The organism is Mycobacterium montefiorense (assembly GCF_003112775.1).
GTDB lineage: Bacteria > Actinomycetota > Actinomycetes > Mycobacteriales > Mycobacteriaceae > Mycobacterium > Mycobacterium montefiorense.
The window spans coordinates 168162-225174 of the sequence record NZ_BFCH01000018.1; the positions used below are offsets into that span (position 1 = coordinate 168162).

At 66.1% G+C, this 57013-nt stretch carries 55 protein-coding genes and 2 pseudogenes (2 of these 57 only partly in view); 39 read left to right on the forward strand and 18 right to left on the reverse strand.

The features are described from left to right. Together DB708_RS13500 and DB708_RS13505 are read left to right on the forward strand one after the other, a co-directional pair. A protein-coding gene (locus DB708_RS13500) for a flavin monoamine oxidase family protein (protein ID WP_108922570.1) crosses the window boundary here: on the forward strand, positions 1-1306 show its 3' portion. 8 nt of this gene lie to the left of the window's left edge; 1306 of the gene's 1314 nt are visible here — the last part of the coding sequence; its start codon lies beyond the left edge, outside the window; the stop codon is at positions 1304-1306. Further along, positions 1303-2691: an aldehyde dehydrogenase family protein gene (locus tag DB708_RS13505; RefSeq protein ID WP_108922572.1), complete on the forward strand. Its 1389-nt coding sequence runs from the start codon at positions 1303-1305 to the stop codon at positions 2689-2691. The genes DB708_RS13500 and DB708_RS13505 overlap by 4 nt, the downstream gene beginning before the upstream one ends. 15 nt (positions 2692-2706) lie before the next feature. On the opposite strand, the gene DB708_RS13510 is transcribed toward DB708_RS13505, so the two are convergent. Next, entirely contained in the window at positions 2707-3378 is a 672-nt protein-coding gene (locus DB708_RS13510; RefSeq protein ID WP_108922574.1) for a FadR/GntR family transcriptional regulator, read from the reverse strand. A 78-nt stretch (positions 3379-3456) separates the two neighbouring features. Between DB708_RS13510 and DB708_RS13515 the strand changes: the two genes are divergently transcribed. Both DB708_RS13515 and DB708_RS13520 read left to right on the forward strand, forming a co-directional pair. Further along, positions 3457-4689, forward strand: coding sequence for an MFS transporter (locus DB708_RS13515; protein ID WP_108924180.1), 1233 nt, complete (start codon positions 3457-3459; stop codon positions 4687-4689). 77 nt (positions 4690-4766) lie between these two features. After that, complete coding sequence (locus tag DB708_RS13520) at positions 4767-5207, forward strand: MarR family winged helix-turn-helix transcriptional regulator (protein ID WP_108922576.1); 441 nt, start codon at positions 4767-4769, stop codon at positions 5205-5207. Between the two features lie 19 nt (positions 5208-5226). Here DB708_RS13520 and DB708_RS28210 read toward each other — a convergent pair. The 4 genes and pseudogenes from DB708_RS28210 to DB708_RS13540 form a co-directional block, all read right to left on the reverse strand. Then, positions 5227-5766 (reverse strand): annotated as a pseudogene (locus tag DB708_RS28210) (isochorismatase family protein); the annotation flags it as partial. Between the two features lie 23 nt (positions 5767-5789). Then, positions 5790-6443 (reverse strand): 3-isopropylmalate dehydratase small subunit, encoded by a 654-nt coding sequence (gene leuD, locus DB708_RS13530; protein ID WP_108922578.1) that lies wholly within the window; start codon positions 6441-6443, stop codon positions 5790-5792. 8 nt (positions 6444-6451) lie between these two features. Continuing rightward, complete coding sequence (locus tag DB708_RS13535) at positions 6452-7858, reverse strand: 3-isopropylmalate dehydratase large subunit (protein ID WP_108922580.1); 1407 nt, start codon at positions 7856-7858, stop codon at positions 6452-6454. Then, on the reverse strand, positions 7855-8721 hold the full coding sequence (locus DB708_RS13540) for an isocitrate lyase/PEP mutase family protein (RefSeq protein ID WP_108922581.1): 867 nt from the start codon (positions 8719-8721) through the stop codon (positions 7855-7857). Before DB708_RS13540 ends, DB708_RS13535 begins: the two co-directional genes overlap by 4 nt. A gap of 479 nt (positions 8722-9200) precedes the next feature. Between DB708_RS13540 and DB708_RS13545 the strand changes: the two genes are divergently transcribed. The 7 genes and pseudogenes from DB708_RS13545 to DB708_RS13575 all read left to right on the forward strand — a co-directional run bounded on the left by DB708_RS13545 (position 9201) and on the right by DB708_RS13575 (position 16590). Continuing rightward, the gene (locus DB708_RS13545) at positions 9201-9605 is read left to right on the forward strand and encodes a hypothetical protein (protein ID WP_201263520.1); all 405 of its coding nucleotides are present in this window, start codon (positions 9201-9203) and stop codon (positions 9603-9605) included. 350 nt (positions 9606-9955) lie between these two features. Then, the gene (locus tag DB708_RS13550; RefSeq protein WP_235616818.1) at positions 9956-10633 is read left to right on the forward strand and encodes a GntR family transcriptional regulator; all 678 of its coding nucleotides are present in this window, start codon (positions 9956-9958) and stop codon (positions 10631-10633) included. Then, positions 10630-10860 carry a 4Fe-4S dicluster domain-containing protein gene (locus tag DB708_RS13555; RefSeq protein ID WP_108922585.1) on the forward strand — a complete coding sequence of 77 codons (231 nt, stop codon included), beginning with the start codon at positions 10630-10632 and terminating at the stop codon, positions 10858-10860. Before DB708_RS13550 ends, DB708_RS13555 begins: the two co-directional genes overlap by 4 nt. Positions 10861-10885: 25 nt before the next feature. Further along, a pseudogene (locus tag DB708_RS13560) lies at positions 10886-12273 on the forward strand (ABC transporter substrate-binding protein). Further along, positions 12270-13142 carry an ABC transporter permease gene (locus DB708_RS13565; protein WP_108922587.1) on the forward strand — a complete coding sequence of 291 codons (873 nt, stop codon included), beginning with the start codon at positions 12270-12272 and terminating at the stop codon, positions 13140-13142. Before DB708_RS13560 ends, DB708_RS13565 begins: the two are co-directional and overlap by 4 nt. Next, the gene (locus tag DB708_RS13570; RefSeq protein WP_108922589.1) at positions 13139-13891 is read left to right on the forward strand and encodes an ABC transporter ATP-binding protein; all 753 of its coding nucleotides are present in this window, start codon (positions 13139-13141) and stop codon (positions 13889-13891) included. The genes DB708_RS13565 and DB708_RS13570 overlap by 4 nt, the downstream gene beginning before the upstream one ends. Next, complete coding sequence (locus tag DB708_RS13575; protein WP_108922590.1) at positions 13888-16590, forward strand: fumarate reductase/succinate dehydrogenase flavoprotein subunit; 2703 nt, start codon at positions 13888-13890, stop codon at positions 16588-16590. The genes DB708_RS13570 and DB708_RS13575 overlap by 4 nt, the downstream gene beginning before the upstream one ends. Positions 16591-16694: 104 nt before the next feature. Here the strand turns inward: DB708_RS13575 and DB708_RS13580 are convergent, their stop codons facing one another. The 5 genes from DB708_RS13580 to DB708_RS13600 all read right to left on the reverse strand — a co-directional run bounded on the left by DB708_RS13580 (position 16695) and on the right by DB708_RS13600 (position 20937). Beyond that, positions 16695-17234, reverse strand: a complete 540-nt coding sequence (locus DB708_RS13580; RefSeq protein WP_108922592.1) for a GNAT family N-acetyltransferase — start codon at positions 17232-17234, stop codon at positions 16695-16697. A 4-nt stretch (positions 17235-17238) separates the two neighbouring features. Next, positions 17239-18444 carry a serine hydrolase domain-containing protein gene (locus DB708_RS13585; RefSeq protein WP_108922594.1) on the reverse strand — a complete coding sequence of 402 codons (1206 nt, stop codon included), beginning with the start codon at positions 18442-18444 and terminating at the stop codon, positions 17239-17241. A gap of 68 nt (positions 18445-18512) precedes the next feature. Continuing rightward, positions 18513-19295 (reverse strand): DUF6065 family protein, encoded by a 783-nt coding sequence (locus tag DB708_RS13590; protein WP_108922596.1) that lies wholly within the window; start codon positions 19293-19295, stop codon positions 18513-18515. Positions 19296-19471: 176 nt separating this feature from the next. Next, on the reverse strand, positions 19472-20260 hold the full coding sequence (locus DB708_RS13595; RefSeq protein ID WP_235616761.1) for a DUF6065 family protein: 789 nt from the start codon (positions 20258-20260) through the stop codon (positions 19472-19474). Positions 20261-20304: 44 nt separating this feature from the next. After that, on the reverse strand, positions 20305-20937 hold the full coding sequence (locus DB708_RS13600; protein WP_108924185.1) for a class I SAM-dependent methyltransferase: 633 nt from the start codon (positions 20935-20937) through the stop codon (positions 20305-20307). 220 nt (positions 20938-21157) lie between these two features. Here DB708_RS13600 and pyrR point away from each other — a divergent pair, with 220 nt between their 5' ends. The 12 genes from pyrR to metK all read left to right on the forward strand — a co-directional run bounded on the left by pyrR (position 21158) and on the right by metK (position 34274). After that, positions 21158-21730: a bifunctional pyr operon transcriptional regulator/uracil phosphoribosyltransferase PyrR gene (gene pyrR / locus DB708_RS13605; RefSeq protein WP_108922598.1), complete on the forward strand. Its 573-nt coding sequence runs from the start codon at positions 21158-21160 to the stop codon at positions 21728-21730. Between the two features lie 10 nt (positions 21731-21740). Next, a complete protein-coding gene (locus DB708_RS13610) occupies positions 21741-22706 on the forward strand; it encodes an aspartate carbamoyltransferase catalytic subunit (protein ID WP_108922600.1) in 966 nt (321 codons plus the stop codon). Further along, positions 22703-23995 carry a dihydroorotase gene (locus DB708_RS13615; RefSeq protein ID WP_108922602.1) on the forward strand — a complete coding sequence of 431 codons (1293 nt, stop codon included), beginning with the start codon at positions 22703-22705 and terminating at the stop codon, positions 23993-23995. Before DB708_RS13610 ends, DB708_RS13615 begins: the two co-directional genes overlap by 4 nt. Continuing rightward, positions 23992-24489 carry a PH-like domain-containing protein gene (locus DB708_RS13620; protein ID WP_108922604.1) on the forward strand — a complete coding sequence of 166 codons (498 nt, stop codon included), beginning with the start codon at positions 23992-23994 and terminating at the stop codon, positions 24487-24489. The genes DB708_RS13615 and DB708_RS13620 overlap by 4 nt, the downstream gene beginning before the upstream one ends. Beyond that, positions 24486-25622, forward strand: a complete 1137-nt coding sequence (gene carA, locus DB708_RS13625; RefSeq protein ID WP_108922605.1) for a glutamine-hydrolyzing carbamoyl-phosphate synthase small subunit — start codon at positions 24486-24488, stop codon at positions 25620-25622. Before DB708_RS13620 ends, carA begins: the two co-directional genes overlap by 4 nt. Next, positions 25622-28987: a carbamoyl-phosphate synthase large subunit gene (gene carB / locus DB708_RS13630; RefSeq protein ID WP_108922607.1), complete on the forward strand. Its 3366-nt coding sequence runs from the start codon at positions 25622-25624 to the stop codon at positions 28985-28987. The genes carA and carB overlap by 1 nt, the downstream gene beginning before the upstream one ends. Further along, positions 28984-29811 carry an orotidine-5'-phosphate decarboxylase gene (gene pyrF / locus DB708_RS13635; protein ID WP_108922609.1) on the forward strand — a complete coding sequence of 276 codons (828 nt, stop codon included), beginning with the start codon at positions 28984-28986 and terminating at the stop codon, positions 29809-29811. The genes carB and pyrF overlap by 4 nt, the downstream gene beginning before the upstream one ends. A 450-nt stretch (positions 29812-30261) precedes the next feature. After that, positions 30262-30579, forward strand: coding sequence for an integration host factor, actinobacterial type (gene mihF / locus DB708_RS13640; RefSeq protein ID WP_077090846.1), 318 nt, complete (start codon positions 30262-30264; stop codon positions 30577-30579). A gap of 58 nt (positions 30580-30637) precedes the next feature. Continuing rightward, on the forward strand, positions 30638-31264 hold the full coding sequence (gene gmk / locus DB708_RS13645; RefSeq protein WP_108924187.1) for a guanylate kinase: 627 nt from the start codon (positions 30638-30640) through the stop codon (positions 31262-31264). 77 nt (positions 31265-31341) lie between these two features. Next, on the forward strand, positions 31342-31665 hold the full coding sequence (gene rpoZ / locus DB708_RS13650; RefSeq protein WP_108922611.1) for a DNA-directed RNA polymerase subunit omega: 324 nt from the start codon (positions 31342-31344) through the stop codon (positions 31663-31665). A 52-nt stretch (positions 31666-31717) separates the two neighbouring features. Further along, positions 31718-32968 carry a bifunctional phosphopantothenoylcysteine decarboxylase/phosphopantothenate--cysteine ligase CoaBC gene (gene coaBC / locus DB708_RS13655; protein ID WP_108922612.1) on the forward strand — a complete coding sequence of 417 codons (1251 nt, stop codon included), beginning with the start codon at positions 31718-31720 and terminating at the stop codon, positions 32966-32968. A 94-nt stretch (positions 32969-33062) separates the two neighbouring features. Next, positions 33063-34274: a methionine adenosyltransferase gene (gene metK, locus DB708_RS13660; RefSeq protein WP_108922614.1), complete on the forward strand. Its 1212-nt coding sequence runs from the start codon at positions 33063-33065 to the stop codon at positions 34272-34274. Here the strand turns inward: metK and DB708_RS13665 are convergent. The 4 genes from DB708_RS13665 to DB708_RS13680 are packed head-to-tail and all read right to left on the reverse strand — an operon-like array spanning position 34271 to position 38307. Further along, positions 34271-34834, reverse strand: coding sequence for a pyridoxamine 5'-phosphate oxidase family protein (locus tag DB708_RS13665; protein WP_108922616.1), 564 nt, complete (start codon positions 34832-34834; stop codon positions 34271-34273). The genes metK and DB708_RS13665 overlap by 4 nt on opposite strands. Before the next feature lie 9 nt (positions 34835-34843). After that, positions 34844-36343, reverse strand: coding sequence for a flavin-containing monooxygenase (locus DB708_RS13670; protein ID WP_108922618.1), 1500 nt, complete (start codon positions 36341-36343; stop codon positions 34844-34846). A gap of 16 nt (positions 36344-36359) precedes the next feature. Then, positions 36360-37325 (reverse strand): alpha/beta hydrolase, encoded by a 966-nt coding sequence (locus DB708_RS13675; RefSeq protein WP_108924189.1) that lies wholly within the window; start codon positions 37323-37325, stop codon positions 36360-36362. A gap of 22 nt (positions 37326-37347) precedes the next feature. Further along, positions 37348-38307 (reverse strand): alpha/beta hydrolase, encoded by a 960-nt coding sequence (locus DB708_RS13680; RefSeq protein ID WP_108922620.1) that lies wholly within the window; start codon positions 38305-38307, stop codon positions 37348-37350. On the opposite strand from DB708_RS13680, the gene DB708_RS13685 reads away from it, so the two are divergent. The 3 genes from DB708_RS13685 (at position 38306) to DB708_RS13695 (ending at position 41807) form a co-directional block, all read left to right on the forward strand. Then, entirely contained in the window at positions 38306-39049 is a 744-nt protein-coding gene (locus DB708_RS13685; RefSeq protein WP_235616819.1) for a lysoplasmalogenase, read from the forward strand. The two genes, DB708_RS13680 and DB708_RS13685, sit on opposite strands and share 2 nt — an antisense overlap. A gap of 144 nt (positions 39050-39193) precedes the next feature. Further along, positions 39194-41149, forward strand: coding sequence for a primosomal protein N' (locus DB708_RS13690; RefSeq protein WP_108924193.1), 1956 nt, complete (start codon positions 39194-39196; stop codon positions 41147-41149). Between the two features lie 175 nt (positions 41150-41324). Then, on the forward strand, positions 41325-41807 hold the full coding sequence (locus DB708_RS13695; protein WP_108922622.1) for a MarR family transcriptional regulator: 483 nt from the start codon (positions 41325-41327) through the stop codon (positions 41805-41807). Positions 41808-41822: 15 nt separating this feature from the next. Here the strand turns inward: DB708_RS13695 and DB708_RS13700 are convergent, their stop codons facing one another. Beyond that, complete coding sequence (locus DB708_RS13700) at positions 41823-42647, reverse strand: class I SAM-dependent methyltransferase (protein ID WP_108922624.1); 825 nt, start codon at positions 42645-42647, stop codon at positions 41823-41825. A gap of 209 nt (positions 42648-42856) precedes the next feature. On the opposite strand from DB708_RS13700, the gene fmt reads away from it, so the two are divergent. Genes fmt through ribD form a run of 4 tightly spaced genes read left to right on the forward strand, consistent with a single transcriptional unit; the run spans position 42857 to position 46924 of the window. Then, positions 42857-43789, forward strand: coding sequence for a methionyl-tRNA formyltransferase (gene fmt, locus DB708_RS13705; RefSeq protein ID WP_108922626.1), 933 nt, complete (start codon positions 42857-42859; stop codon positions 43787-43789). Then, entirely contained in the window at positions 43786-45180 is a 1395-nt protein-coding gene (locus tag DB708_RS13710; RefSeq protein WP_108922628.1) for an RsmB/NOP family class I SAM-dependent RNA methyltransferase, read from the forward strand. The genes fmt and DB708_RS13710 overlap by 4 nt, the downstream gene beginning before the upstream one ends. A 32-nt stretch (positions 45181-45212) precedes the next feature. After that, complete coding sequence (rpe, locus tag DB708_RS13715; RefSeq protein ID WP_409347596.1) at positions 45213-45902, forward strand: ribulose-phosphate 3-epimerase; 690 nt, start codon at positions 45213-45215, stop codon at positions 45900-45902. Between the two features lie 32 nt (positions 45903-45934). Next, positions 45935-46924: a bifunctional diaminohydroxyphosphoribosylaminopyrimidine deaminase/5-amino-6-(5-phosphoribosylamino)uracil reductase RibD gene (gene ribD, locus DB708_RS13720; RefSeq protein ID WP_409347608.1), complete on the forward strand. Its 990-nt coding sequence runs from the start codon at positions 45935-45937 to the stop codon at positions 46922-46924. Here ribD and DB708_RS13725 read toward each other — a convergent pair. Beyond that, positions 46921-48468, reverse strand: a complete 1548-nt coding sequence (locus DB708_RS13725; protein ID WP_108924197.1) for an MFS transporter — start codon at positions 48466-48468, stop codon at positions 46921-46923. The genes ribD and DB708_RS13725 overlap by 4 nt on opposite strands. 5 nt (positions 48469-48473) lie before the next feature. Further along, positions 48474-49178 (reverse strand): LppX_LprAFG lipoprotein, encoded by a 705-nt coding sequence (locus DB708_RS13730; RefSeq protein ID WP_108922632.1) that lies wholly within the window; start codon positions 49176-49178, stop codon positions 48474-48476. Between the two features lie 131 nt (positions 49179-49309). Between DB708_RS13730 and DB708_RS13735 the strand changes: the two genes are divergently transcribed. The 7 genes from DB708_RS13735 (at position 49310) to DB708_RS13765 (ending at position 54244) form a co-directional block, all read left to right on the forward strand. Then, positions 49310-49918: a riboflavin synthase gene (locus DB708_RS13735; RefSeq protein ID WP_108922634.1), complete on the forward strand. Its 609-nt coding sequence runs from the start codon at positions 49310-49312 to the stop codon at positions 49916-49918. After that, a complete protein-coding gene (locus tag DB708_RS13740; RefSeq protein WP_108922636.1) occupies positions 49915-50190 on the forward strand; it encodes a hypothetical protein in 276 nt (91 codons plus the stop codon). Before DB708_RS13735 ends, DB708_RS13740 begins: the two co-directional genes overlap by 4 nt. A 296-nt stretch (positions 50191-50486) precedes the next feature. Further along, positions 50487-50852, forward strand: coding sequence for a hypothetical protein (locus tag DB708_RS13745; protein ID WP_108922638.1), 366 nt, complete (start codon positions 50487-50489; stop codon positions 50850-50852). A gap of 398 nt (positions 50853-51250) precedes the next feature. Then, positions 51251-52528, forward strand: a complete 1278-nt coding sequence (locus DB708_RS13750; protein WP_108922640.1) for a bifunctional 3,4-dihydroxy-2-butanone-4-phosphate synthase/GTP cyclohydrolase II — start codon at positions 51251-51253, stop codon at positions 52526-52528. Between the two features lie 49 nt (positions 52529-52577). Then, positions 52578-53057: a 6,7-dimethyl-8-ribityllumazine synthase gene (gene ribH / locus DB708_RS13755; protein ID WP_108922642.1), complete on the forward strand. Its 480-nt coding sequence runs from the start codon at positions 52578-52580 to the stop codon at positions 53055-53057. A gap of 5 nt (positions 53058-53062) precedes the next feature. After that, positions 53063-53524 (forward strand): PH domain-containing protein, encoded by a 462-nt coding sequence (locus tag DB708_RS13760; RefSeq protein WP_108924199.1) that lies wholly within the window; start codon positions 53063-53065, stop codon positions 53522-53524. Positions 53525-53560: 36 nt separating this feature from the next. Continuing rightward, positions 53561-54244: a hypothetical protein gene (locus DB708_RS13765; protein ID WP_108922644.1), complete on the forward strand. Its 684-nt coding sequence runs from the start codon at positions 53561-53563 to the stop codon at positions 54242-54244. An 8-nt stretch (positions 54245-54252) separates the two neighbouring features. Here DB708_RS13765 and DB708_RS13770 read toward each other — a convergent pair whose 3' ends face one another. After that, positions 54253-54591 (reverse strand): hemophore-related protein, encoded by a 339-nt coding sequence (locus DB708_RS13770; protein ID WP_108922646.1) that lies wholly within the window; start codon positions 54589-54591, stop codon positions 54253-54255. A gap of 385 nt (positions 54592-54976) precedes the next feature. Between DB708_RS13770 and uvrC the strand changes: the two genes are divergently transcribed. Continuing rightward, the gene (gene uvrC / locus DB708_RS13775) at positions 54977-56932 is read left to right on the forward strand and encodes an excinuclease ABC subunit UvrC (protein WP_108922648.1); all 1956 of its coding nucleotides are present in this window, start codon (positions 54977-54979) and stop codon (positions 56930-56932) included. Beyond that, positions 56929-57013, forward strand: the start of a protein-coding gene (gene rapZ / locus DB708_RS13780) for an RNase adapter RapZ (protein ID WP_235616762.1). The gene runs 860 nt beyond the window's last position; 85 of the gene's 945 nt are visible here — the first part of the coding sequence; the start codon lies at positions 56929-56931; its stop codon lies off the right edge, out of view. Before uvrC ends, rapZ begins: the two co-directional genes overlap by 4 nt.

The window sequence follows — 57013 nt, forward strand, 5'->3', positions numbered from 1 at the left end:
CGATGTAGCCGTTCTCGGTGCCGGCCTGTCCGGCCTGTCTGCTGCCCGAGACCTGATGAAGGCCGGAGCCGACGTTATTGTCCTCGAGGCTCGCGGCAGAGTGGGCGGACGCGTTGAGCAGATCACGCTCGACGATGGCCGCATTGTCCAGCTCGGTGGTGAGGTGGTTGGTACCGGGCATACCGCGTATCAGAAGCTAGTCGCTGAGCTCGGGCTCACCTTGATTCCGAGTTACGTTGCCGAGCCGGGTGAGCTCACTTACGTTTTGGATGACCAGACGTATATCGGCGACGAACCGACGTGGTTTTCCAACGACGACCAGCGCAGCATGCGAGAGGTGAAGCACGAGTTCGCGGCGCTCGCCGCGACCGTCGACCCGGATGACCCGTGGTCGCACCCGGACGCGGTGTCGCTGGACGCCATGCCCGTGATGAGCTGGCTGCGCTGCATTGGTGCAACTCCGAACGTGCGGCGTGCACTCGAGGCGGGCCAATTGGGTCTGAGTTCGGGTTCCTTCGAACGGACTTCACTGCTGGCATTGCTGCGCAAGGCAGCCAGCATGCCGAGTAAGGAGCTGTACGCGTACGACGAATGGGAGAACCTTCGGGTGGCCGAGGGATCGGCCACGGTGGCACTGCGGATGGCCGCCGAGTTAGGTGACCGCATTCGGTTGAGTTCCCCGGTTCGCTCGATCAAGGTGGCGTCGGGAAGCAGTGCTGTACAACTGGTTTCGGGCGAGTTGGTGGAGGCGAACGCCGTGGTGAGCTCGCTTCCCGCCGGCCCGTTCCGGGACATCGCCGTAGAGGGTGTGTCCGACGCCCGCCTGGAGTCGCTGCGCCGGCAGCGTCACGCCTTGGCCGCGAAGTTCGTCGCCGCATACGAGCGGCCGTTCTGGCGCGATCGGGGGCAGAACGGCTTGACCGAATCCGAAGGCATCCTTGGGTCTTCGTGGCCGCAGACCGAAGGGGTGCTCTCCTGCCTCGTTCCGCCGGAGCGCATCGCCGCCTACTTGTCCACCTCGATGGAGCACCGCCAAGAGGAGGCGCTTGCCGAGCTGGCAAACTGGTTCGGAGCGCCGGCGTTGACCCCGGTCGCGACTTTCGAGCGGTTGTGGGGGACAGATCCCTGGACTCAGGGATACGTGACGCAGTGGCGTCCGGGCGATGTCCACCGAGTTGGTCGGTTGCACGGCACCCACGAGCCACCCTTCTACGTGTGCGGCTCCGACCAGTGGGTGGCGGGTTACATGGAGGGCGCGGTTCGCACCGGTCGCGCCGCTGCTGCCGAAGCGCTGGTACGCGGATGAGCACGATTGAGGTTCTCGACCCGGCGACCGCGCAACAGATCTCGTCCATCGAGGACATGGACGAGGCCGCCGTCGACGCCGTAGTCGCCACGGCGCGCGGGGCTTTCGACGCGGGCAAGTGGTGGCCTGGCACTCCCGACGACGAGCGCGGGCGAGTGTTGGCGCGTGCTGCGGAGTTGGTGCGCGCCATGGCCGACGAGTTGGCCCGGCTCGAGTCGCTGGATGTCGGCAAGCCGCTCGCCGAAGCGCAGTGGGACGTGGCGGAAGCCGCCCGGATCTTCGAGTACTACGCCGGCTGGCCAACGAAATTGGCAGGGGAGAGCTTTCCCGTCTCGGCCGAGGCGCTGAGCATCGTCGTCCACGAACCCATCGGGGTGGTCGCCGCGATCACCCCTTGGAACTACCCCTTGATGCTGGCCGCCCAAAAGGTCGCGCCGGCATTGGCTGCCGGTTGCAGCGTGATCCTGAAACCGGCTCAGCAGACACCCCTTACCTCGCTGCGGTTACCGGAGATCTTCGCTCAAGCGGGATTGTCCGACGGGGTGTTTCAGGTGGCGACGGGCGGCGCCCGAACGGGCGCCGCCCTGGTCGCCCATCCCGGGGTGGACAAGGTGTCGTTCACCGGATCGTCCGCGGTGGGCCGGCTGGTACTGCGTTCGGCGGCGGATTCGATCAAGCGGGTCGGGGTGGAGCTGGGTGGCAAATCGCCGAACATCGTCTTCGGCGACGCCGACCTTGCGGCGGCCATCGCCGGCACCGCGGCGGGGGTGTTCGCAAATCAGGGCCAGATCTGCTCCTCGGGTTCGCGCGTCTACATCCACGCGGATGTGTATGACGAAGTGCTGGAAGGCATCTGCGCGATCGCGGCCGACCTCAAACTGGGCGCCGGACTGGATCCCGACACGACGATGGGCCCGTTGGTAAGCCAGGTTCAGCAGGAGCGTGTCACGGAGTACATCCGCATCGGCGCCAAGGAAGGCAATGTCGCGGTGAGCGGTCGTTTGCCGACCGACCCAGGCCTCGAGAACGGCTTTTTCGTGCCGCCCACGGTGCTGGAAGTGGCGCACACGGCGGTCGTCGCGCGCGAAGAGATCTTCGGTCCGGTGATGGCGGTGGTGCGATTCACCGACACCGACGAGGTGCTCCGGATGGCCAACGACAGTCCGTACGGTCTCGCCGCGACGCTGTGGACGTCCGACCTCAGCCGCGCCCTGAGCGCCGCCCGCGCGATTCGGGCGGGCGTGGTGTGGGTGAACGAGTCGCAGACGGCGCCGCTACAGGCGCCCTGGGGCGGGTTCAAACAGTCTGGTATCGGACGCGAATTGGGTGCGCACGGGCTGGAAGAATACCTCGAGTCCAAGCACATCTACATCAACCACGGGTGACGCTAAGGCTTTTCGTTATCCGCGCAGTACCGAGATGAACACGCGTGCCGCTGCTACGGCCCGCTGCGGATCACCCGCGATGACTGCGTCGACCAACTCAGTATGTTGAGCCTCGTATGAGGCCCGGATACCGACCGGGCGGACCTCGACCGATCGGCTCAGCGTTGGCAGCAGCAGATCGTAGAACTGCAGATAGACCTCGTTGTGGCTGGCCGCGACGATCGCCCGGTGCAGCGCCACATCGGCCGAAACCATTTCAGTACGTTGGGATTCGGTGTCGGGATCTCGACTCCACAGTTCATTTCGCCGCACCAGTATTGCCTGCAAAGTCGAAATGTCAGTTGCGTCGCGCCGCTGGGCTGCCAGCGATGTGGCGGTAACTTCCAACGCCTCGCGTAACTCCAACACATCGCGTTCGCGTGCTGCGGCAAAGTATTCGGCGAGCGCGCCGCAGTGCTCGTCGTTGCTGACGACGTATGTGCCCGACCCTTGTCGTCGTTCGAGCATTCCCGCGTGTACGAGCGCCTGCACCGCCTCCCGCACGGTGTGACGCGACGCCCCGGTCATTTCGCACAGCTCCGGTTCGGTTGCAATGCGCTCGCCGACCTGCCACCGCCCAGACGTGATTTCGTCGCGCAGCTGATCGCAGACCTGCGCGACGAGTGTCTGGCGCCGAACTGGTTGCACGATCCGATGGTAGCCCGGTTTGACGAATTCATAGAATCATCCGATGATTTGATGAATATCCCCTACGAGAACGAGACAATGGCTGCGATTGCGAATGCCCAGGTTGAGCCCCCTGTAGCCCAGCGACGCCTGGTTGCCGGGCGAATTACCGTCCTGCTGGCGATCGTCCTGTTCTCGCTGGCGCTGCGTGCCGCGGTCACCTCACTGACACCCTTGTTGTCGCGAGTGTCAGGTGACATGGGCTTCGGCAGCACGATCGCCGGCCTCTTCGGGATGCTTCCCACCGCGATGTTCGCCCTGGCCGGATTCGTTGGCCCTGCGCTGGGCCGCAAGATCGGGCTCGAACGATTGGCTTTGTGCGCGGCTGTCGCGACAGCCGCTGGCCTTGCGGGCCGTTCGGTGGTGCCGAGCGTGGCGGGGCTGCTGGGGCTGATGACGGTCGCGCTGGCAGGCATGGGGATCGGCAATATCGTGATCCCACCGTTGATCAAGCGCTACTTCGCGGATCGGGTCGCGTCGATGAGCGCCGTCTACACGGCCTGTATCCAGTTGGGCACCATCATTCCTGCTGCCCTGGCGGTGCCCATCGCCGACGCGCAGGGCTGGCGAGTGTCGCTCGGGGTGTGGGCGCTGATCCCGCTAGCCGCGCTGCTGCCGTGCATCATGATCACCCTGCGGCCGCACGAGGCTGCTACCGCGGATCGCCGCGCTGGCGCACCGCAGGCAATCGGAGTTGTGTGGCGATCACCTGTCGCGTGGGGCTTGACCGTGATGTTCTCGATGACCTCATTGAATACCTACGCGTTGCTGACCTGGATCCCGCAGGTCCTCACCTCGGCCGGTGGCAGCGAGGCGTTCGGCGGTGCCATGGTTGCGGCCTTCTCGATCAGCGGGCTTGTCGCGGCGTTTGTCACGCCGGCCTTGTTCGCCAGGATCGCGAACCCCTTCCCTGTCGTGATCGGTTGCGCGGTCTGTTATTTGATCGGTTTCGCCGGATTGCTCTGGCTTCCGCTGACGGCAACTGTCGTTTGGGTGCTCATCGTTGGACTCGGTCCCAGCACGTTCCCGGGGGCGATTACGTTGATCAATCTCCGTTGCCGCACCGGGGCGGGCGCGACGGCGCTATCGGGCTCCGTTCAGGGTGTCGGCTACTTGGTCGCTTGCGCCGGACCGCTGGTTTTCGGTGTTCTGCACCAGATCAGCGGCCAATGGGCGTTGTCGTTCGGCTTCCTAGTGGTCACCGTCGTGGCGTTGATCGTTGGCGGATACCAGGCCTGCCAGCCCCGGTATCTCGAAGACACCACCGGCTAGATAAGCAATATGAACTGTCAATATATAACGGGTCGACGCAGAAAACCGGGTGAAACTGTGAAGCGTATTCTGCTCAGATGGTGCGTTACCCATCTAACCGGCAGCTGGCGGGTCAGGCGGCGTATGACCTCCGGCTGTTAGTAAGCCGGCTGCGGCGTCGCCTCAAACACGAGTACGACAACAAAGGGCTTACTCCGTCACAGATCTCAGTGATCAGTCGGCTCTCCCACGATGGCCCGGCATCAGCAAGCGACCTGGCCGCAGCTGAGGGCGTTCGCCGCCAATCGATGGCAGCGATTGTCAATCACTTGGATAGGTCCGGTTTACTCACTCGCACACCGGACCCTGAAGACGGGCGCCGGCAGCTGCTCGGTCTGTCCAGCGAGGCGGTCCGAGATTTGCAGCAAGGTCGCCAACTCCGCGATCAGTGGCTTGCCGACGAGCTGCGCGACCGCTACACCGATGAAGAGCTGCAACTGATTGCGGCAGCCCTGACGCTATTGACCCGGCTGGCCTAGGATTTCGCTCGGAAGTGCGCACTCGGCCGACGAGCGGAAAGATATGTTCGATCGCGAAGTCATGGTGGGCTTTCGATAGGCTCGCCATTGCGTCGGACACGCATACCACTTCGTAGCCCAGTTGCAGAGCTTCTCGCGCAGTTTGCTCGACGCCAAAGTTGGTAGCGATACCGGCCAACACGATCGAGCTGATGCCGCGCATGCCTAGTTCGTTGTCGAGTTGCGTGGAAGTAAATGCGCCCCACCCGTGCTTGGTGATTTGAATATCTGAATCCTGTTGTCCCAGTTCCACAACAATGCTATCCCAGCCGGACGGCATCGTATCAGGCAGTGGCGGCATAGGCATGTCGGCAACTGGACGTCTGTTGAGGGGATAGGACACGTTGACCAGCACTACCGGCGCGTTGAGCTTACGAAAATGATCAGCCAATCGCCGAGCGACACCGACGACTTGATACCCGGTGCGCGGCGCATGCGGAAGGTGTACCATGCCGTTTTGCAAGTCGATCAGGATCAGGGCTGTTGTCGTGGGATCTAGCAGTATTTCGCGGGAATCCATTGGAGTGCTTTCTATTTCGTATTTCAGGACGGGACGACGGTTTCGGGCCGGTGGTAGATCCACGGCCTGTTCCGGTAGTCGCGTGTGCGGAATCGTTCGATTTGGTCACGCAACTGCAATGTATTGCCGATCGCATCAAGCCCGTTGAGTAGCTGGTTGCGTGCCCGCTTATCGAGAGTGAATCGGTGACGTGGACCAGCGACGGCACCGACTTCGCATGCCAGGAGGTCGATCTCGATGCGTGGCACGGTTAGCGAGGTTTGCGACCCGAAGGTTTCTGCGACCAGTCGTTGATGGTCGCCAGCAGGTAGCGGCAGTGGGAGCAGGCCGTTGCCAATGCAATTGTTCTGGAAGATGGTCGCGAAGCTTGGCGCAATAACGGCACGAAAACCGTTGTCGCGCAACGCCCACACCGCTGATTCCCGTGAGCTTCCACACCCGAAGTTCTGGCCGGCCACCAGGATGGTTGCCCTGTCGTAGGGCTTCTGGTTGAGCACAAAATCCGTTCGCGGGCAACCTTGTTCGTCGGATCGCCAATCGAGAAACAAGGCCTCCTTGAAAGAGCCGTGTTTAGCGAGTTCTGACGGCTTGAATCGGGACGGGCTGAGGGCGTCGGTGTCTACGTTGGCCCGCAGCATGGGAGCCGCGATGCCGGTTACCTGCTGAAATGGTTCCATGATTGTTGTCACACCTGTCTGGGGTCGGTGAGTCGGCCGGTAATGGCGCTGGCAGCTACTGTCGCGGGACTAGCGAGGTGGGTGCGTACTCCGGGGCCTTGCCGGTTTTCGAAGTTGCGGTTGGTGGTGCTCGCGACACGTGATCCCGGCGGGAATCGATCACCACCGGCGTAAAAGCACATGCCACAACCTGATTCACGCCACTGAAAGCCTGCTTCGATAAATACCTTGTCGATACCTTCCGCCTCGGCCGCATGGCGCACCGCGGTGGATCCCGGCACACACAATGCTGTGACGCCGTCGGCGACCGTATGTCCGCGCAGCACCTCGGCGGCCACCCGCAGATCGCTGAGCCGGGCATTGGTGCAGGAACCGATGTAGGCGGCATCGATCGCAATCTCGGCAAGCGGGGTGCCTGGTAGCAATCCCATGTACCGCAATGCTTGTTGCGTGCCAGCGGGATCGGCTGTGTCGGCCGGATCGGGGATCGTGGTGTCGACGGCTCCGCCGTGAGCAGGGCTGGTACCCCACGTGACATGAGGCGCCAGGGCCGCGGCGCCGATGTGTGCGGTGCGCGCGAACACGGCGTCGGGGTCGCTGGCGAGGCGTTGCCACGCGTAGGTGGCTGCCGCCCAGTCATCGCCGCTGGGCGCGTAGGGACGCCCGGCCAGGTAATCCAGCAAGGTGTCGTCGGGAGCGATGACCGCTGTGCTAGCGCCGGCCTCAGTGGCCATATTGCACAATGTCAAACGCCCCTCAACGTCAAGAGAACTGACCGCTTGGCCGCGAAACTCGATCGCGTGCCCGGTGGCGCCGTTGGCACCGATGGTGGCAAGCAACGCCAGATTGAGGTCTTTGGCGTACACATGGTGGCCCAGCGGACCGTCGAAAGATACGAGCATGTTCGCTGGACGGCGCATCGCGAGTGTTTGTGTGGCCAAAGCGTGTTCGCAGTCCGTCACGCCCACGCCCCATGCCAATGCGCCCATCGCACCAAGCGTGGGGGTGTGGCTGTCGCAGCAGATCATCGTGGTGCCCGGCAGGGCAATGCCTTGCTCGGGAAACACCACGTGTGAGATGCCTTGGCGGTCATCGTCAACATCGAAGAGACTCACCTGGTGTTGGAGCGCTTGCTCCCGGAAGGCATTGATAAACATGGCACCGCTCGGAACTGGGGTTGAGCCCGAGGGGTCACGATTGGGTCGGGTGTCGACCACATGGTCCATCGTGCCGAAGACCAGGTTTCGGTCAAGTGGGCTGCGCCCCTCGTCAGTGAGTGCACGTAAAGCTAGCCCGCCGCTGCGGTCGTGCAGCAGTATACGGTCGATGTAGATCAACGAAGTGCCGTCATCGAGCTCGGCGACAACGTGGTCGTCCCAGATCTTGTCCATGATGGTGCGAGGCCGGGCGGTCATGCTAGGTACCGTGCTTCGAGTTCTTCGACCTCGCTCATGCCAAATAGTTTGTGCGCGTCGCGAAATGGTAGTAGCAGATGATTAAGACCGGCGGTGTCGCCGTCTTTGCGGATGCGTGCTAATGTCTCGCGCATGCCGCCCAGGGCGGCCAGCAGCAGTACTCCGGGCAGGCTTACTCGGGCAATGCCAAGTTCTTGTAGTTCGGTGAGAGTCAACCGCTCGGGTGATTTCCCGCCCTCAACGATGTTGACTGCCACGGGGCCCTGGATGTTGTTGACGGCGTGCCGAATTTCTTCTCGTGACGTCACTCCCTCGACGAAGATCATTGTGGCCCCAGCCCGCAGATAGGCGTTGCCCCGGCGGATCACCCCTGGCAATCCTTCGACCGCGAGCGCATCGGTGCGGGCATTGATCACAAAATCTGGGTCCCGCCGCGCATCGGCGGCGGCGTGGATCTTGGATACTGCCTCCTCGAGACTTATCAACTCCTTGCCGGCGAGGTGGCCGCAGCGCTTGGGGGAGAGTTGGTCCTCGAGGTTTATTCCTGCCGCACCGAGGTCTTCAAACGATCTGACCGTGTAGTAGCTGCTGACGGCGTTGCCGAAACCATTGTCGCCGTCCGCCATTACCGGCACATCCACGCTGCGTACGATGCGTGCGGTGCAAGCCGCCATGTCGTCGAGTGAAATCAACGAGTAGTCCGGCCGTCCGCAGTGGAAACCGGAGATCGCCGCGCCGCTGCACTGCAGCGCGGTATACCCAGCTTGTTCGGCCAGTTTCGCGCTGCTGGTATCGAAAACACCTGGCATAACCAATAGCTGGGGATCAAGAATCAGATCCTTGAGAATCGATCCTTTACTCATCTTGTCTCCTCTGCTAGCGCGGTGGTGTTGCACGCCAAAAGCGCCAGCGCTCCTGAAAGCTGACTTGGTGTGTGGCGCTGTGGCGTACTCACTAACAACGGACGGTTGCGGACCGTCTGGCCGATCGAGCGGGCGGGATGCCCGGCGAGGCTATCGTCAGCAGCCTATAATAGGCAGGGTAAACTGTCAAATAGTGAACCGTTACGGCTGCCGCCGACTGGTGCTTCTCGTGCCGGCTGTCGCCGACACATCCGGGTTCTGGAAAGCCTTGTGCGTGGCTTCTTTTGGTTGCAAACCAACACTATGAGATCGTCTCCCAATGCCACGGTTTCGAACCACGCTGCTGCCGCGCCTCGCCGGGTTCAAGATGACATGGCTTGCCCTGATTGGCGTTGGCGTTCTGGGCTCTGCGCGCTACCCCCCTCATCGCGGTTACCACTACCCAGCCCCCGTCATGGAAAGCTAACACCATGGGTACTGTGACGGTTCACTTCGGGAGACCCACAAAATTCCAACGGCTGAAGTACACCCAGCTATACGACAAAAAGCCGTTCCCCGATGCGGTGCTGCTGTATTACGACAATGGAATGTATGCCATCTTGTCCGAAGGTGAACACCACTATGGGACCTACGTGATGCAGGGAACTTTCACCGACCCGGCCTACACCGTGAATTTCATATCGCTGCCATCGCTGGATTGGTCAGGCATCAGCGTCCTTCACACTCTCGTCTTCGACACGGCCACGGCGACCTTCAGCCAGCGGCTCATCAACCCTCAAGACCCGAACGTGCCCGAGCAATCGGGCGGCTTCACCACGTTTGACAACACGGTTGCTGACCCCACCCAGTTGACCTGGGACTCGGTGCAAAAACTCGGGCGATGACACCGGACGCCAGGCTCGCGCCTGCAGCCAATGACGTCCGGTGCCCCGACAACCCGATTCCACACATCAGCACCAGCACCCAATCCAGAGGATGTGGCAATTCCCCCGCGAACGGTTCTGATCACCGGGATCGCAAAGGCGGCGCTTTTCCGCAGGTGGCGCAATAGCCACCCCGGCCCGGGTTTGCGCTGGTCGCCGCTGAAGTTCATCCGGCGCAATACCTCAACCTGCCATCGCGGTTGCTGATTGGCCACCCGAAATATGCCCCTGAGCTGCGTTAGCGTGGCGGCGTGGTTGATGCGATACCCATTCGCGGACCCCGGGCCGACCGTGCTCGCCGGGTGGCCGACGTGCTGCGCCAGCAGATCCACGCGGCGGCCTATCCCGACGGCCTGCCGGCCGAAAGCGTATTGGCGGCCGAGTTCGCGGCGTCGCGCAACACTATTCGCGAGGCTCTGGGCATCCTCAAGTATGAGGGTCTGATCGACCGCGGACCCAAGGTCGGCACCCATGTCGCGCAGCGCAAGTACGACCACCGGATCGACTCCCTGCTGGGATTGAAAGAGACCTTCAAACACATCGGCGAAGTGCGCAACGAGGTGCGCGCCGCCATGCTCGTGGTCGCTCCACCCGCGGTGGCCGGCCGGCTGGCGCTGGAGCCCGGGGAGCAGGCGGTGTTCATCGAGCGGTTGCGCTACCTCGGTGACCTGCCGCTCAGCCTCGACCTGACTTATCTCGCTCCCGATATCGGAACCCAGATTCTGGATCACCCCCTGGAAAACAACGACCTCTTCGCGCTCATCGAGCAGGTGAGCGGACACCGGCTGGGCTCGGCGTCGCTGGCGCTCGAGGCCATCCCGGCCGACGCGCATTCGGCGGCCACCCTGCAGGTGCCCGACGGCGCGGCGCTGCTCATGCTCGAGCGCGTCACCAGCCTCGACGACGGCAGACCCGTGGACTTGGAGTACATCCGGATGCGGGGGGATCGAATCACCATGCGCGGCAATCTAATAAGGAGCAAGCCATGACGCTGGTTGGCAACAACCGAGTCGACGTCCCGGTCACTATCGACGAGTCGCTGTGTATCGACGGCTGTACGCTCTGCGTCGAGATCTGTCCGCTGGATGCGCTGGCCATCAACCCCGACACCGGCAAGGCGTTCATGCACGTCGACGAGTGCTGGTACTGCGGCCCCTGCGCCGCGCGCTGCCCGACCGGTGCTGTGACGGTCAATATGCCGTATCTACTTCGCTGAAATACCCTACAGCCCAGGATCTTTTATGAAACGACACGCCACTGTGCTGGTGTCGGTCGCCGTCGCGATCATCGCGGCCCTGTCCGGTTGCTCGCTGGAATCACTCTCGGCGTCCTCCGGTGTGGTCAACGTCGTCATCGGCTATCAGTCCAAGACCATCAACACCGTGACCGCGGGGACCCTACTGCGCGCGCAGGGCTATCTCGAGCACCGGCTCGCCGACATCACTACCCGCACCGGCACCAAATACGCGGTCCGGTGGCAGGATTACGACACCGGTGCCCCGATCACCGCACAGATGCTGGCCGAGAAGATCGACATCGGCTCGATGGGGGATTACCCCATGCTGATCAACGGTTCCAAGACGCAGGCCAACCCGCTGGCGAAAACTGAGATCGTCTCGATCACCGGCTACAACCCCAAGGGCGCCCTGAACATGGTGGTGGTGGCGCCCGGTTCGTCGGCCACCACATTGAACGACCTGGCCGGCTCGAAGGTCTCGGCGAGCGTGGGCTCGGCGGGTCATGGCACGTTGATGCGGGCGCTGGACCGGGCCGCGATCTCAGGCGTGGAGGTACTCAACCAGCAGCCACAGGTGGGTGCCTCGGCTCTGGAATCCGGTCAGGTGCAAGGCCTTTCGCAGTTCGTCGCGTGGCCCGCGCTGCTGGTTTTCGACGGCAAGGCCAAACTGCTGTACGACGGCGCCGAACTGAACCTGCCGACCCTGCACGGTGTGGTGGTGCGTCGCTCGTATGCGAGCGCTCACCCGGAGGTGCTGGGGGCGTTCCTGCAGGCGCAACTTGATGCCACGACTTCCTCAACCAGAAGCCATTGGAGGCGGCCCGCATCGTCGCCCAGGGCAGCGGGCTGCCGCAGGAAGTGGTCTACCTCTACAACGGTCCCGGCGGCACCTCGTTCGATACCACGCTCAAGCCATCGCTGATCGAGGCGCTGAAAAACGATGTCCCGTACCTGAAGTCGATCGGTGACTTCGCCGACCTCGATGTGGCCGGCTTCGTCCAGGATGCGCCGCTGCGCGCCGTGTTCGGTGCTCGCGGCCGCAACTACGACGCCACCCTGGCCGCTTCCGCCAACCCGTCGGTGCTTAGCGGGGATCCCGCCCTGGCAAGCGAACTGTGGCTGGACGGCTCCGATTCGACCGAGACGATGGCCAACCCGAACGGCCTGCTTAGGGCGGTCCGGGATGCGACCGCCCGCGGTACCAAAGTGCGCGCCGCTTATGTTCCCGACGCTGAGCTGGGCACCCGGTGGTTCGCCGACAAGGTGGTCTGGGTGAAAGACGGTCAGAACTACCTGCCGTTCGGAACTCCGGCCGGCGCGCATCGCTATATCGCCGCTCACCCTGGCGGCGCCATCGTGAATTACGAACAGGCCCTTGGAGGATCGGTATGACCGCTTTCCTGACCGGCGACCCGGCAGCGCCGGTCACCGGCCACGTCGTCGACGTGGTCGCAGCGACCGGCGCCCCGCGGCGTGCCGCCTCGCCATGGTTTCCGCGGCTGCTGCGGCTGGCCTCGGTTGCCGCCGCCATCGGGCTGTGGCAGGTGCTGACCGCGGACAAGGTGCGGCTGCTGCTGCGATTCGACACGTTGCCGACCGTCACCGAGGTCGTGCACGCGCTGCAGCGCCGGCTCGGCACCTATGAGTACTGGCTTGACCTGGCGCAGTCGTTGATCCGTATTCTCACCGGTTTTGGACTGGCCGCCGTGATCGGCGTCGCGACGGGAGTGTTGCTGGGCCGCTCCCGGTTGTTCGCCAACACCTTTGGCCCGTTGGCAGAGTTGGCCAGGCCCATCCCGGCGATCGCGATCGTGCCGGTGGCGATTCTGCTGTTCCCCACCGACGAGTCGGGCATCGTGTTCATCACGTTTCTGGCGGCCTACTTCCCGATCATGGTGAGCACCCGGCATGCGGTTCGGGCGCTGCCCACCCTGTGGGAAGACTCGGTGCGCACCCTCGGCGGCAACCGGTGGGACGTCCTGAAACAGGTGGTGCTGCCTGGCATCCTGCCGGGAGTGTTCGGCGGCCTATCCGTCGGCATGGGGGTGGCGTGGATCTGCGTGATCTCCGCGGAGATGATCTCGGGCCGCCTCGGGATCGGCTACCGCACCTGGCAGGACTACACCGTGCTGGCTTACCCCCAGGTGTTCGTCGGCATCATCACCATCGGCGTGCTGGGATTCGCGACAGCAGCGGCCGTCGAAGTCGTGGGCCGTCGGGTGACCAGCTGGCTGCCGCGCGCCAAGGAGGAGCAGCGATGACTACAACAAGTAACGCGATGAGTCTCGAAGTGGACCGAGTTCGCTTGTCCTACACCGATGATCCGGTGATCGACGGGCTGAGCATAGCCGTACGTCCGGGGGAGATCCTGGTGCTCACCGGTCCCTCGGGTTGCGGCAAGTCGACTGTGCTGCGCGCCCTGGCGGGACTGCTACGACCCGACCACGGCCGGATTCTGGCCGACGGCGCCGACGTGACCACCACCTCCGGCGACCGGGGGATGGTGTTCCAGGACAACGCATTGCTGCCATGGCGCACGGTGCGGTCCAACATCGAATTGGCGCTGCGGCTGCGGGGCGTGCCCCGTGCCCGACGCCGAGCGGAGGCCAACCGCTGGATAGCCGAGCTCGGTCTCACCGGCTTCGGCGACTACCTGCCCAAGAGCCTCTCCGGTGGCATGCGCCAGCGTGTCCAGCTGGCCCGCGGCCTGGCCGGGACGCCGCGTGCGGTGATGATGGACGAGCCGTTCGGTGCCTTGGACACTCAAACCCGTACGGCCATGCAGCGGTTGCTGATCGAAACCTGGAGCGCTTATCCGACGACGATCGTCTTCGTCACGCACGACGTCGACGAGGCGCTGCTGCTGGGTGACCGCATCGCGGTGCTGGGCAAGGCCGGACAGCCGTTACGTGCTCTGGTCGACGTGCCCGAGCCGCGCGTCGACCAGCAGCGCAGCGCCGTTCGCGCCGAAGTCATTGCCGCACTAGACCATTCGGCGGTAGCCGCATGATGCAGATACCGGATGCTGCCACACCGGTACGCCTGGACTGTGACGTGCTGGTCGTCGGCGGCGGCACCGCGGGAACCATGGCGGCGCTGTCGGCCGCCGAGAACGGCGCGCGGGTGCTGCTGCTGGAGAAAGCCCATGTGCGGCACTCCGGTGCGCTGGCGATGGGCATGGACGGGGTCAACAACGCCGTCATCCCGGGCAAGGCCGAGCCGGAGGACTACGTCGCGGAGATCACCCGTGCCAACGACGGAATCGTCAATCAACGCACCATCTACCAGACCGCCAGCCGGGGGTTCGCCATGGTGCAGCGGCTGGAGCGCTACGGGGTGAAGTTCGAAAAAGACGAGCACGGCGAGTACGCGGTGCGCCGGGTGCACCGCTCGGGTTCTTACGTGCTGCCCATGCCGGAGGGCAAGGACGTCAAGAAGGCGCTGTACCGGGTGCTGCGGCAGCGGTCGATGCGAGAGAAGATCCAGATCGAGAACCGCCTGATGCCGGTGCGGGTGCTGGTCGACGACAGTTCCGGGGAGCCGCGTGCCGTCGGCGCCGCGGCGTTGAACACGCGCACCGGCGAATTCGTCGCCATCGGCGCCAAGGCGGTCATCCTGTCGACGGGGGCCTGCGGTCGGCTCGGGCTGCCCGCATCGGGCTACCTGTACGGCACCTACGAGAACCCGACCAACGCCGGGGACGGGTACGCGATGGCGTACCACGCGGGTGCCGAGTTGTCCGGAATCGAGTGCTTCCAGGTCAATCCGCTAATCAAGGACTACAACGGCCCGGCCTGTGCTTACGTGGCGAACCCATTCGGCGGCTACCAGGTCAATTCGGACGGCGAGCGGTTCGTCGACTCCGACTATTGGTCGGGCCAGATGATGGCGGAGGTCAAAAGTGAAATCGACTCCGCGCGCGGGCCGATTTATCTGAAGGTCTCGCACCTGGCCGACGAGACGCTCACGGCGCTGGAAAACATCTTGCACACCACCGAACGTCCCACCCGGGGCACATTCCACGCCAACCGTGGCCATGACTACCGGACGCACGACATCGAGATGCACATCTCCGAAATCGGCTTGTGCAGTGGTCATTCCGCTTCCGGTGTCTGGGTCGACGAGCATGCGCGAACCACGGTCCCCGGGTTGTATGCCGCGGGCGATCTGGCGTGTGTCCCGCACAACTACATGATCGGGGCCTTCGTATTCGGCGATCTGGCCGGCAGTCACGCCGCCTCGGTGCGCACAGAAGTGACTGCGCCGCAGCGACTTCCGGACGATCAACTGCGTGAGGCGCACGAGCTGATCTATCGGCCGCTGCAGCATCCGGATGGGCCGCCGCAGCCACAGGTCGAGTACAAGCTGCGGCGGTTCGTGAACGACTATGTGGCGCCACCGAAGACGGCGGCCAAGCTGTCGATCGCGGTGCGCTCTTTCGATCGGATGAAAGACGAGATCACCGAGATGGGTGCCCGCACCCCGCACGAGCTGATGCGGGCCGTCGAGGTGTCGTTCATCCGGGACTGCGCCGAGATGGCCGCGCGATCCTCGCTCACCCGCACCGAGTCCCGTTGGGGTCTCTACCACGAACGCGCCGACATGCCGGTCCGCGATGACAGCGAGTGGGGTTATCACCTCAACCTGCGTAAGGGATCCGGCGGCCAGATGGTCTTCCTCAAGCGCCCGGTGGCCCCGTACCTGGTATCGGTCCCGGAGCTGGATGGCCTGCCGCCGACCGACCAGACGGTGCACGAGGTAGAGCAGCCACCACTGGTCGGCGGCAAAGCCCCGGCCACTGCCGGTTCCCGAATCACTGCGGCCCCAACCACGTTCGAGCCGCCGTCACCGCGTATCGCCGAGGTGCTCGCGCTCGAAGAGCCCACGATCGCCGAGCTGCAGCCGTATTTGGCCGACGCCGATCCAGGGGTGCGCCGTACCGCCGTGGCAACACTGACCGAGCACATTCCCGACGGGTATGCGCCTGCCCTGTTCGCAGCGCTCGACGATGCCGACGCCGGGGTGCGCCGGACCAGCGCCGAGGGGATCCGCGAGCTGGTCGAAGTGCTGCCCGACCCGGCCGGCGCCGTGCCGTATCTGCTGTCGGCCGACACGGTCGTGCGGGCCGCCACGGTCTACCTGCTGGCCGCCCGCCGGGCCGGTGCAGCCGGCCAATACCGCCGCGCCCTAGACGATCCCGACCACCGGGTGCGTATCGAGGCGGTGCGGGCGCTGGTGTCGGTCGACGATGTAGCCGGGGTCGAGCTGGCCACCCGCGACGAGAGCCGGGAGGTCCGCATCACGGCGGCCGCCGGTTTGGCTACCCTGCGTTCCGGCGTGGCGGCCGTCAGCGCGCTGATCGCCGACCCCGATCCGTTGGTGCGCGCGGCCGCGCTCGCTGCGCTCGGTGAATTAGGCTGCGGCCAAGACGATTTCGCTGTCGTCGAACGCGCGTTGCTGGCGCCGGCGTGGCAGATACGCGTGGGTGCGGCTCGCGCGTTGGCCGGCGCCACGACCGAATTCGCGGTGCCACGGCTGACCGGCGCGCTGTCCGACCCGCACCTCGATGTGCGCAAGGCGGCGGTGCTCAGCCTGACCCGCTGGGCCGCCGACGCCGCGGCTCGTGATGCACTCGGCATCGCGCTCAAGGACAGCGACGCCGACGTGCGGGCCTACGCGCGCCGGGCCTTGGAAGTCCAAAACGCGTAGTCAGGCGGGTCGACGCTTAGCCGCTGAGAGTCGAGTGCCCATCCTGGGCATCGCGTGTGCGCACCGGGCGCAGATCTCGGCGACTTCTCATCGCGGCCGCACACTCAACGCCGGGTCGTGGCGTAGAGCAGGCTGTCCCGCAGTTCGGGTCCCATCGTGGGGTAGACGGCGTGCCGTGCCAGTCGTCCTTCCAGCACGAACCCGGCCCGTTCCAGCAGTCGTGCCGATCGCACGTTGTCGACGCTGCAGGTGGCCCAGACACGATTCACCTTCCGGTCGGCCTCCAGCGCGGTCAGTAGCAAGTCCAGCACCTCGGACATCAAACCTTTGCCCCACCACTTCCGGCCGAGGCAGTAGCCGATTTCGACCGATTCGGGCGACGAGCGCCGGCAGCTGGTCAGCCCGATGACGTCGCCGCTGTGCCGCAGTTCGATGGCCCAGGTTCGCTCCTGGCCGGTGGCGTTGAGTTTCTCGGCGATCACCCGTCGGGTAGTCGCCACGTCGGGATGCGGCGCCCACAGCAGATACTTCGTGACCGCGCGATCGCGGGCTACCCGCTGGAACAGCGCACCGGCGTCGTCGAGCGTGGGCAGCCGCAGCAGCAGCCGCGGCCCGATGATGCGGTCGGGTGGGTAGTCGACCACGGCGCTAGATGTCGAGCGCCTGATAGGTACGCCGGACGAACTTCGGTTGCGCCGTGCGTAGTTTGGCCAGCGATGTGTTGCCCGCGACGGCAGTGGCCGCGTCCACGGTCAGGTCGGGCATGTTCTGAATCAGGTACAGCAGGATCAGATCCGCGGTCGGGTCCGCCTGCCACCACGTCCCGTACGCGCCGGGCCAGCTGAACGTTCCCACTCCGCCCGGCCCGAATAATGGCGTGGACTTCGCCTGATCGGTCACCACCGACAAGTTCAACCCGAAGCCGCGTCCCATCCAGTACGGCGCCCCCAGGAAGTCATGGCGTTTCTGTTCGTCGGTGAGCCGGTCGGTCCGCATCAGGCATACCGACTCGGGCGACAACACCCGCACGCCGTCGACTGTCCCGTCGCCGAGCAGCATCCGGATGAACCGCAGGTAATCCTGCGCGGTCGACCACAACCCGCCGCCGGCATTGCAGAACGACGGCGGCGTGATATGCGGCGGCCCCATCACGTCGTGCCGTAGCTGATGATTGTCGTCGAGCGAATACATGGTCGCGGCCCGTCGCCGGGCTTCGGGTGAGACGAAGAATCCGGTGTCGGCCATGCCTGCCGGAGCCAGCACCCGCTCATCGAGCACCTGGTGGAACGGTTTGCCGTCGACACGAGAAGCGATGACGCCCAACAGATCTATGGAATGGCTGTAGGTAACTCGCTCACCGGGCTGGTGCACCAGCGGTAGCTTGGCAAGCTCGGTCAGCCAGACATCCGGGCCCTGGTTGAACGGCAGCCGCATATAAGCCCGAGAGATCGGCCCGGACACCGAAAACCCGTAGGCCAGGCCGCTGGTATGGGTCAGTAGATCCTCGATCAGGATCGCCCTGTTCACCGGGTGGGTGCGGTCCAGCGGGCCCCGCGGGTCGTCGAGCACCCGCAGGCCGGCCAACTCCGGGACCCAGCGCGTGATCGGGTCTTTCAGCGTCAGCTTGCCCTCGTCGACCATGCTCATGATCGCCGCCACGGTGACCGGCTTGGTCATCGACGCGATGCGAAATAGCGTGTCTCGTTGCATCGGCAGGCCCGCGTCGACATCGCGGTGCCCGATCTCGTTCACCTGCAGGACTTCTCCGTGTTGCCATACCAGCGTCACTGCACCCGCGAGCAGGCCGGCGTCGCAGACCTCGCGGATGGAGGCTTGGTTGCCATCGAGATTCACCAGGTCAGGTTAGCCCGAAGCCAGCCAGCGCCGTTGCGCGCGTAGGTACAACAGCGTCTATTGCCGCTTCACATCTTGTGGCTGACAAAGGAACGGAGGTGACGGCGAGTCTGGTGATTGGATGTCCCGGCGTTGCCGTCGGTGTGTTTGCCCCGCAGGTAGTCGCCCTGCCACTGCACTTGTTCTCCCGCGGCCATCCTGGTTGTCTGCTCGGCTTGCTTTGCCGCGCTGCGGGAGCCAAGAAAGAATTCATACTGGCGCCGTAGCTCTTCGTCAGACTCGATAGGCCTGAGTTCTGGGGCGAACTGTTCGAGCTCGGCTCGGCGCTGCGGGACAATCACGCAGATCGGTTCGCCGACCTCGAATCGCACCGGCATCATTTTGCGGGTGAATTTCCAGTTCATGCTGAAACTTGCGCTGGTCCAGTCGGTTTCAACTATCCCTTCTAACGCGCATACGGCGTCCTTCGGATAGTTTGCCGGCCCGCGGACCAACAGGTTATAGCCCGGCGGTGTGCGGAACAGAATCGGCAGATGCCAGGTCAAGATGCCGTTTCCGAAATGGCTGGCGGGCAGTAGCTGGCCGGTGTCGCGCTGATGGGGTGCGATCACCACGTCCGCGCCGTTCTCCTGACCCATCCAGGTGGCGGTGAACGCGCACGGATTGCGCAGCTCCCAGCCGCTCTGGTTGGCGATGAGCATCGGCAGACATCGATTGGGCCAGCCCGTCTGCCGCTGCGCCATCTCCCGCATCCAAGCCCGGCCGGTCGATGCCGGCGCAATCTGCGGCGCGTTATCGCGCGTGATGAACTCGATTAGCGGGTAGGCCGGCTGGCGGGGCGTATCGCTCACACCGGCCAGGTTAGTTGTGGAAACTAAGAACCCGCCAGTGCGGGACATTAGACCTGCTCACGGTGTGACAACGACCGGCGTCAGCTGTTGTTGAGGCGTCGGCGTTGCGTCGGTCCGGCCAAACGTCCTCTGTGCCATGGCCATCAGGGGACGTCGGGTCGCCCGCACGTAAGCGCTTATCGCGACTTGTCGTGTTCTGACTGAGCAAAGGGGCGGAGCTTACGGCGAGTCTGGTGATCCGGTGCCCCGGCCTCGCCGTCCCGGTGTTTGCCGCGGGTGTAGTCGCCTTGCCACTGGACTCGGTCTCCCGCGGCGACCCTGGCCAGCTGCTCGGCGTGCTGTGCCGTGTCACGTTCGGTGAGAAACAACCGATGCTTGCGCTGCAGGTCTTCGTCGGACTCGATGCGCCTGAGTTCCGGGGCGAACTCTTCCAGCTCGGCTCGGCGCTGCGGGACGATCATGCAGATCGGCTCGCCGACCTCGAATCGCACCGGCAGCATTTTGCGGGTGAGTTTCCAGCTCATGCTGAAACTCGCACTTGCCCAGTCGGTTTCGACTATGCCCTCTAACGGGCACACGCCGTCCTTTGGATAGTTCGCCGGTCCGCGGGCCAACAGGTTGTACCCCGCCGGAGTGCGGAACAAGATCGGCAGACGCCAGGTCAGGATGCCGTTGCCGAAATGGCTAAGGGGCAGTAATTGATTAGCTCCGTACTCGTCGGGTTCGATCAGCACATCCATGCCGTCGTTTTGAGCAATCCAGGTGGCGGTGAACGCGTACGGATTACGCAGCTCCCAGCCGCTCTGATTGGCGATGAGCATCGGTAAACACCGACTGGGCCAACCTTTGTCCGCTTCCGACTGTTTTGACATCCACTCCCGGCTAACCGGTGCCGGGGTGATCCGCGGCGCGTTATCGCCGGTAATGAACCCGATCAGTGGACGGGACGGGTGAGCGTCAGTCACGCGAGTCAGATTAGCCGGGAACTCGTGGCCATGCCCGCGGTGAGTTAGCGCCGCCCGGCGCGCACGTACCAGAAGGCCATTTCGATTTCGCTGCCGTCGACCTCGCGTCGGACCGTGACGGGTTCCAGCGCGTCGATATCCCACCCGGCGCCGCCGAGGACGTCGCTCAGTGTCTGCTCCGACACCGCGGGCCGTGGCCGCTGTGGATCGGGTGGGTTGGCGTCGGAGAAGCAACTGATCAACAGCGTGGCGCCGGGCTTGGTAGCGCGATGCGCGGCGGCCGCGTAGCTGCGCTTGCCGTCGTCGTCGAGGCAGTGGAACATCCCGCTGTCCACGATGGTGTCGAACACGTCGGTGTAGCCCTCGAGCGTGGTGGAGTCGGTTACCGCGAACGTGATGTCGACTCCGGCGTCCTCGGCCCGCCGCTTGGCGGTGATCAGCGCGGTCGGGGAGATGTCCAACCCGGTCACGGTGTAGCCGTTCTTGGCCAAATACACCGCGTTGTCGCCGAGGCCGCAGCCGATGTCCAGGACATTGCCGTGCACCCGGCCGCCTGTGTGCCAGCTGATGACGTTCTCCTTGGGCGCCTTGGTATCCCATGGCGGTGTGGTCATCGGCGGGATGCCCTGGCCGGGGCTCTCGCCGCGGTACAAAGCGTCGAAGTCCATGCGCTGCAATCCGGACGGAAAGCCGGAGGGGTTGGTGTCCGTCATTTCCGCCAGCGTAGACGCCGAAGCGGCATTCGTGGCGGGTGTGGTGCCGGCGTCCGCGGCGGCCGCGGAATAGGCCCAGGCGCGTCCGCCATCGTCGTACGAGCCGCGGAATGCTACGCTGCCCGACAGTCGACATCCTTTAACGATCCGTCCCGAGAGGCGGAGAAGGAGGTCAAGGTTTCGCATGAGTGCCGCGGGTGATTCCGCAACCGGCCGCGAATTGATGTCGGCGGCCGACGTCGGCCGAACGATTTCGCGTATCGCGCACCAGATCATCGAAAAGACCGCGCTCGATAGTCCTGACGCGCCACGCGTAGTGCTGTTGGGAATCCCGACCCGCGGGGTGATTCTGGCCGCACGCCTGGCTGCCAATATCGGTGAATTCTGCGGTGTCGATGTCGGCCATGGTGCCCTCGACATCACTTTGTACCGTGACGATTTGATGACCAAGCCGCCCCGGCCGCTGGAGGTCACTTCGATTCCGGCCGGTGGCATCGACGACGCACTGGTGATTCTCGTCGACGACGTGCTGTATTCCGGTCGCTCGGTGCGCTCCGCCCTGGACGCGCTGCGCGACGTGGGCAGGCCGCGAGCCGTGCAGCTGGCGGTGCTGGTCGACCGCGGCCACCGCGAGCTGCCGGTGCGCGCCGACTACGTGGGTAAGAATGTGCCCACCTCGCGCACCGAGAGCGTGCATGTGCAGCTGCACGAGCACGACGATCACGACGGCGTCGTCATCGGGAGGGACTCCGAATGAAGAGAGCCTCATGACCAGACACCTGCTGACCGCCGGGGACCTGACTCGTGACGACGCCACCGCCATCCTCGACGACGCCGACCGTTTCGCGCAGGCTCTGGTCGGGCGCGAGGTCAAGAAACTCCCCACCCTGCGCGGGCGCACCGTGGTCACGATGTTCTACGAGAACTCGACGCGCACCCGGGTGTCGTTCGAAGTGGCCGGGAAGTGGATGAGCGCCGACGTGATCAACGTCAGCTCGTCCGGATCATCGGTGAGCAAGGGGGAGTCGTTGCGCGACACCGCGCTGACGCTGCACGCGGCCGGCGCTGACGCGCTGATCATCCGGCACCCGGCTTCCGGTGCCGCACATCTGCTGGCCGACTGGACCGCTCCGGCCGACGGTTCAGAAGGCGGCCCCTCGGTAATCAATGCCGGCGACGGCACCCATGAACACCCGACGCAGGCGTTGCTGGATGCGCTGACCATCCGCCAGCGCCTCGGCGGCATCGAGGGCCGGCGCATCGTGATCGTCGGAGACATCCTGCACAGCCGGGTCGCGCGCTCCAACGTGATGCTGCTGGCAACGTTGGGTGCCGAGGTGGTGCTGGTGGCGCCGCCCACGCTGTTGCCGGTCGGGGTCGACGGCTGGCCGGCCACCGTCTCCTATGACTTCGATGCCGAATTGCCGGCCGCCGACGCCGTGCTGATGCTGCGGGTGCAGGCCGAACGGATGAACGGCGGGTTCTTCCCGTCGGTGCGCGAATACTCGGTGCGCTACGGACTTTCCGACCGGCGCCAGGCGCTGTTGCCGGGTCATGCCGTGGTGCTGCACCCCGGGCCGATGGTGCGCGGCATGGAGATCGCGTCTTCAGTGGCCGATTCATCGCAATCCGCGGTGCTGCAACAGGTTTCTAACGGTGTGCACGTGCGGATGGCCGTGCTGTTCCATGTACTGGTCGGAACCGAATCGGCCGGAAGTGAGGGGGCCGCGTGACTGTGTTGCTTCGCGGAGTCCGGTTGTACGGCGAAGGTGACCGGGTCGACGTTCGGGTCGATGACGGCCAGATCGCCGAAATCGGTGCGGGGTTGGGCATCCCGGAATTCGCAGACGTCATCGACGCCACGGACCATGTGCTGCTGCCCGGGTTCGTCGACCTGCACACCCATCTGCGTGAGCCCGGCCGCGAATACGCCGAGGACATCGAGACCGGTTCGGCCGCTGCCGCTTTGGGTGGATTCACGGCGGTGTTCGCGATGGCGAACACCAAACCGGTGGCGGACAGCCCGGTGGTCACCGATCACGTCTGGCACCGCGGCCAGCAGGTCGGCCTGGTGGACGTACACCCCGTCGGCGCGGTCACCGTCGGCCTGGCCGGAACCGAGCTCACCGAGATGGGCATGATGGCCGCCGGCGCCGCGCAGGTACGGATGTTCTCCGACGACGGCGTCTGCGTGCACGACCCCCTGATCATGCGCCGCGCCCTGGAATACGCCACCGGGTTGGGCGTGCTGATCGCTCAGCACGCCGAGGAGCCGAGGCTGACCGTCGGTGCGGTGGCGCACGAGGGGCCCACGGCGGCCCGGCTCGGCCTCGCCGGATGGCCCCGAGCCGCCGAGGAGTCGATCGTCGCGCGGGATGCGCTGCTGGCCCGCGACGCCGGCGCCCGCGTCCACGTTTGCCACGCCTCCACTGCGGGAACCGTCGAGCTTCTGAAATGGGCTAAGGGTCAAGGTATTTCAATAACCGCCGAGGTGACGCCGCATCACCTTCTGCTCGACGACGCCAGGCTGGCCAGCTACGACGGGGTGAACAGGGTCAACCCGCCGCTGCGTGAAGCCACCGACGCGATCGCATTGCGCCAAGCATTGGCCGACGGGGTAATCGACTGCGTGGCCACCGACCACGCCCCGCACGCCGAGCATGAGAAATGCTGCGAGTTCTCAGCAGCCCGGCCCGGCATGCTGGGGCTGCAGACGGCGCTGTCGGTGGTGGTGGCCACGATGGTGGAACCCGGACTGTTGACCTGGCGCGATGTCGCCCGGGTGATGAGCGAAAACCCGGCGCGCATAGTCGGATTGCCCGATCACGGCCGGCCGCTGGAGGTGGGGGAGCCGGCCAACCTGACCGTGGTGGACCCGAATGCGACCTGGACGGTCACCGGTGGCGACCTGGCCAGCCGATCGGCCAATACTCCTTACGAGTCGATGACCTTGCCCGCCACCGTGACGGCCACATTGCTGCGCGGAAAGATCACCGCTCGCGATGGGAAGAGCCCGGCATGAATTCCTCGACGCTGGTGGGGTCGCTGATCTTCGCGGCCGTGCTGGTGGTGGTGATCGCGGTAGTCATCCAGCTGATGATGCTGGGCTGGCGCCGGCGCGCGCTGCGCCAGGAGGAGCTGATCGGCAACCTGCCCGAGGTGCCCGACGCGGTGGGAACGGCGACCACCACGCTGCGCGGCATCTATGTCGGGTCGACGCTGGCCCCGGAATCCAACGAACGGGTCACGGCCGGTGATCTCGGGTATCGCAGCAAGGCTGTGCTGAGCCGCTATCCCGAGGGGATCCTGCTGGAACGCGTACGCGCCAAACCGATTTGGATTCCACAGAGTGCGATTTCCGATATACGCACCGAACGCGTGATGGCCGGAAAGGTCGCGGCCCGCAATGGGGTGTTGGCCATTCGGTGGCGGCTGCCGTCGGGCATCGAAATTGACACTGGGTTCCGGGCGGGTAATCGCGATGAATACGACGGTTGGCTACAGGAGGCTGCGTGACGACCAAAGCCCAGCTGGTACTTGAAGATGGCCGCATCTTCACTGGGACGCCGTTCGGCAACATCGGTCAAACCCTTGGCGAGGCCGTCTTTTCCACGGGCATGTCCGGCTATCAGGAGACGCTGACCGACCCCAGCTATCACCGCCAGATCGTGGTGGCCACCGCGCCGCAGATCGGCAACACCGGCTGGAACGGCGAGGACGCCGAAAGCCGGGGCGACAAGATCTGGGTCGCCGGCTACGCGATCCGCGACTCGTCGCCGCGCGCCTCGAACTGGCGTGCCACTTCGACCCTTCAGGACGAACTGATCCGCCAGCACATCGTCGGGATCGCCGGTATCGACACCCGCGCGGTGGTGCGCCATCTGCGCAGCCGTGGGTCGATGAAGGCGGGCGTGTTCTCCGGTGCTGCGCTGGCTGAACCGGACGAGTTGCTGGACCGGGTGCGTGACCAGCAGTCGATGCTCGGTGCCGATCTCGCCGGCGAGGTTAGCACCCCGGACGGCTACGTTGTAGCAGCCGAAGGGCCACAGCGATTCACGGTCGCCGCCCTGGACCTGGGGATTAAGACCAACACGCCGCGCAACTTCGCCCGGCGGGGAATCCGCAGCCACGTGTTGCCCGCGTCGACCACCTTTGAGCAGATCGCCGACGTCAAGCCGGACGGGGTGTTCCTGTCCAATGGGCCCGGCGATCCCACCACCGCGGACCACATCGTCGCGCTCACCCGAGAGGTGCTGGGCGCCGGAATCCCGTTGTTCGGCATTTGTTTCGGCAATCAGATCCTGGGCCGCGCGCTGGGCTTGTCCACCTACAAGATGGTCTTCGGCCATCGCGGAATCAACATCCCGGTCATCGACCACGCCACCGGACGGGTGGCGGTGACCGCGCAGAACCACGGGTTCGCGCTGGAAGGTGAGGCCGGCCAGCGGTTCGACACGCCGTTCGGCCAAGCGATCGTCAGCCACACCTGCGCCAACGACGGCGTCGTAGAAGGTGTCAAACTGCTTGATGGCCGGGCATTTTCGGTGCAATACCATCCAGAGGCCGCCGCCGGCCCGCACGATGCGGAGTACCTGTTCGACGAATTCGCCGATCTGATGGCCGCTCACAACAGGGAAGGGACACGCTAGTGCCGCGTCGCGCCGACCTGCGTCACGTCCTGGTGATCGGCTCCGGGCCGATCGTCATCGGTCAAGCCTGCGAATTCGACTACTCCGGCACCCAGGCGTGCCGGGTGCTGCGTGCCGAGGGCCTGCAAGTCAGCCTGGTCAACTCCAACCCGGCCACCATCATGACCGACCCCGAGTACGCCGACCACACCTACGTCGAGCCGATCACCCCGGCTTTCGTCGAGCGGGTGATCGCCCAACAGGCCGAGCGCGGCAACAAGATCGACGCGCTGCTGGCGACGCTGGGCGGGCAGACCGCGCTCAACACCGCGGTCGCGCTATACGAGAACGGCGCGTTGCAACGCTACGACGTCGAACTCATCGGTGCCGACTTCGACGCCATCCAGCGCGGTGAGGACCGGCAGCGGTTCAAAGATATCGTCGCCAAGGTCGGCGGTGAATCCGCGCGCAGCCGAGTGTGTTTCACGATGGAAGAGGTACGGGAGACGGTCTCCGAACTCGGCCTGCCGGTGGTCGTGCGGCCCAGCTTCACAATGGGCGGGCTGGGTTCAGGCATGGCACGCTCCGTCGAGGAGGTCGACCGGATGGCCGGCGCCGGGCTGGCCGCCAGCCCTAGCGCCAACGTGCTGATCGAGGAATCGATCTACGGCTGGAAGGAATTCGAGCTCGAGCTGATGCGCGACGGCAATGACAACGTCGTGGTGGTGTGCTCGATCGAGAACGTCGACCCGATGGGCGTGCACACCGGTGACTCGGTAACGGTCGCGCCGGCCATGACGCTGACCGACCGGGAATACCAGCGGATGCGCGATCTGGGCATCGCCATCCTGCGCGAGGTCGGCGTCGACACCGGCGGCTGCAACATCCAGTTCGCGATCAACCCGACCGACGGCCGGTTGGTCGTCATCGAGATGAATCCCCGGGTATCCCGTTCCAGCGCACTGGCTTCCAAGGCCACCGGCTTCCCGATCGCCAAGATCGCCGCCAAGCTGGCCATCGGCTACACGCTCGACGAAATCGTCAACGACATCACCAAGGAGACCCCGGCCTGCTTCGAGCCCACCTTGGACTACGTCGTGGTCAAGGCGCCGCGGTTCGCGTTCGAGAAGTTTCCCGGAGCCGACCCGACCCTGACCACCACGATGAAATCGGTCGGCGAGGCAATGTCGCTGGGCCGCAACTTCGTCGAGGCGCTCGGCAAGGTGATGCGGTCGCTGGAGACCGACCGGGCCGGCTTCTGGACGGGACCCGACCCCGACGGTGACGTCGAGGAGGTGCTGACCCGGCTAGAGACCCCGACCGAAGGTCGGCTCTATGACATCGAGCTGGCGTTGCGGCTGGGCGCTCCGGTGGAGCGCGTCGGCCAGGCCAGCGGGGTGGACCCCTGGTTCGTCGCGCAGATCGGCGAACTGGTGGCGCTGCGCGCCGAGCTGACCGCAGCCCCGGTGCTCGACTCCGACCTGTTGCGGCGCGGGAAGCACAGCGGACTTTCCGACCGCCAGATCGCCGCGCTACGACCCGAATTGGCCGGCGAAGACGGGGTCCGTTCGTTGCGCGAGCGCCTCGGCATCCACCCGGTGTACAAGACGGTGGATACCTGCGCGGCCGAATTCGAGGCCAAGACGCCCTATCACTACAGCAGCTACGAACTTGACCCTGCTGCCGAGACCGAGGTCGCACCGCAGATCGAGAAGCCCAAGGTGCTGATTCTGGGGTCCGGGCCGAACCGGATCGGGCAGGGTATCGAATTCGACTACAGCTGCGTGCACGCGGCAACCACGTTGACCCAGGCCGGTTTCGAAACGGTGATGGTCAACTGCAACCCCGAGACGGTGTCCACCGACTACGACACCGCCGACCGGCTGTACTTCGAACCGCTTACCTTCGAGGACGTCGTCGAGGTGTTCCGCGCCGAAGCGGAGTCGGCCAGCGGTGGCCCCGGGGTGGTCGGTGTCATCGTGCAACTCGGCGGCCAGACCCCGCTCGGACTGGCCCAGCGGCTCGCCGACGCCGGGGTTCCGATCGTCGGCACCCCGCCCGAGGCCATCGACCTGGCCGAGGACCGCGGCGCCTTCGGCGACCTGCTCGGTGCGGCGGGTCTGCCGGCGCCGAAGTACGGCACCGCAACAACTTTCGCACAAGCTCGCCGGATCGCCGATGAGATCGGTTATCCGGTACTGGTGCGGCCTTCGTATGTGCTGGGCGGGCGCGGCATGGAGATCGTCTATGACGAGGAGACGCTGAAGAGCTACATCACCCGCGCCACCCAGCTGTCCCCCGAGCACCCGGTGCTCGTCGACCGCTTCCTGGAAGACGCCGTCGAAATCGACGTCGACGCCTTGTGTGACGGCGCCGAGGTCTACATCGGCGGCATCATGGAGCACATCGAGGAGGCCGGCATCCACTCCGGCGACTCGGCCTGTGCGCTGCCCCCGGTGACGCTGGGCCGCAGCGACGTGGAGAAGGTGCGCCGGGCGACCGAGGCCATCGCGCACGGCATCGGTGTGGTGGGTCTGCTCAACGTTCAGTACGCCCTCAAAGACGACGTGCTCTACGTCCTCGAGGCCAACCCGCGGGCCAGCCGTACCGTGCCGTTCGTCTCCAAGGCCACCGCGATCCCGCTCGCCAAGGCGTGTGCGCGGATCATGCTGGGCACCACCATTTCCCAACTTCGCGAAGAGGGAATGCTGGTGGCGGCCGGGGACGGGGCCAATGCGGCCCAGCACGCCCCGATCGCGGTGAAGGAGGCGGTGTTGCCTTTCCACCGGTTCCGTCGCGCCGACGGAGCGGCCATCGATTCTCTGCTCGGCCCGGAGATGAAATCGACCGGCGAGGTGATGGGCATCGACCGCGACTTCGGCAGCGCCTTCGCCAAGAGCCAGACCGCCGCCTACGGTTCGTTGCCGGCCGACGGCACCGTGTTCGTGTCGGTCGCCAACCGCGACAAGCGATCGCTGGTGTTCCCCGTCAAGCGGCTGGCCGACCTGGGTTTCCGCGTGCTGGCCACCGAAGGTACCGCGGAGATGCTGCGCCGCAACGGGATTCCGTGTGACGAGGTGCGCAAGCACTTCGAACCCCCGGGGCCCGGGCGCCCCGAGGTATCGGCGGTCGAGGCGATCAAGGCGGGTGACGTCGACATGGTGATCAACACGCCCTACGGCAACTCCGGCCCGCGTATCGACGGCTACGAAATCCGTTCCGCCGCAGTGTCGGTGAACATCCCCTGCGTGACGACCGTGCAGGGCGCATCGGCAGCTGTCCAGGGCATCGAGGCCGGCATCCGAGGTGACATCGGGGTGCGGTCGCTGCAGGAGCTGCACTGTGCGATCGGGCGTGGGGGCGCGACACAAAAGGACTCCCGATGACCGGGTTCGGCGTCCGGCTGGCCGAGGCGAAGTCGAGTCGAGGGCCGCTGTGCCTGGGCATCGACCCCCACCCGGATCTGCTGGAGGCCTGGGATCTGCCGACCACCGTCGATGGCCTGGCCCAGTTCTGCGACATCTGTGTGGATGCGTTTTCCGGTTTCGCCGTCGTCAAGCCCCAGGTGGCGTTCTTCGAGTCCTACGGCTCGGCCGGCTTTGCGGTACTGGAACGCACGATCGTCGCGCTGCGCTCGGTCGGGGTGCTGGTGCTGGCCGACGCCAAGCGTGGGGACATCGGGTCGACGATGGCGGCGTACGCGGCGGCCTGGGCCGGCGATTCGCCGCTGGCTGCCGACGCCGTGACCGCGTCGCCCTATCTGGGCTTCGGCTCCCTGCGACCGCTGCTGGAAACCGCCGCGGCGCACGACCGGGGAGTCTTCGTGCTGGCGGCAACCTCCAACCCGGAGGGTGACACCGTGCAGCGCGCCACCTTCGACAGCCGCACCGTGGCTCAGCTGGTCGTTGACCAGGCGGCGGTGGTCAACCGGTCCGCCACCCCGTCCGGACCCGGCTACGTCGGTGTGGTGCTGGGTGCGACGGTCTTCGAGGCGCCCGATGTGAGCGCGCTGGGCGGACCGGTGCTGGTTCCCGGGGTCGGGGTCCAGGGCGGCCGCCCTGAGGCGCTCGGCGGCCTCGGGGGGGCCGTGCCGGGCCAGCTGCTGCCGGCGGTGGCGCGCGAGGTGCTGCGGGCCGGGCCGAACGTGCCGGATCTGCGGGCGGCGGGCGAACGAATGCTGGACGCCGTCGCCTATCTCGGTGTGCAATAGCAGGCCGATCGGGAGCCCGGTTAACACCGCCGGAATCTTTTCCGATCGGGTTCCACCCGACGACCTGCTGTTTGTCAGCGCCGCGACACGCGCGACACGCCATGGCAAATCGTGATACCCGGCACGGGCCCTGCGGCTATCAGTCAGCGCCCTCCGCAAGGGCCCCGTTGCCGTATCCGGCATCGCGCCGCCCAGTGCTAAAACCGCAGCTAGAAGGCCTGATCTGGCTCGGTCCTGCGGGAATGTGGCCAGCGCCCGGGCATCGGATCCGGTCGCTGCCAGCGATGCCCAGCAGGCCGCTGACAGCATCCGTAGCCGCCGTACAAGCAGCGGATTTAACCCGTTAACCAGGGGGTCGGGTTAGATTTCGTCAGGAAGCGTGAGTACGGTCGTCTCCGCTGGGCCAAGCACCCAGCAGAGACACGAGATTGATCTAGATACGGAGGAATCGTGGCCCTTCCCCAGTTGACCGACGAGCAGCGCGCGGCCGCGTTGGAGAAGGCGGCTGCCGCACGTCGTGCACGAGCAGAGCTGAAAGACCGTCTCAAGCGCGGTGGCACCAACCTGACCCAGGTGCTCAAGGATGCCGAGAGCGATGAAGTCCTGGGCAAGATGAAGGTGTCTGCCCTGCTTGAGGCATTGCCAAAGGTGGGCAAGGTCAAGGCGCAGGAAATCATGACCGAGCTGGAGATCGCTCCGACTCGTCGCCTGCGTGGTCTTGGCGACCGCCAGCGCAAGGCCCTGCTGGAAAAGTTCGGCACCGCCTAACCCGACCTGCGACGATGCAGGCCGCATGGCCTGTGGGCGCACCGACCATGGGGCGCCGATGAGCGTCGACGAGGGACCGGACATCGGGCACCGCACACGTCCTGAGCCGTCAGGCAAGGGACGCGTCATAGTGCTGTCCGGTCCCTCAGCGGTCGGAAAGTCAACAGTGGTCCGGTGTCTGCGAGAGCAGGTGCCGAACCTGCATTTCAGTGTCTCGGCCACGACGCGGGCGCCGCGGCCGGGCGAGGTCGACGGCGTCGACTACCACTTCGTCAGTCCCGCCCGCTTCCAGCAACTCATCGACGAGGGCGCCCTGCTGGAGTGGGCCGAGATCCACGGTGGGCTGCAGCGATCGGGAACCTTGGCGGAGCCGGTGCGGTCCGCGACCGGCTCGGGATCTCCGGTGCTCATCGAGGTGGACCTGGCCGGAGCCAGGGCGATCAAGAAGGCGATGCCGGAGGCCATCACGGTGTTTCTGGCCCCGCCCAGCTGGGCGGACTTGCAGGCCAGACTGGTCGGGCGTGGCACCGAAACGCCGGAGGCCATGGCGCGCCGCCTGGAAACCGCACGGGTGGAATTGGCAGCCCAAGAAGACTTCGACCAGATCGTGGTCAACAGTCAATTGGAGTCTGCGTGCGCCGAATTGGTATCCTTGCTGGTGGGAAACGCGCCTGGCGCGGCATGAGCCGACTCGTCAGACGCGATTTGAATCGAAGTCTCTAACCGTTTTCAACCGCTCTAAGCGCCAGGAGAAAGTCTTAAGTGAGCATTCCGCAGTCTGACGCGTCGCTGACCGCCGTGGATCAATTCGATCCCTCGGCGGGCGGCCAGCGTGCCTACGACACCCCACTGGGCATCACCAACCCGCCCATCGACGAGTTGCTGGACCGCGTCTCGAGCAAGTACGCGCTGGTCATCTACGCCGCCAAGCGAGCTCGGCAAATCAACGATTACTACAACCAGCTCGGCGAGGGCATCCTCGAGTACGTTGGTCCGCTGGTCGAGCCGGGGCTGCAGGAAAAGCCGCTCTCGATCGCGATGCGTGAAATCCACGGCGACCTGCTCGAGCACACCGAGGGCGAGTAACAGGACGGGGCCGGGCGTGCAGAGCCGCTTCAACGAAGAAGGGCCGGCGTAGGTGGATCGCAAGCGGATCGTCGTCGGTGTCTCCGGGGGTATCGCCGCGTACAAGGCGTGCACCGTCGTCCGGCAGCTTGCTGAGGCGGGCCACGAGGTCCGCGTCATCCCCACCGAATCCGCATTGCGCTTTGTCGGGGCCGCCACGTTCGAAGCGCTCTCCGGTCAGCCGGTGCACACCGGCGTGTTCTCCGACGTTCCCGAGGTGCCGCACGTCCGGCTCGGCCAGCAGGCCGACCTGGTGGTGGTGGCGCCGGCCACGGCCGACCTGTTGGCCCGCGCGGTGCATGGCCGGGCCGACGATCTACTGACCGCGACACTGCTCACGTCGCGATGTCCGGTGCTGTTCGCGCCCGCGATGCACACCGAGATGTGGTTACACCCCGCCACCGTCGACAATGTGGCGACTTTGCGCCGTCGGGACGCTGTGGTGCTGGAACCGGCATTCGGACGGCTCACCGGCACGGACAGCGGCAAGGGACGGCTCCCTGAGGCCGAAGAGATCACCACCCTGGCCCACCTGCTGCTGGAGCGCTCGGACGCGTTGCCCTACGACCTGGCCGGCCGCAAGCTGCTGGTGACCGCCGGTGGAACCCGCGAGCCGATCGATCCGGTCCGCTTCATCGGCAACCGCAGCTCCGGCAAGCAGGGCTACGCGGTGGCGCGGGTCGCCGCCCAGCGCGGGGCCGAGGTCACGCTGATCGCGGGCCATACGGTCGGGCTCATCGATCCGGCCGGCGTCGAAGTCGTGCACATCAGTTCGGCTCAACAACTCAGCGATGCGGTCTCCAAGCACGCGCCCGATGCCGATGTTCTGGTGATGGCCGCCGCGGTAGCCGACTTCCGGCCCGCCCAGGTTGCCGCCGCGAAGATCAAAAAGGGCCCGAATGATCAAGACCGGCCGCCGACCATCGAGTTGGTGCGCAACGATGACGTGCTGGCCGGCGCGGTGCGCGCGCGATCGCACGGGGAGCTGCCCAAGATGCGGGCTATCGTAGGTTTTGCCGCCGAGACCGGCGACACAGAAGGCGATGTGCTGTTCCACGCCCGAGCGAAGTTGCGACGCAAGGGATGTGATCTGCTGGTGGTCAACGCCGTTGGCGACGGCAGGGCATTCGAGGTGGACAGCAACGACGGCTGGCTGCTGGCCTCCGACGGAGCCGAGGCGGCGCTCCCGCACGGATCGAAGACGCTGATGGCGAGTCGCATCGTCGATGCGATCGTCACGTTCTTGGACAGCGACAGCGGATAGCGCCAGGTTGCAATCGGCCGCCGGAGCCGGTTGAGTTGAAGGCGCCTAAGATAATTTGCCTAACTAACATTAGTCAGTACGGAAGGATGACGCAGTGAGCGAAAAGGGTCGGCTGTTTACCAGTGAGTCGGTGACCGAGGGGCATCCCGACAAGATCTGCGACGCGATCAGCGACTCGGTCCTAGACGCGCTTCTGGCGGAGGATCCCCGCTCACGTGTCGCGGTCGAGACGCTGGTGACCACCGGACAGGTGCACGTGGTCGGCGAGGTCACGACAACCGCCAAGGAGGCGTTCGCCGAGATCACCAACACGGTGCGCGAGCGCATCCTCGACATCGGCTACGACTCCTCGGACAAGGGCTTCGACGGTCTCACCTGCGGTGTGAACATCGGCATCGGCGCGCAGTCGCCCGACATCGCCCAGGGCGTCGACACCGCCCACGAGGCGCGCGTCGAGGGCGCCGCGGACCCGCTGGACTCCCAGGGCGCCGGCGACCAGGGCCTGATGTTCGGCTACGCGATCAACGACACCCCGGAGCGGATGCCGCTGCCCATCGCGCTGGCCCACCGGCTGTCGCGCAAGCTCACCGAGGTGCGCAAGAACGGGACGCTGGACTACCTGCGTCCGGACGGCAAGACGCAGGTCACCATCGCCTACGAGGACGACGTCCCGGTGCGGCTGGACACCGTGGTGGTCTCGACGCAGCACGCCGACGGCATCGACCTGGAGAAGACGCTGGACCCCGACATCCGCCGGCACGTGCTGCAGACCGTGCTGGACGAGCTGGCTCACGACACCCTGGACTCGTCGTCGACCCGGGTGCTGGTGAACCCGACCGGCAAGTTCGTCCTGGGCGGTCCGATGGGCGACGCGGGCTTGACCGGTCGCAAGATCATCGTCGACACCTACGGCGGCTGGGCCCGGCACGGCGGCGGCGCCTTCTCCGGCAAGGATCCATCCAAGGTGGACCGGTCGGCGGCGTACGCGATGCGCTGGGTGGCGAAAAACATCGTCGCGGCCGGGCTTGCCGAGCGGGTCGAGGTGCAGGTGGCCTACGCCATCGGCAAGGCCGCCCCGGTGGGGCTGTTCATTGAGACGTTCGGCACCGCGACCGTCGACCCGGTCAAGATCGAGAAGATCGTGCCCGAGGTGTTCGACCTGCGGCCCGGTGCGATCGTTCGTGACCTGGACCTGCTGCGCCCGATTTACGCGCAGACCGCCGCGTACGGGCACTTCGGCCGTACCGACATCGAGCTGCCGTGGGAGCAGCTGGACAAGGTCGACGACCTCAAGCGCGCCATCTAGTCCGGCAGCGGGTGGTCGGCGTCCAGCGCGGGCAGCCCGTCGATGCTGTGCAGATTGCGGTCGACGGCGCGCACGTATGTCTCGGCGTTCGCTTTGGCGTGATAGGTGTCGAGCACCGGCCGTTCGTCGACGAGGTCGTAGTACGGCACCGCGTATCCGCAGGCGTCGGCGATCCGCTCGACGTCGATGACGATGGCCCCCCGGATGCCGGCATGCTGGTCGCCGAAATGGGCTAGCAGACTGGGGAATTCGGCGTTGTCCGGGCGGACCGTGCGGCCGGTGCCGAACAGCCGCAGGATCCGCGAGTTTCGGGTGAACGAGCAGAACATCAGGGTGATTCGACCGTTGTCGCGCAGGTGCGCGATCGTTTCCACGCCGCTGCCGAACAGGTCGAGGTACGCCACGGTGTGCTCGTCGAGCACCGCGAAGGTGTCGCGATACCCCTTGGGGGAGAGGTTGATTCGGCCGCCCTCGGACGGGGCGGTGGCGACGAAGAACATGGCCTGGCTTTCGATGAATTCTCGCAGCGACTCGTCGAGACCCGAAAACTCCTTTGCCATACGCCGAGCCTAGCGTCTGCTGAATCGGTAGTCGTCGAGGTCGAAACGACGACTACGCCACTGCGCCTCCAGCGTGGTGGTGGGACGTAGCGGCACGTCGCCGTTCTTGTCGAAGTAGTAGCTGTTGGCCAGGTGGCAACTGTCCTGCCAGAAGATCTGACGGTGCCGCTTGCGCATCATCTCGTCGAAGTAGCGGCTGTTGGCCTTTTCGGTCACCTCGACCCGTGTCGCGCCATTGCGCCGGGCCCGCTTCAGGCACCGCACGATGTGGTGGGTCTGTGTCTCGATCAGCGCGAAAAACGAAGAGCCGACGTAGCCGTAGGGGCCCATCACGTTGAACATGTTCGGGAATCCGGGAACGCTGACGCCTTCATACGCCTGCAGTCGGTGCTTGTCCCAGAACTCGGTCAGCGTGGTACCACCGCATCCGGTGATCGAAAACGTCGGCATGTTGTCGGCGTCCATCACCTTGAAACCGGTCGCCAGCACCAGCGCGTCGATCTCGTGGTTCTCGCCGTCGGTGGTGGCCACCGCCTCCGGCGTGATCTTGTCGATCGGCTCGGTGACCAGCCGCACGTTGTCGCGGTTGAAGGTGGCCAGGTATTCGTTGTGGAATCCGGGCCGCTTGCATCCCACCGCGTAGCGCGGAGTCAGCTGCTCGCGCACCTCCGGGTCGTCGACCTGCTGGCGCAGATAGCGCCGACCCGCGCCTCCCATCCGCTTGGCCAACGGAAACACCGTGAAGTACTGCGCGGCGATCGTGAAGGTCAACTCGACGAACGCCTGGCTGAGCAGTCGCTGGACCGCCGAGACGGCGGGAATCCGCATCGCCGAGCGCAGCGGCGCCGACAGCGGGACGTCGAACTTGGGGAAGCACCAAATCGGGGTGCGCTGAAACACGGTGAGCTGAGCGACAATTGGCGCGATCTCCGGGATGACCTGCACGGCCGAGGCGCCGGTGCCGATGATCGCGACGCGCTTGCCAGTCAGGTCCTGGGTGTGATCCCAGCGCGCGGTGTGCATGGTGATGCCGTCGAAGGAGTCGACGCCGTCGATGTCCGGCAGATTCGGCACGGCGAATACGCCACTGGCGCTGATGACGAATCGGGCCGTGACCTGCCCGCCCGGATCCGTCTGCACGCGCCACAGCGAGTGCTCGTCGTCGAACTCGGCGGAAAGCACTTTGGTGTTCAACCGGATCCGCGATCGGATGCCGTATTTGTCGACGCAGTGTTCGGCATAGGCCTTCAGTTCCCGCCCCGGCGCATAGATGCGCGACCAGTGCCGGCTCTGCTCGAAGGAGAACTGATAGGAGAACGACGGAATATCCACGCCGATACCGGGATAGGTGTTCCAGTGCCAGGTTCCGCCGACGCCGTCGCCGGCCTCGATGACCAGGTAATCGCTGAGCCCGGCCTTGTCGAGCTTGATGGCCGCGCCGATACCGGAGAACCCGGCGCCGACGATCAGGGTCTGGTAGTCGGGGCTGTCTTTCGTCTCCGGGCTCATCGACGTTCCGTCTTTCCTAGTAGTGCAGCGCCTTCCGCAGCGCCATCAGTCCACGTTCGGTGGCCGCGGCGGCCGCCGGTATCACCGGCGCGAAGCTGGCATAGCCGTGTACCAGGGTCGGCTCGTTGCTCAGCTCGGCGGGAACGCCCGCCGCGTTGAGCATATCGGCGTAGCGCGCCCCGTCGTCGCGCAGCGGGTCGTGCTCGGCGGTGCCGATGAAGGCCGCCGGCAGTCCCGACAGGTCGGCGGCGTTGGCCGGGGCGAGCGTGATGGGCAGCACCGTCGGGTCGGTGTAGTCGATCTCGGGCGGCAGGTACCAGGCCAGGAAGGCTTCGATCACCTCGCGGTCCAGAATCGGGGCGAAGGCGTTCTCGGTGTGCGACGGCAGCGAAAGATCCCCGGTCACGATCGGATACCAGAGCAGCTGGAACGTCAGCTCTGGCCCGCCGTTGTCCCGGGCCATCACGGCCATCACCGCGGCGAGGTTGCCACCCGCCGAATCACCGGCCACGGCGATACGGTTGGGGTCACCGCCCAGTTCGGTGGCGTGTTCGCCGGTCCATTGCAACGCGGCCCAGCTGTCGTTGACCCCGGCTGGGTAGGGGTGCTCCGGAGCGCGCCGGTAGTCCACGGAGACCACGATCGCCTCGGCGACGACCGCATGCGCGCGGGCGACGTGATCGTGGGTGTCCAAGTCGCCCAGACAGAAACCGCCGCCGTGGAAGAAGACGACAACGGGTGATGCCTCGGCCGGGGTAGGCGGCCAATAGATGCGAATCGGAATGTCGTTGAGTCCGCCGTGGCCGATCGTGCGCTCTTCGATCCGCAGATCCGGCAGCATTTCCGGCGGCACCTTGAGTAGCTTGAGCCGCTCGCGCGCGAGCTCGACGCCGTCGTCCGCGTTGAACGTCATCGGGAAGGCGTCGAGCAGCGCTTTGAACGTCGGATCGATGTCAGGTCGGGCGAGGGGAGGCTCGATCATTCGTTCACGGTACGCCGGGTGTTCACCCGTACAGCGCATCTCGCAACGCCGCGAGCCCGCGATCCGACCCGTCCGTGGCGGCGGGCACCACGCCGGCGTAGCCGAGATAGCCGTGCACCAACGTCGCGGCGTTGTGCACCTCGACGGGCACGCCCGCGGCGGCCAGCAGTTTGCCGTAGCTGATGCCGTCGTCGCGCAGCGGGTCGTAACCGGCGACGCCGATGTAGGCCGGCGGCAGCTCGGCTAAGTTCTTCGCCCGCCCCGGCGCCATGCGCACCGGCGGGTCGGATAAGTCGGCATCGCCTGCGTACCAACGGGAAAACTGCGCGATGGCCCGGGTGTCAAGAATCGGCGCGGCGGCATTCTCGGCGAACGACGGCAGCGACTGGTCCCACAGCACGGACGGATACCACAACAGCTGGAAGATGATCGGCGGTCCGCCCTCGTCGCGGCACTGCTGGGCGATCGCCGCCGCGATGTTGCCGCCAGCCGAATCCCCGGCTAGAGCCATGCGGTTCGGGTCGCCGCCCAGTTCGGTCGCGTGCCCGGCGACCCACCGTGTTGCGGCCCAAGCGTCTTCGACCGCGGCGGGATACGGGTGTTCGGGCGCCAACCGGTAATCGACCGACACCACAATCGTGTCGGCGCCCACCGCATGCTGGCGAGCGGTGCCGTCGTGGGTGTCGAGATCGCCGATCACGAACCCGCCGCCGTGGAAGTAGACAACGATGGGCAGCGCGCTATATCCGGAATCCGTTGACGGCCAATAGATCCTGATGTTGATCGGGCCGGCGGGCCCGTCGATGGCGCGGTCCTCGACGCGCAGTTCGGGATGCACCGACCGGCGCGGTAGGTCGCGGAACCGCTGACGCGCAGCATCGATGCCGTCGTCGGTGGATAGCCGGAACGGAACCGCGTCGAGTACCTTCAGCAGGATGGGGTCGATAGGAGGTTTCTCGTCGGCTTTGTCAAAGCTGGGCATTCAGGTACCGTACGCACCCCGCGTGATGGCCGTCTGCTGGGTGGCAGCCGGCTGGGCGGGCATCGCCTATGGCGTGTACTTGACCGTGGTCGCGGTGCATTCCCCGCCCGGAACCGAGCTCACCGGGCATTGGATTCTGCAGCCGCCGTTCAAGGCGTTGATGGCCTTGCTGTTGACTGTCGCCGCATTCGCACACCCCATCGTCAGCGAGCGGCGCTGGCTGATGCCCGCGCTATTGCTCTCGGCCACCGGCGACTGGCTGCTCGCCATCCCGTGGTGGACCATGTCATTTGTCTTGGGGTTGGCGGCATTTCTGTGTGCGCACCTGTGCTTCATCGGCGCGCTGGCCCCGCTGGTGGTCAAAGGGACGCTGTCGCGGGCCCGCATCGCCGTCATGGTGGCGCTGGGCGTGGCCGCGATCGCGTTGCTGGTGTGGTTCTGGCCGCACCTCGGTCGTGACGATTTGACCCTCCCGGTGACGGTGTACATCTTTGTGCTGACGGCGATGGCATGCACGGCCATCGCGGCACGGTTGCCGACGATCTGGGTGCCGGTGGGCGCGGTGTGCTTCATGGCATCGGACGCGATGATCGCGATCAGCCGGTTCATCCTGGGCCACGAGGCGCTGGCGGTGCCGATCTGGTGGCTGTACGCGGCCGCGATGATCCTGATCACGGCAGGGTTCTTCTTCGGCCGTGACGTTGCCGGCCCTGACGATGAACCCGGGCCGGCGCAAGGATAACTGTCGGTGGTCGCCGCTACGGTGTGGCCCACGGACGGTAATGATGCTGGCTGACTGCGTATTTCGTGGCTCGGGAGTGCTGTGAGTGCGACCGGTGCCGCACGCACGCCGATCGAGGTGGAACCGATCGCACGAGTGCTGCCGATGTTGTCGGTGCCACACCTGGATCGCGAGTTCGACTACCTGGTGTCGGCCGAGCAATCCGACGATGCCCAGCCGGGGGTGCGAGTGCGGGTCCGGTTCCACGGCCGGCTGGTCGACGCGTTCGTGCTGGAGCGCCGCAACGACACCGACCACGTCGGGAAGCTGGGCTGGCTCGATCGCGTCGTGTCCGCGGAGCCGGTGCTCACCCCGGAGATCCGCCGGTTGGTCGATGCCGTGGCCGCGCGCTACGCCGGGACGCGCCCGGACGTGCTGCGGCTGGCGGTCCCGGCCCGGCACGCCAGGGTGGAGCGGGAGACCACCCAGATCCCGCCGCCGCCGACCATTGAGCCCGTCGACCCGTCCGGCTGGGAGGTCTACAGCCGCGGCAAGCAATTCCTGACCGCCCTGGCCGAGTCGCGTGCCGCTCGTGCCGTGTGGCAGACGTTGCCGGGCGAGCCGTGGGCGGACCGGTTCGCCGAGGCCGCCGCGCAAACGGTCCGCGCCGGGCGCGCGGCGCTGGCGATCGTGCCCGATCAACGGGACCTGGATGCGCTGTGGCTGGCCGCGACCGCCCGGATCGACGAAGACAGCGTGGTGGCGCTGTCGGCGGGCCTGGGGCCGGCCGCACGCTACCGGCGCTGGCTGGCGGCGCTGCGGGGCAAGGCGCGACTGGTGATCGGCACCCGCAGCGCAGCGTTCGCGCCGCTTGCCGACCTGGGGCTGGTCATGGTCTGGTCCGATTCCGACGACAGCCTGTCTGAGCCGCGTGCGCCCTACCCGCATGCCCGCGAAGTGGCGATGCTGCGCGCGCATCAGGCGCGCTGCGCGGCGCTGATCGGCGGCTACGCCCGCACCGCCGAGGCGCACGCCCTGGTGCAAAGCGGGTGGGCCCAAGACATCGTTGCGACCCGGCCGGTGGTGCGGGCCCGCACGCCGCGGGTGGTCGCGCTCGACGACACCGGTTACGCCGACGAGCGCGACCCGGCGGCCCGCTCCGCGCGGATTCCGTCCATCGCGCTGCGCGCCGCCCGCTCGTCGCTGCAGGCCGGGGCGCCGGTGCTGGTCCAGGTGCCGCGCCGGGGCTATGTGCCGTCGCTGGCCTGTGGACGCTGTCGCGCCATCGCCCGCTGCCGGCACTGCACCGGGCCTCTCTCACTGGCCGAGTCACTGCAGGAGCGCGGACCCGGCGCGCTGTGCCGCTGGTGCGGACGTGCCGAGCCGGCGCTGCGCTGCACCCGGTGCGGGTCGGATGCGGTACGCGCGGTCGTCGTCGGGGCCCGTCGCACTGCCGAAGAGCTGGGTCGCGCCTTCGCCGGGACGTCGGTGATCACCTCGGCGGGCGACACGATCGTGGCCGAGGTCGCCGCTCACCCCGCCCTGGTGGTCGCCACGCCGGGGGCCGAACCCCGCGCCGACGGCGGTTACGGGGCGGCGCTGCTGCTGGATACCTGGGCGCTGCTGGGCCGCCAGGATCTGCGCGCCGCCGAGGATGCGCTCTGGCGCTGGATGAGCGCCGCGGCGCTGGTGCGTGCCCGCGGCGACGGCGGTGTGGTGACAGTGGTCGCCGAATCAACCATCCCGACCGTGCAATCGCTGATCCGCTGGGATCCGGTGGGTCACGCGGAAGCCGATTTGGTGGCGCGCGGCGAGGTCGGCCTGCCGCCCAGTGTGCATATGGCGGCGATTGACGGTGGCGCCGGCGCGGTGACGGCATTGCTCGATGAAGCCCGCTTGCCAGACGAAGCAGACGTGCTCGGCCCGGTCGATCTGCCGCCGGGGGTGCGCCGGCCGCCCGGTACCCCAGCGGACGTGCCGGTGATCAGGATGCTGGTGCGGGTGCGCCGCGAGCGGGGCCTGGAACTGTCGGCTAGCCTGCGACGCGGCGTCGGCGTGCTCAGCGCCCGGCAAACTCACGAGCCGGTGCGCGTGCAGATCGACCCGCTGCATATTGGCTAGCCATCGCGAATGGGCCACTCACCCAGCAATTTTCCGATAGAAGTCGCAGACCGCCTCCCGTAGCGATAGTATGCATGAGCAACAATCTTTATCTCTACATATTCGCAGGTTGTTATAGTTTCAGCCCTTTAGCTAGCCTGCGGCGGCCCGGATCGGGCCCGGGAAGGTGGCCTGGATGGCGACGGAGAACACGACGAAAGCCAGCGAGTCGCTGGATGTCATCACCGATGCGCTGCTGACGGCGTCACGGTTGCTTGTCAGCATGTCGGCACGGTCAATCGCGCAGGTCGACGAGAACATCACGATCCCGCAATTCCGCACGTTGGTGATCCTGTCCAACCGCGGTCCGGTCAACCTGGCCACGCTGGCCAGCCTGCTGGGCGTGCAACCGTCGGCCACCGGACGCATGGTGGACCGGCTCGTCGCCGCCGGGCTGATCGACCGCCTGCCGCACCCCACCTCCCGGCGCGAGCTGATCGCCGCCCTGACCAAACGGGGCCGCGAGGTGGTGCGCCGGGTTACCTCACACCGGCGCGCGGAAATCGCCGCGATGGTGGAACAGATGCCGGTGGCCGAGCGTCACGGCCTGGTACGGGCTCTGACGGCCTTTACCGCCGCCGGCGGCGAACCCGACGCGACGATTGACCTCGATCTGTAGCTCGCCGCGTTGGCGTCATCGCTTCTGCGCGGTGACCAACAGATATTCCCATCCCATGGTGCCACCGGTCAGGAACTCCGCAGCGAGTTCGACGAGTTGTGCGTCGAGTTCGGCAGCCAACACCCTATTGGGGCCGATGTTGGCGTAAGCCTCGATCGTTGGGCCGTAGTGGTTCTTGAAGTAGTCGTGAACGGCTGTGGCGCAGTCGAATCGATTGACTTCCAACATGGAGCGCGCCGTGGTGATGCGACCGATCCGCTCGCCCAGCAGCCCGGTGACGTAGCCCTCACGTCCCCATAGCGCCGCCGGTGGCACGGCCGACGAAAGGCTCGGCCGGTATGGCCTGAGGGTGGCCAGCATGCGTCCGAAGTATCCCTCCGGTGTCCAGCTGATCACGCCGATCGTCCCGCCGGGCCGGCAGACGCGGACCAGCTCGTCGGCCGCGCGCCGATGGTCCGGCGCGAACTGGACGCCGATCGCCGACATCACGACGTCGAACTCGTCATCGCCGAACGGCAGCGCGTGCGCATTGGCTTCCCGGTAGTCCAGCGTCAGCCCCTGCGCAGCAGCCCTCGCCTGCGACCGCGCCAGCAGCTCCGGTGTCAGGTCGGTAGAAACCACCGTGGCGCCCGTCGTGGCAGCGGGCAGCGAGATGTTGCCCGAACCGGCGGCGACGTCGAGTACTCGGGCACTGTGCCCAATGCCGGTGGCGGTGACCAGAATCGGGCCCAGGGGAGCCATCACCTGCTCGGCCATCAATGCATAGTCGCCCAGCGCCCACATGGCGCGATGAGTGGCCGCCAGCGCGTGGTCTTCGGGAATGGCAGTGTCGAGTGTCATGAAACCCTCCTGGGGGCGCGGAAAAGGCTGTTTACTCGACATCGTCGTCGATGGCGGCGTCGCGGGAGCGAGCCAATTATTACCAATAGCAATAGTAGCTATCAGCAATAATATATATCTGCATTATAAGTTTCAGCTGAATGTCGGTTGAAAGCTAGCTGGGAGCACGTGCGGGGAGGACAAATCCCGTCGCTTCCTAGACTGTCCGGGTGCGTCTCGTCTTCGGCGGCACCCCCGAACCGGCGCTCCCCGCCTTGCGTCGCCTCATCGACTCGCCCCGTCACGAGGTGGTCGCCGTGCTGACCAGGCCCGATGCCGCCGCCGGGCGGCGCGGCAAGCCCGAGCCGTCGCCGGTGGCACGTGAGGCACTCGAGCGTGGCATCCCGTTGTTACGCCCGCCTCGGCCGAACTCCGCGGAGTTCGTCGCCGAACTCGCCGAGTTCGCACCCCAGTGCTGCCCGGTGGTGGCCTACGGCGCACTGTTGCGCGACGGCCTGCTCGCCGTGCCTCCGCGCGGCTGGGTCAACCTGCACTTCTCGCTTTTGCCGGCCTGGCGCGGTGCCGCGCCGGTGCAGGCCGCTGTCGCCGCGGGGGACACGATCACCGGCGCCACAACGTTTCAGATCGAACCCAGCCTGGACTCCGGACCGGTCTACGGCGTCGTGACCGAGCGGATCCAGCCGACCGATACCTCGGGCGATCTGCTTGAGCGGCTGGCGATTTCGGGTGGGGCGCTGTTGGTGGCAACGCTGGACGGCATTGCCGACGGGGCACTGACACCGCAGCCACAACCGGCCGACGGTGTCAGCATTGCACCCAAGATCACCGTCGAAGAGGCCCGGGTGCGTTGGGACCTACCGGCACCGGTGGTCGAGCGCCGTATCCGCGCCGTCACACCCAACCCTGGAGCCTGGACGATGATTGAGGACCTGCGGGTCAAGCTGGGGCCGGTGCAGATCGATGCGGACTCGTCAGAGTCGTTGCCGCCGGGTGTCATTCACGTGGACCGCAAAAGCGTTCGGATCGGTACCGGCTCGGAACCGGTGCGGCTCGGCCAGCTTCAGCCTCCCGGCAAGAAACTGATGAACGCCGTCGACTGGGCGCGCGGTGCCCGGCTTGACGCCGCCGCGCGGGCGTCATGAGCTCAGCCCCGAAACAGCGCCGGGCTGTCCCGCCCAAACGGCGCAAGCCGCTTGATCCGGCTCGGGCAGCCACCTTTGCGGTGCTGCGAGCCGTCAGCGAGCGTGACGCGTACGCCAACCTGGCCCTGCCCGCGCTGTTGCGTGATCGCGGCATCGGCGGACGCGACGCGGCGTTTGCCACCGAGCTGACTTACGGCACCTGCCGCACTCGCGGCCTGCTCGACGCGGTTATCGGCGCGGCCGCTGGACGCCCGCCGGAGGCGATCGACCCGGTGCTGCTGGATCTGCTGCGGATGGGCACCTATCAACTGCTGCGCACCCGTGTCGACGCACACGCCGCGGTGTCGACCACGGTCGAACAGGCTGGGATCGAATTCGATTCGGCGCGAGCCGGTTTCGTCAATGGTGTGCTGCGGACCATCTCGGTGCGGGACGAGAAATCCTGGGTGGACGAACTTGCTCCCGACCCGTCTCGGGATCCGATCGGTCACGCCGCCTTCGTGCACGCGCACCCACGCTGGATCGCCCAGGCCTTCGCCGACGCGCTGGGCGCTGATGCCGGCGAACTCGACGCGGTGCTGGCCAGCGACGACGAACGCCCCCAGGTGCACCTGGCCGCTCGCCCGGGTGTGCTGAGCGCGCAGGAGTTGGCCGACGCCGTCGGCGGCAGCGTAGGCCGGTACTCGCCGTACGCGGTGTACCTGCCCGGTGGTGACCCCGGACAGCTGGCGCAGGTGCGCGACGCCCGTGCCCTGGTTCAGGACGAGGGCAGCCAGTTGGTGGCCCGCGCGCTAACGCTGGTGCCGGTCGACGGCGACACCGGACGCTGGCTCGACCTGTGCGCCGGCCCGGGCGGTAAGACGGCGCTGCTGGCCGCGCTGGCAGTCGAGCGTGGCGCCCGGGTCACCGCGGTCGAGCCGTCGCCGGGCCGCGCGGAGCTGGTCGCCCAGAACACTCGCGGGCTGGACGTCGACGTGCTGCGTGTGGACGGACGCGAGACCGGTCTCGAGCCGGGTTTCGACCGGGTGCTTGTCGACGTGCCCTGCACCGGGCTGGGTGCCCTGCGCCGCCGGCCGGAGGCCCGTTGGCGCCGGCAGCCGTCCGATGTGCCCGCGCTGGCCAAGTTACAGCGCGAACTGCTGGCCGCCGCGATCGTGCTGACCCGGCCCGGCGGCGTGGTGCTCTACTCGACCTGCTCGCCGCATCTCGCCGAAACCGTGGGGGTGGTGGCCGACGCGCTGCGCCGCCACCCGGTGCAGGCGCTGGACGCCCGGCCGCTGTTCGAGCCCGCGGAGCTTGGTCCTTCCGCGCAAGGGCCCTATGTGCAGCTCTGGCCGCACCGGCACGGCACCGACGCGATGTTCGCCGCCGCGCTGGGCCGGCTGCCGTGAGCTCGGCACCCCGGCTCAGTAGTGTGGCGCACATGTCTGGCAGCACCGGGGGACCCCTGATAGCTCCGTCGATCCTGGCCGCCGATTTCGCCCGGCTCGCCGACGAGGCCGCCGCCGTGACCGGTGCCGATTGGCTGCACGTCGACGTGATGGACGGCCACTTCGTGCCCAACCTGACGATCGGTCTGCCGGTGGTCGAGAGCTTGCTGGCCGCCACGCGCATACCGATGGATTGCCATTTGATGATCGACAATCCGGACCGGTGGGCGCCGCCGTACGCCGAGGCGGGCGCCTACAACGTCACCTTCCACGCCGAGGCCACCGAGAACCCGATCGGGGTGGCCCGCGATATCCGGGCCGCCGGCGCGAAGGCCGGAATCAGCGTCAAACCGGGCACTCCGCTGGAGCCCTACCTGGACATCCTGCCGCAGTTCGACACCCTGCTGATCATGTCGGTCGAGCCCGGCTTCGGCGGCCAGGGCTTCATCCCCGAAGTGCTGAGCAAGGTCCGCATTGTGCGAAAGATGATCGACGCGGGGGAGTTGACGATCCTGGTCGAGATCGACGGCGGCATCAACGCGGACACGATCGAGGAGGCCGCCGAGGCCGGAGTCGACTGCTTCGTCGCCGGGTCCGCGGTCTATGGCGCGCAGGACCCCGAGGCCGCGGTCGCGGCGCTACGACGCCAAGCCGGCGCCGCGTCACCGCATCTACGCCGGTGACCGGTCAGTCTGTCGACAGCCTCGACGCCGCCATGCGCCTGGCGATCGAACAGTCCAAACTGGTCAAGGGCAGCACCTATCCGAATCCGCCTGTCGGAGCGGTGATTCTGGACGCCGACGGCCAGGTTGTCGGTGTCGGCGGTACCGAGCCGGCCGGCGGCGACCACGCCGAGGTGCTGGCGTTGCGCCGGGCTGGGAGCCTGGCCGCCGGTGGCACCGCGGTAGTCACGCTGGAGCCGTGTAATCACTACGGCAAGACTCCGCCCTGCGCGAACGCGCTGATCGACGCCGGCGTGCGCACCGTCGCCTACGCCGTCACCGACCCGAACGAGATCGCGGCGGGCGGCGCGGCCCGGCTGGCGGACGCGGGCGTTCAGGTGTCCTCCGGCGTGCTGGCAGCCGAAGCCGCCGGCGGACCGCTACGCGAGTGGCTGCACAAGCAACGGACCGGATTGCCGCACGTGACATGGAAATACGCCAGCAGCCTCGACGGCCGCAGCGCCGCCACCGACGGCACCAGCCGGTGGATCTCCAGTGAGGCGGCACGCCTGGACCTGCACCGCCGCCGCGCCGCGGCCGACGCGATCATCGTCGGGACCGGAACCGTGCTGGCCGACGATCCGGCGCTGACCGCCCGGCTGCCCGATGGCTCACTGGCGGAGAAACAACCGCTGCGTGTCGTGGTCGGCATGCGCGAAGTACCGCCCGAGGCAAAGGTTCTCAACGACGATTCGCGGACCATGGTGATTCGCACCCACGATCCTCTCGAGGTGCTCAAGGCGCTCACGGATCGCACCGATGTCCTGCTGGAGGGCGGTCCCACCCTCGCGAGCGCCTTCCTGCGGGAAGACGCGATCGACCGCATCCTGACCTACGTCGCGCCGATCCTGCTGGGTGGCCCCGTCACCGCGGTCCACGATGTGGGCGTGCCCACCATCGCCCGGGCGATGCGGTGGCGCTTCGACGGCGTGGACCGGGTCGGCCCGGATCTGCTGCTCAGCCTGGTGCCGCAGCGCGGCTAGCGCTCACCCGCCGCGACGGTCTCCTGCTCGGGGACCTCCGGCTCCTCGGCATGTTCCTTGCGGCCGCCGAGCAGCAGTCCCAGCAGCGCGCCCACCACACAGATGACGACGGTGGCCGCGAAGATGTCGCCGTACATCAGGGCGAACGCTTTGAGGTACAGGGTGGCTGAGGCGGCAAGCCGTTCCAGCAGCGTCGCGTCCGGCGGGATCTTCGCCGACAGCCCCGCGATGATCTGGTTGAACCGGTACAACCCCCAGGCGCTCAGCGCCGCGACGCCGATCAGCATGCCCGTCATCCGGGCCACCACCACCGCGGCCGAGGCGATGCCGTGTTGGGCTGACGGCACGACCCGCAGTGCGGCCGAGGTCAGCGGACCGATCACCAGGCCGAGTCCCAGACCGGCCACCAGCAGGTCCGTGTGGACCAGCGGCAGGCTGACCCCGAAGATGTCGTGGTGCTGGGTCATGACATCCATCCGCCAGAAGTGGATCAGCCAGTAACCGTAGGCCGCGATCAGCAGCCCGATGAAGGTCATCGCACGGTCGCCGATCCGGGTCGCGATGACACCGCCCAGCACCGCCCCGATCGGCAGCGCGATCAGGAACCACAGCAGCAAGCCGGCGGCCTGCGCCTGGCTCATTTGCAGCACGCCCTGGCCGAACAGCTCGACGTTGACCAGGGTCACCATCAGCGCCGCGCCCGCGGCCACCGACGCGCCCAGCGCGGCCAGGAAGGGCCGGAAGTGCACTCCAGTCGGTTCGATGAGCCGGGTGCGGCTGAAGCGCTCCCAGAGGATGAACAGCACGGCGACCACAACCGCCCCGATCACCAGCGGCAATCCGTAGCTGGGCAAAATCTGCTTGCCGTCAGGCTCGGGGTTGTACAGCCCGATGACCGCCAGGCCCAGCGCGATGGCCAGCAGCACACCACCGACTACGTCGACCTTTTCCGGCTTCTCCGCGCGCTGGTGTGACGGCAGGCTGAACTGGATCATCACCATCGCGATCAAGGTCAGCGGGACGTTGATCCAGAACACGTAGCGCCAGTCATGGAACAACCAGACGATGAAGATCCCGTACAGCGGACCGAGCACGCTGCCCAGCTCCTGTGCGGCACCGATGCCGCCCATCACGCCGGCGCGGTTGCGTTGCGCCCACAGATCGGCGCCCAGCGCCAGCGTGACCGGCAGCAGCGCGCCGCTGGCGACGCCCTGGACGGTGCGTCCGGCGATCAGCAGGTGGAAATCGCCCCAATGTCCGGCCAGCGCGGTGACCACCGAGCCGACGATGAACAGCGCCAGGCTGACCTGCAGCACCAGCTTGCGGCCGAACCGGTCCGAAGCCCGGCCCAGCAGCGGCATCGCGGCGATATAGCCCAGCAGGTACAACGTGATGATCCAGGTGATGCGCTGCAGCTGGTTGATCGGAATATGAACGTCGCTCATGATGTCGCGCATGATCGTCACGACGACATAAGCGTCCAGGGCGCCCAGCAGCACGGCGAGGCTGCCGGCGCTGATCGCGATTCCGCGTCCAGCTCGCATACTCATCAGCTCACCGGGGGCTTGGTGACGGTGACCGGCTTGCCCCAGTCCGACAACGTCACCTGGACGGAATTGCCCTGGCTCTTCTGCAGGTTGGCCTGGACCAGCTGGTGATCGCCACCCTCCTGAATCCACACGGTGGACGGCAGGGGCTGGGTCGCGTTCATGCTCGGGATGATCTTGTTCACCGCGTCCGCGGTGGCATTGCCGCTGATCTTGATCGTGGTCTGGCCGTTGATCGTTTCGCGGCCCTCAGCCTTGGCGTTGGAGAAGTTCGCCAGCATGTTGCCCAGGCCGGCATCGGGGCTCAGCAGCACCGAGACGTCGTAGACGTCGGAGGCCTTACCGAAATCGCTCCACTTGTTCGGCGTGAGCGTGGCATACAGCACCGAGTCGTAGACCACGAAGTTCGCATCGATGTCGGAGCCCGCCATCGACAGCTGCGCGTTGCCCGACGCGGCGGTGCTCGGAGTGGTGGTCAGGTCGCCCGTCAGCTTCCTGATCGGCAGTCCGGGAATCTTGCCCTCGGTCGACAGCACCAGGTGCACGCTCTTGACGGTTTTGGTGACGTCGGCGGACTGCTTGACCAATGTGGTGGCGTCGGGCAATGGGCCACCGCTCTGCTTCGAACCCGACGAGCAGCCCGCGATCAGGGCGGTGGCGACAGTCAGGGAAGCGAGGACGGCCGTTAGACGGCGGCGTGTCTGCATACCGTGCATCGTAGAGGGTCTCGATGACCGGGCTTCGGGACGCGGGGGGCCCTCGGCCCCGCGACGAGCGCGTTTCGCCTGTCGGTCGTGGCCGCTCACCAGGCAAAGCATCGGCGAATTAGCCTGGTGGAATGTTCACTGGAATTGTCGAGGAACTCGGAGAGATCACCGGCCGGGACGTCCTCGCGGACGCGGCCCGCCTGACCATCCGCGGGCCCGTCGTCACCGCCGACGCCGGCCACGGAGATTCGATCGCCGTCAACGGCGTGTGCCTGACGGTCGTCGAGTTGCTGGCCGATGGTCAGTTCACCGCCGATGTGATGGCCGAAACCCTGGACCGGTCCAATCTGGGCGGGTTGGAGATCGGTAAGCGGGTCAATCTCGAGCGGGCCGCGGCAGTCAACAGCCGGCTCGGCGGGCACATCGTGCAAGGGCACGTCGACGGCACCGGCCAGGTGGTCGCCCGCACGCCGTCGGAACACTGGGAAGTAGTGCGCATCGAGATCCCCCCGGAGGTCGCTCGCTATGTCGTGGAGAAGGGGTCGATCACCGTCGACGGGATTTCGTTGACCGTCTCCGGGATTGGCGCGCAGCCACGGGACTGGTTCGAGGTCTCGCTGATTCCGACCACCCGGGAATTGACCACGTTGGGCAATGCCCCGGTCGGCACCCTGGTGAACCTGGAAGTCGATGTAATTGCGAAATACGTCGAACGGCTGATGACTGCAAGAAACCAATGAGGGTCGTCTCCGTAATCGCCGCCGGCGCCCTGGTGTGGACGGCGTGGCTATTCGGCTGCGGAACCGCCCACGCCGACGCGAACCAGGAAAAAGAGGCGTGTCAACTGATGGACGATCCTGAAGGACATGATTCGGGCTATCAGCCCGCCGAATACGCCTTCATGATGTTGCGCGGCAAGATGACGGCGTCGGACGCGCGAAATGCGATCTCCCTGGGGGTTCAGGACTTCTGCCCCAATCACCTGGTCGACTTACCGGCCAGTTGGCGATAAGAGCCTAATTACATTCTGTCGCAAGCGGATTCAAGTAATCCTGTTGAGCCGCAGAAGGTGTGGCAGCGGCCGGAAAAGGGCAATTGAGAGCCCCGCGGCTCGTTGCCTCCATGCCATTTACGGGGGATTCCCGCACCGGGAAGGGACCCCGGCCAAAGATTGCATTTTGGTAACAATAGTCACGATCGCACTACACCATGGCGACACGCCTGTTCTAAATCCCCACGCAGCCCTTCGCGGGTACATACTCGATTGCATAGGCCAGGCCGCCCTAACCACGCGAAGGAGCTGCAGAAATGTCCGTCGAAAGGTTAGCCGAGGCCGTCTACGAAGACCTCGCATTTGAAGCGGTAGCGACGTTGGCCGGCCGCAAGGCCGAGGCTCAAACATCTCGACCGGTGTGGAGCAGGGAAGTCAACGACACAACGTTGATGATCATCGAGCACCGAGTGCGCGACTACACAAGCTACGAGTTGATCGGTGTCGATGAGCGCGACGTGTCGCTGGGACGGTTTTCCAATTTCCCGGCCGCGACCGCAGAGGTCAGCAAGTGGACGCACTTCATCGAGGTCGGTGGTTCGGTCGGCAGGTGGCTGGCCCACTATGCGACCGACTGCGGTGGCGGCCAGGTGATTCAGATGCCGACCAGGCGGAACGGGTAGCAACTTCCGGCGGGCCGGTAAGCCGTCAGTGCACGCTCGATGTACGTGTCAGCCACCCGGCCGTTCGCCAGTACGGCGATGCCTCGGCCGCGGGTGGATATCGAACTTCCAGCGTTGAGCAATTTCCCGTAAGAATCGTCACAACGCACCTTGTCTTGCGTGCCGGCCGGCAGGCGATCACCGCAGCTCAGAGCCGGTAGTGGCGAGGCAGAACCGCGGTGCACGCAGGCACGACAGCTGATCTTGGCTCGGGCTGGTGTGAACGCCTGGCGAATGAGCAACGTCGGTGTCAATGTGGTGCACAAAGAAGTGGCGATAACGCTGCGTCCCGCGTGGTTCATACTTGAAGCAATACGCGGGCTTCGCGTGTTGCTCGGCACGACAGCAAGGCAGCACAGATGACGAGGTTGGACTCTGTCGAGAGGGCGGTTGCCGACATTGCTGCCGGTAAGGCCGTCGTCGTCATCGACGACGAGGAACGTGAAAACGAGGGCGACCTGATTTTCGCCGCCGAGAAGGCGACGCCGGAGATGGTGGCCTTCATGGTGCGTTACACCTCGGGCTACCTGTGTGTCCCGCTGGACGGCGCGATCTGCGACAAGCTGGGCCTGTTGCCGATGTACGCGCTGAACCAGGACAAGCACGGGACCGCCTACACCGTCACCGTCGACGCAAGAAACGGGGTGGGCACCGGGATTTCGGCGTCCGACCGCGCCACCACGATGCGGCTGTTGGCCGATCCGACTAGCGTCGCTGACGACTTCACCCGGCCCGGTCACGTGGTTCCGTTGCGCGCCAAAGACGGCGGTGTGCTGCGGCGACCCGGCCACACCGAGGCGGCCGTCGACTTGGCCCGGATGGCGGGACTGCAACCCGCGGGTGCCATCTGCGAGATCGTCAGCCAAAAGGACGAGGGCTCGATGGCCCAGACCGACGAGCTGCGGGTCTTCGCCGACGAGCACGATCTCGCACTGATCACCATCGCTGACATCATCGAATGGCGCCGCAAGCACGAGAAGCACATCGATCGGATCGCCGAGGCGCGCATTCCGACCCGGCACGGCGAGTTTCGCGCCATCGGCTACGCCAGCATTTACGAGGAAGTCGAACACGTTGCGTTGGTTCGCGGCGACATCGCCGGGCCGAGCGGTGAGGGCGACGACGTGTTGGTGCGGGTGCACTCCGAATGCCTGACCGGTGACGTGTTCGGCTCCCGCCGCTGCGACTGTGGGCCCCAGCTCGATGCCGCGCTGGCCATGGTCGCGCGGGAGGGGCGCGGCGTGGTGCTGTACATGCGCGGCCACGAGGGCCGCGGGATCGGCCTGATGCACAAGCTGCAGGCCTATCAGCTGCAAGACGCCGGCGAAGACACCGTGGACGCCAACCTCAAGCTCGGGTTACCGGCCGATGCAAGGGATTACGGAATCGGTGCGCAGATCCTGTCAGACCTCGGAGTCCGCTCGATGCGACTGCTGACCAACAACCCGGCTAAACGGGTTGGGCTGGACGGATACGGCCTGCACATCATCGAGCGTGTGTCTCTTCCGGTGCGCGCCAATGCCGAGAACATCCGCTATCTGATGACCAAACGGGACAAGATGGGACACGATTTGGCCGGGCTGGATGACTTCCACGAATCCGTCCATTTGCCAGGCGAATTCGGCGGCGCTTTGTGAGCCGCGCCTGCGACGATGCAGAACGTAGTGATGCGCAGGAGCGGCGCAAATGAGCGGAGTGGGCATTCCGCAGGTGGGGGAGCTCGATGCGTCCGGGGTGCGGCTCGGTATCGTCGCGAGCACCTGGCACAGCACGATCTGCGAGGCGCTGCTGGCCGGCGCCCAGAAGGTCGCGACGGCGTCCGGGATCGACAGCCCGACGGTGGTGCGGGTGCACGGCGCGATCGAGATTCCGGTAGTGGCTCAGGAGCTGGCCCGCAACCATGACGCCGTCATCGCTCTCGGCGTGGTAATCCGGGGTGCAACACCACATTTCGAGTACGTGTGCGACGCGGTAACTCAGGGTCTGACCCGGGTCTCCCTCGACGCGTCGACGCCCGTTGGCAACGGCATTTTGACGACCGACACCGAGGAGCAGGCGCTGGATCGGGCCGGGCTTCCGTCGTCCACGGAGGACAAGGGAGCTCAGGCGGCCGGGGCGGCGCTGACCGCCGCCCTGACCTTGCGAGACCTGCGCGCTCGGTCGTGACTCGGCTGTCGGCCCGCGAGCAGTGGGATGCTGAACTGCGTCCGCACTGGACGCCGCTATTTGCTTACGGTGCAGCATTTCTGATCGCCGCGGCGCATATTGCCGTCGGCTTGCTGCTGAAGATGAGTTCCAGCGGCGTGATCTTCCAAACCGCCGACCAGGTGGCGATGGCCCTACTGGGTCTGGTCATCGCGGGCGTCGTGCTGTTGTTTGCCCGGCCCCGGCTGCGAGTAGGGGCACCGGGCCTTTCAGTGCGGAATCTGTTAGGAGACAAGGTCGTTCCATGGTCTGAGGTGGTCGGCGTATCGTTTCCGGCTGGCAGCCGCTGGGCGCATATCGACCTGCCTGACGACGAGTACATCCCCGTGATGGCGATCCAGGCTGTCGACAAAGACCGGGCCGTGGACGCCATGGATGCCGTGCGGTCGCTGTTGGCGCGCTATCGGCCTGATTTGCGGGCGCGCTGAACACCGCGGGCGGCGACATTGTCGTACGATCGCCCGATGGCACGTCAATTGCGTTCGGCCGGCGCATCGGTTCTGGTCGCATTGTCGTTGTGTGCGTGCACCACATCGGTTAGCGGCCGGGCGATTCGGGGAACCGAACAGTCGCCGTCCGGCCCTTCGACGTCCACCTCACCGGCGCCCGGACGGATCCCGGCGCGCGATTTGCTGCTTCAGGACAACGACGCCACTCCGCTCGGTGTGGCGACGGCGATTCCGGTGGGCGACACCTACTTCACCAGCGTGCAACCGGCCGAATGCGCTGCCGCGCTGCTATTCAAGGGGTCGCCGCTGCGGCCGGCCCGCTCGTCGGACCACGCCGAGTCGGGGTACCGGATCAACGGCCCGGCGCTCTACGCCGAATCGGTCGATGTCTACGACAAGAAGTTGAATCCGCACCAGGTGGTGTCGAAGGGTTTCGGCGCCGTGTCGAAATGCCACGGGGACGCGGTCGGTCACGCCCCACTCGGGGATTCCAAGCCGATGCGGCTCAGTTCCTTCGGCACACCGTCGTCCGGTGTCCTGGTGTGGACTATGACCCGCCCGGATTGGAACTGCGACTACGGACTGGTCGCGGTTGCGCGGACGGCCTTGCTGCTATCGGCCTGCGACTTCAAACCCGGCTTCCCGATGGCCGACTGGGCGGCGAAAAGAAGGGCACAGCTAGACAGCCGGCCCACCTGACGCTTGGCTCAGTAGTTCTTGCAGTCGATCATCATCTGCCGGAAGATCGGGAACGCCTGGTCGGCTCCCGGGTTGTTCTGGATCGCCTTCAGCAGATTCACCCGCTGATCCGGCGATGACGCCATGAACTGCTGCAGAAATTGCAGGTTGGGCGGCGACTGGTCGAGGTACTGGGCGGCCATCGGGTTTTCCGCGTGGACTGCCCGCATCGCCTGGTCGTAATTGCACGTCGTGTTGACCATCGGGCCGATATCGGGAGTCGCCGATGCGACCCCCGCCCCCGCGCTCAACGACAACGCCAGACAGCCAACCCCGACGGCCAGCCCGGTCAACGGTCGTTTGCTCATGTGAAAGCTCCCTCCAACTGTTGCACCCACTCTAGCGCCACAGCTAACACGGTACTTAACCCAAACGGCGGCCTTCCAAACCGTCAGGCCCGCTCGATCCGCCTTTATCCGCAGGTCAGCTGTGCGGTGATCCGCACTTCAGCCGTCCGGATTCTCGATGTCCGGAGCTCAGTTGCTCGGCATCATCGGCAAGGCAAGAGCCGTTGCCAACGCAATCTTGGGTCAGTGTGGTTAACTTTGCCGCCGGTTGGGCGCACCCGGGTACCACCGCCGGCAACGCGTTGAGTTCCTCGGCTGCCCGAAGTGCATTTGGCTGCACAGTAGACCGGTGCGCAAGCCCGCAAGCCGTCCACGACTTGACGGAACGGGCTACTAGCCTGGATGCGTGCCAGATCCCGCCACCTACCGTCCCGCTCCCGGATCCATTCCGGTCGAGCCGGGCGTCTACCGGTTCCGGGACTCGCACGGTCGGGTGATCTACGTCGGCAAGGCCAAGAGCCTGCGCAGCCGGCTGACGTCATACTTCGCCGACATCGCGAATCTGCACCCGCGCACCCGGCAGATGGTGACCACCGCGGCCAAGGTCGAGTGGACCGTGGTCAACACCGAAGTCGAGGCGCTGCAGCTGGAATACAACTGGATCAAGGAATTCGATCCACGTTTCAATGTCCGCTACCGCGACGACAAGTCCTACCCGGTGCTGGCCGTGACTCTCAATGAAGAGTTTCCGCGGCTGATTGTCTATCGCGGACCGCGGCGTAAGGGTGTGCGCTATTTCGGCCCGTACTCGCACGCTTGGGCGATCCGGGAGACGCTGGATCTGCTCACCCGGGTGTTTCCCGCGCGAACCTGTTCGGGTGGAGTGTTCAAGCGGCACAAGCAGATCGACCGTCCGTGCCTGCTCGGCTACATCGACAAATGTTCGGCGCCCTGCATCGGCAGGGTCAGTGGCGAGCAACATCGCCAAATCGTCGACGACTTCTGCGACTTCTTGTCCGGCAGGACCGACCGGTTCGCCCGCGAGCTGGAACACCAGATGCATGCGGCGTCCGACGAACTCGACTTCGAGCGGGCGGCACGGCTTCGTGACGACATCGGCGCGCTGAAGCGGGCGATGGAGAAACAGGCCGTGGTGTTCGGGGACGGTACCGACGCCGACGTAGTGGCGTTCGCCGACGACGAGCTCGAGGCGGCGGTGCAGGTGTTTCACGTCCGCGGTGGCCGGGTCCGCGGTCAGCGTGGATGGATCGTCGAAAAGTCTGCTGACCCAGGTGATTCGGGCGAAGAGCAGTTGGTCGAGCAGTTCCTGACGCAGTTCTACGGCGACCAGGCAGAGCTGGGTGGCGCGGCCGACGAAGCCGCCAATCCGGTTCCGCGTGAGGTGCTGGTGCCGTGTCTGCCGTCCAACGCCGACGAGTTGGCGAGCTGGCTGTCCGGGCTGCGCGGATCGCGGGTTGCGCTGCGGGTGCCGCGCCGCGGCGACAAGCGGGCGCTGGCCGAAACCGTGCAGCGCAACGCGAAAGAAGCACTGCAGCAACACAAGTTGAAGCGAGCTGGCGACTTCAACGCCAGATCGGCTGCGCTGCAGAATATTCAGGAGGCTCTGGGGCTCGCCGATGCGCCGTTGCGGATCGAGTGCGTCGACGTCAGCCACGTGCAGGGCACCGATGTGGTGGGCTCGCTGGTGGTGTTCGAGGACGGCCTGCCACGCAAGTCTGACTACCGGCACTTCGGGATCCGAGAGGCCGCAGGTCTGGGCCGCTCCGACGACGTCGCCTCTATCGCCGAGGTGACCCGCCGCCGCTTCCTGCGTCACCTCAGCGACCAAAACGACCCGAATATGCTTTCCGCGGAAGGCAAATCACGCCGATTCGCCTATCCACCCAATCTGTACGTCGTCGACGGCGGCGCACCTCAAGTCAACGCGGCCAACGCCGTTCTCGAGGAGCTCGGCATCACCGACGTCGCGGTGATCGGCCTGGCCAAACGGCTGGAAGAGGTGTGGGTGCCGTCGGAGCCGGATCCCATCATCCTGCCGCGCAACAGCGAGGGACTTTATTTGCTGCAGCGGGTGCGCGACGAGGCGCACCGGTTCGCGATCACCTACCATCGCAGCAAGCGATCCAAGCGAATGACCGCTTCTGCGCTGGATTCGGTGCCAGGATTGGGAGAACATCGCCGCAAGGCGCTGGTCACCCACTTCGGATCGATAGCCCGCCTCAAGGAGGCCACCGTCGACCAGATCACCGCCGTTCCGGGTATCGGCGTGGCAACGGCCACGGCCGTCCTCGAGGCGTTGCGACCAGCCGAGCAAGCCGAGCAACCCGGAGCGTCGGCATGACGAGCCACTTCGGGGACAGCGAGAAGCGGCCCGGCGCCGGACATCGGGAGCTGGCCGCCGGCCGTGCGGGTGACGCGGCCG

Excerpts from the sequence above, each read along its gene's own strand:
- DB708_RS13505 (WP_108922572.1), top strand. The coding sequence starts at position 1,303 with ATGAGCACGATTGAGGTTCTCGACCCGGCGACCGCGCAACAGATCTCG.
- DB708_RS13515 (WP_108924180.1), top strand. The coding sequence starts at position 3,457 with ATGGCTGCGATTGCGAATGCCCAGGTTGAGCCCCCTGTAGCCCAGCGA.
- DB708_RS13520 (WP_108922576.1), top strand. The coding sequence starts at position 4,767 with ATGGTGCGTTACCCATCTAACCGGCAGCTGGCGGGTCAGGCGGCGTAT.
- leuD (WP_108922578.1), bottom strand. The coding sequence starts at position 6,443 with ATGGAACCATTTCAGCAGGTAACCGGCATCGCGGCTCCCATGCTGCGG.
- DB708_RS13535 (WP_108922580.1), bottom strand. The coding sequence starts at position 7,858 with ATGACCGCCCGGCCTCGCACCATCATGGACAAGATCTGGGACGACCAC.
- DB708_RS13540 (WP_108922581.1), bottom strand. The coding sequence starts at position 8,721 with ATGAGTAAAGGATCGATTCTCAAGGATCTGATTCTTGATCCCCAGCTA.
- DB708_RS13555 (WP_108922585.1), top strand. The coding sequence starts at position 10,630 with ATGACGCTGGTTGGCAACAACCGAGTCGACGTCCCGGTCACTATCGAC.
- DB708_RS13565 (WP_108922587.1), top strand. The coding sequence starts at position 12,270 with ATGACCGCTTTCCTGACCGGCGACCCGGCAGCGCCGGTCACCGGCCAC.
- DB708_RS13570 (WP_108922589.1), top strand. The coding sequence starts at position 13,139 with ATGACTACAACAAGTAACGCGATGAGTCTCGAAGTGGACCGAGTTCGC.
- DB708_RS13575 (WP_108922590.1), top strand. The coding sequence starts at position 13,888 with ATGATGCAGATACCGGATGCTGCCACACCGGTACGCCTGGACTGTGAC.
- pyrR (WP_108922598.1), top strand. The coding sequence starts at position 21,158 with ATGAGTGCCGCGGGTGATTCCGCAACCGGCCGCGAATTGATGTCGGCG.
- DB708_RS13610 (WP_108922600.1), top strand. The coding sequence starts at position 21,741 with ATGACCAGACACCTGCTGACCGCCGGGGACCTGACTCGTGACGACGCC.
- DB708_RS13620 (WP_108922604.1), top strand. The coding sequence starts at position 23,992 with ATGAATTCCTCGACGCTGGTGGGGTCGCTGATCTTCGCGGCCGTGCTG.
- pyrF (WP_108922609.1), top strand. The coding sequence starts at position 28,984 with ATGACCGGGTTCGGCGTCCGGCTGGCCGAGGCGAAGTCGAGTCGAGGG.
- gmk (WP_108924187.1), top strand. The coding sequence starts at position 30,638 with ATGAGCGTCGACGAGGGACCGGACATCGGGCACCGCACACGTCCTGAG.
- DB708_RS13665 (WP_108922616.1), bottom strand. The coding sequence starts at position 34,834 with ATGGCAAAGGAGTTTTCGGGTCTCGACGAGTCGCTGCGAGAATTCATC.
- DB708_RS13670 (WP_108922618.1), bottom strand. The coding sequence starts at position 36,343 with ATGAGCCCGGAGACGAAAGACAGCCCCGACTACCAGACCCTGATCGTC.
- DB708_RS13675 (WP_108924189.1), bottom strand. The coding sequence starts at position 37,325 with ATGATCGAGCCTCCCCTCGCCCGACCTGACATCGATCCGACGTTCAAA.
- DB708_RS13680 (WP_108922620.1), bottom strand. The coding sequence starts at position 38,307 with ATGCCCAGCTTTGACAAAGCCGACGAGAAACCTCCTATCGACCCCATC.
- DB708_RS13690 (WP_108924193.1), top strand. The coding sequence starts at position 39,194 with ATGTTGTCGGTGCCACACCTGGATCGCGAGTTCGACTACCTGGTGTCG.
- DB708_RS13695 (WP_108922622.1), top strand. The coding sequence starts at position 41,325 with ATGGCGACGGAGAACACGACGAAAGCCAGCGAGTCGCTGGATGTCATC.
- DB708_RS13700 (WP_108922624.1), bottom strand. The coding sequence starts at position 42,647 with ATGACACTCGACACTGCCATTCCCGAAGACCACGCGCTGGCGGCCACT.
- DB708_RS13710 (WP_108922628.1), top strand. The coding sequence starts at position 43,786 with ATGAGCTCAGCCCCGAAACAGCGCCGGGCTGTCCCGCCCAAACGGCGC.
- rpe (WP_409347596.1), top strand. The coding sequence starts at position 45,213 with ATGTCTGGCAGCACCGGGGGACCCCTGATAGCTCCGTCGATCCTGGCC.
- ribD (WP_409347608.1), top strand. The coding sequence starts at position 45,935 with ATGCGCCTGGCGATCGAACAGTCCAAACTGGTCAAGGGCAGCACCTAT.
- DB708_RS13725 (WP_108924197.1), bottom strand. The coding sequence starts at position 48,468 with ATGCGAGCTGGACGCGGAATCGCGATCAGCGCCGGCAGCCTCGCCGTG.
- DB708_RS13730 (WP_108922632.1), bottom strand. The coding sequence starts at position 49,178 with ATGCAGACACGCCGCCGTCTAACGGCCGTCCTCGCTTCCCTGACTGTC.
- DB708_RS13735 (WP_108922634.1), top strand. The coding sequence starts at position 49,310 with ATGTTCACTGGAATTGTCGAGGAACTCGGAGAGATCACCGGCCGGGAC.
- DB708_RS13740 (WP_108922636.1), top strand. The coding sequence starts at position 49,915 with ATGAGGGTCGTCTCCGTAATCGCCGCCGGCGCCCTGGTGTGGACGGCG.
- DB708_RS13745 (WP_108922638.1), top strand. The coding sequence starts at position 50,487 with ATGTCCGTCGAAAGGTTAGCCGAGGCCGTCTACGAAGACCTCGCATTT.
- DB708_RS13750 (WP_108922640.1), top strand. The coding sequence starts at position 51,251 with ATGACGAGGTTGGACTCTGTCGAGAGGGCGGTTGCCGACATTGCTGCC.
- ribH (WP_108922642.1), top strand. The coding sequence starts at position 52,578 with ATGAGCGGAGTGGGCATTCCGCAGGTGGGGGAGCTCGATGCGTCCGGG.
- DB708_RS13765 (WP_108922644.1), top strand. The coding sequence starts at position 53,561 with ATGGCACGTCAATTGCGTTCGGCCGGCGCATCGGTTCTGGTCGCATTG.
- DB708_RS13770 (WP_108922646.1), bottom strand. The coding sequence starts at position 54,591 with ATGAGCAAACGACCGTTGACCGGGCTGGCCGTCGGGGTTGGCTGTCTG.